This window comes from Methylicorpusculum sp. (assembly GCF_030651835.1).
Taxonomy (GTDB): domain Bacteria; phylum Pseudomonadota; class Gammaproteobacteria; order Methylococcales; family Methylomonadaceae; genus Methylicorpusculum.
This window is the reverse complement of record NZ_JAUSBX010000063.1, coordinates 1-57671: the sequence shown is the minus strand read 5'-3', so window position 1 is coordinate 57671 and position 57671 is coordinate 1. Positions and strand designations below refer to the sequence as shown.

The following is a 57671-nucleotide window of genomic DNA, read 5'->3' as shown; positions in this document are numbered from 1 at the left end:
ATTGGGGGGTACAGGTTCAAACCGTCGATAACGGAGAAAAAGCCCTGCAAGACCTCCGTCAGGCCTCAGCGATTGGACAGCCTTATCAGATTGCATTATTGGACTGGCACATGCCTTACATGGACGGACTGACCCTCGCTAAAAGCATTAAAAACGATCCCCTGATAAAACCCTTGCAGCAGATCATGTTAAGTTCTGATGCCTTGGGAATGGATTTCGAAAAATACTCCGAATACGGCATCTTTCGAACCCTGAGCAAGCCGATATTTCAAAAGCAACTCTTGCAATGCTTACTTGAGTTAACCGGCAGCACCCCGTTAAATAATGACGGAAAGGGTGATTCACTCTTTAGTTCAGGAAAGTCATTGCAAGGTCTCGTTTTATTAGCTGAGGATAACATCATCAATCAGGAAGTCGGTTTGGGCTTGCTCAAAGCGGTCGGTTGCGATGTGGAAATTGCCAATAACGGACTAGAGGCCGTCGAGGCCGTCAAAAACAAACAGTACGATTTAGTATTAATGGATTGTCACATGCCGACTATGGATGGCTTTGAAGCGACTCGCATGATTCGTCAGCAGTCAGGCAAAAATTACGAGGCCTTGCCGATTATTGCGCTGACTGCCGACGTACAGAAAGGCATCATGGAGCAATGCCAGGCCGCAGGCATGAATGGCTATATCAGTAAGCCATTTAACAAAAAACAAATTATGGCAGAGCTGGAAAAATGGTTGAAGCCCAGCGATAAACCTCAAAGCGGCTCCCATCTTAACCGATTGAACAGTGATCAATCTCGTTTGGACATTTTAAATCTTGATGCCCTGAACCAATTACGGGAAATCAGGACTGAAGACGGCTCTTCATTACTGAACAAGGCTGTCGAACTTTATTTGAATAGTGCCGCAGCAGAAATTGAAAAAATCCGGGACGCACTTTACGATAGAAATGCACCGTTGTTAGCTTCATTGGCCCACGCATTTAAATCCGCATCGGCTAACATTGGTGCTGATTCAATCGCTAAACTGGCGGACGAAATAGAAACCAAAGCCAGGAAGAATTTATTGGATGTTATGCCGCTTAGAGTTGAAGCGCTGACAGACGAACTGCCTACCGTCATAGCCGCTTTACATGAGGCTATCAACCCTTTTGAAATGCGTTTAACTCAAACTGTCCAGGCAGAAAAGTCATGGCAGCGCATCTTGTTGGTTGACGATGATGCCAGTTTCAGATTGGTGATCAGTGAAGTGCTTCGCTCGTCCGGATTTCAAATCGAAATGGCAGCCAACGGTAAAGAAGGGCTCATCAAGGCACAAGAAACCATCCCTGATCTCATTCTATTGGATGCAATGATGGATGAGCTTGATGGTTTTGAAACGTGTAAGCAACTTAAAGCCCTTCCGGATTTGGCTGATGTCCCTATTATTATGACAACCGGCCTGGGTGACACCGAATCGATCAATAAGGCCTTTGCCGCCGGCGCTACGGATTTCGTTGTCAAGCCGTTAAACTACACCATCCTGACTCATCGCCTGCAATTTATATTACGGACCGGGCAAATCACATCTGAACTCAGAAGCAGCAAGCTTCAACTGGATGCCGCCCAGCGCATCGCGCGCTTAGGTTACTGGACCTGGGACAGCAAAAACAATCACTTTAAGCTGTCATCCCACTTGGCAAAACTTTGCGAGATCAATCCGAATCAGTTCAATAACACCTTAGAAGATTTTTTAGAGCTCATTCATGCAGAGGATCGTAGTTTCGTCAGCAATATCATCCGTAATTCGATAAATAACCCCTCCATTCAGCATACCGAATATCGCCTGCAAATTACGCCGTACGAAATTGTTTTTGTTCATCAGGAAATTGAAGCGATAACTGATTTAAGCAATCCTATTATCACTGGAACCGTTCAGGACATCACTCATAAAAAAGAATCAGAAAAACAGATACACCGCTTGGCTTATTTCGATAATCTGACCGGACTGGCCAGCCGGACTTATTATCATGAACGCATGGATGGCATTATTAAGAGCGCGGCCCGGCGCAACGAGCAATTTGCGTTTCTGTATCTTGATCTGGACGGATTTAAAGATATTAACGACGGCCTTGGCCACAATGTCGGCGATCAATATTTGAAAGCGATTGCCCAGCGTATCAAGCTGGTCATCAGAGACATTGATTTTGCTGCACGCCTGGGCGGTGACGAATTTTGTATCATCGTAGATAACATCATCGATGAAGAGAGTGTGGCGGAAGTTGCGACACGGTGTTTAAACCAAATTAACCTGCCATTGAACTTGGATGGCAATTTGCTGAGACCGCGCGTCAGTATCGGTATTGCTATTTATCCGCGAGACGGGCGTGATGAAATTGAAATTATGAAGGCCGCTGACGCCGCGATGTATTCGGCCAAGCAAGCCGGTAAACAACGCTATGCTTTTTATACGCCGGAAATGACCTTGCAAGTCAAACAGCGGATGAAAAAAGAACAGCAACTTCGAGAAGCATTTGAAAAGCAGCAATTTATCCTGTACTACCAGCCGCAAATTACACTGCAAACCGGCAAAATGGTCAGCGTTGAGGCCTTGATACGATGGCAACATCCGGATGGACGTTTAGTGAGTCCTTTTGAGTTTATTGCGCTGGCTGAAAATCTGGGCCTTATTATCGAGTTGGGGAAATGGGTGCTGACAACCGCCTGTTCACAGTTGGCTATTTGGCATGCAGCCGGTTGGAGTTCGCTATCCGTATCGGTCAATATTTCTCCATTTCATTTTCGTGACCCTGAGTTATTGGCTACGGTTCGTGAAATTTTGCATAAAACCGGCATTTCAGGACGATTTCTGGAGCTCGAAGTGACTGAAAATGCGATGCAACAGGAAAGTTATCTGACTGTATTCAGGCAACTGAGGGAAATTGGCGTAAGGATCGCTATTGATGATTTTGGTAGCGGGTTTTCATCACTGGCCTCTCTTAAAGAGCTACCGATTGACACCCTGAAAGTGGATAAGGTCTTTGTTCAGGATGTTCTTTCCAGTCATCAGACCCCGCTTATGCTGGGAGCCATTATCGGTCTTGCCAATGCGCTCAACTATACATTGGTTGCCGAAGGTGTTGAAACCATCGAACAGGCACTCGTCATGCGGGGTTTGGGTTGTCACCAGGTTCAGGGCTATTATTTTAGTCCGCCTGTATCGGAAGATAAAATTCCTGCTTTGGCTGATCAGGATTTCAGGCTCAAGTTTCATCCAAGCAGTTGAACCAAGCAGGGGTGAACCATTTTTTGCCCCTGCTTGGTTCGGTTTATAAAGCTATGGCATCATGTTGGCGAGGCCTTCGGTCAACAGGCGCAGTTTATTTTGAATGATTCGGGTATTCTGAGGCCCCATCCTGATCATCTGTTTATGCACAGGATTAAGCGTCTCAAGTTTTGGGTCATTAAATTTATAGCCTAGCTTGGCCTTGGTCAAAGCAATACGTGAGTCGATGACCGGAGCGGTCAAAATTTCGGCAGCGGCTTTTTGGAAAAGATCATCCACACTGTAACTTTCCGGATAGCTGAATTCTTTGAAAATCTGTTGAAAAAGCGCATTCAAAGTTCGAAATGTTTGTAAGCCATCTTTAACATTAATGTCGTCAATGGCTGAAGCCATTTGATTGTAGCGTTGATAGCTTTTAGGCGAGAGGTACAGGCCTTGGTTATCTTTTTCTGCAATGAAAGCTTCCGTTAAAGTAAACGGTTTCATATGCTTGTAAATTCTAAGCCCTTGAGAAAAATCGTTAACGATGATGACAAACTTTCTAATGAGCTCGTCCTCTTTTAACCATGGGCTAAAACCCGGTGATAATCTGGCAACCTGTTCTCGGAAAAAATCATCGCTATTTTCCAATGCAGGCAACGCTTGGTCACTGCCCAATGAGGGTTCTTCCGTACTGATTTTCGGCAAGGTTTCAGACGATAAATTGAGTGCGTTGGCTGACGAGCCTTGTTCCTGAATGGTTGCAACAGGCAAGGCCAACTCTTGAGTCGTCAATCCCGAATTAGCGCTCTCAACTTCTTGTGGATTAAAATAAAACCAGGCCCCTGCGGCGATTGCAGCCATTAAAATTATCAATAGGGTTATGATTAAACCTATTGGCTTTTTTCGTTCATATAAATCATATCTTCCCACAAATCTCTCCTCTGAATGAGTGTGGCTAGACAACGCCAAGTCATATCAATGCATCGTTCGGCAAAGAATAGACCATTACGTCTCATTAATCTCACAGACGATTTTACCTTGTATTGTCATCAGGTGCGGGTAGAAGTTTATTCAAATCTTTCTGGAAGGGCTTAAAGTCAGGAATGCCAATCCAGAATTAGCATGAAATTTAACAGGGCGGTAGGATACGGTGGGGCACGAACCGCATCAATCGCGAACCGATGCGGTGCGCGCTGTTTATCGTATCCTACGAGTTGAAAGGGCTTAAAGAGGGGGCGATGCCATCAGGAATGACTGTGAGATTTACCGGATGGATGGGGTTTCAGTCGAGGAAGCAGTGAAAAAGGTGAAATTAACCACCTTTTCACCAGGGCTATCAATTATTTTCGATCATAGAGGGAGGCGGTTCCATTTGCATGGCTTTTATAATGGTACTCAGCTCATTCCTTTGTCTTTTCAACGGTTCAAGTTCTTGTTCCAGTTGTGTAATGTTCTCCGCTACACTGCCTTTTGACTCGTTGATTTTCCTCAGCATCTGCAAACGGCTTTCAATTTGCTTTTTATGATCTTTAATCTGATGCATCAGTGGCGTTAGCACGCTATTGCACCATGTTGTAGCGTCCTTGTTGGCTGTTTTCAATATCGTCCTGGCTCTATTAATCAGAGTTGAATAGAGCTTATTGATCACGATGCTTTGTTCGGTCATTGTCGTACGAGCACTGTTTCGAAACGCCTCGCCTTCTTCAAATATTTGTTCCAGTTCGAATTGGTACTGCTTGATCGAAAACAGCTGGGGTTCTATTTCCTTAAACCCGTATTCATCCTGGAATTTTTTATGAATAGCTTTGACCAGTCTCCGCGTTTCATTTGTGGTATCGACGCAGTCCTGTAAGACTTCGCGCAATTCGTCGAATAATTTGCGCATGCTCTGTTTCATTCCATAAGTCGTTAGGCTTTTAGCCATCTCGATACGCATATTTTTGATTATTTCATCAATGCGTTCGCTAGACAGGGAATCAACCAATATTTTGGCCTGAACACTAAACACTTTTCTGCTGGCTTGAAAATTCTCAATATTCAACATGTAATGTTGCTGACGATCACGGGTTTCCGCCATCAGTTTGTCAGTCATTTCATGATTTTCAAAATCTATCTTCTTGAACTCTTCCAGTTGTTTTGAAGCATTACTCAGCTTCGTGTCGGTTAAATTGGAGGATTCGGTCACCAGGAAGCCGATATCCCGTTTGATAGTGCTGAGAATAATATTGCGTCTTTGCTTGAGAATGTCATTCGCGAGGTAATTTTCCAGTGCGAACAACCGGCTTTTTAGCAATAAGGCATCATCCGATTTAACTTTAGCCAATAAGGCTTGTTTGGCGGAGGCAGGAAAAACCAAGGATTCATCAATATTCAGAATGGATGCGCAGGTTTTGATTTGAGATTTTATCGAAGCTTCATAACCTGAATCACCCGCCAGATCATCCCACATGGCATCAATTTTGTTCATGACTACGGCCAGGCCCTGCTTTCGCTCGCCACGCGTGTTACTGACGTGGTTACGCCACATTTCCAGATCGCTCTTGGTGACGCCCGTATCGGCAGCCAAAACAAAAATAATGGCTTGAGCACTGGGCAGCATATTCAACGTCAGCTCGGGCTCGGTGCCCAGCGCATTTAAACCCGGGGTATCGAGTATGCACAAGCCTTCCTTAAGTAAGGGGTGAGGAAAACTTATCAACGCGTGACGCCAGCAAGGAATTTCTACTGTTTCAGGATTGACGATGCCTTGTTCAGCGGCCTCTTTTTCATTCCAAAGCCCCAGTTTATCAGCGACTTCGCGAGGCACTCGTTTGGTGGCGACTAACTCTTTGAATGCTTCCTGCATTTGAGTGGGGGAATCAAAATCCAGATCAATCTGGTTCCAGCGTTCCGGCTTTTTTTTGTACTCGCTGAGAGAAATGTCTTCCAGACGGCTCTCAATATTGAGTAAGCGAATATAATGCCCCCCTTTTTCATCATAAAAAAGTTCGGTAGGCGACATGGTGGTGCGGCCGGGTGAAGAGGGCAGTAAACGGACGCCGGTTTCTGCAAAAAACAGAGCATTAATCAGTTCTGTTTTTCCACGGGAAAACTCTGCAACAAACGCCAGTGTAATCCGGTCAGATTCAAGGCCATGTAGAATATTAAGCAGCATTTCAGTGCTGTGAATATCGTTCATGGCATAACGTTGCCGCCATTCCTGATACATTTCTATGGCTTGTATCAATTGGCTGCGCCACTGCGAATATTCGTGCAGTTGTTCTTTAAATTCCAAGTTCCTCATGGCAAGCCTTTTGCTGTCACTGGTCTGCAGGGGTCAAGTCGGTAAAACCTGTTTCGGGGTAATTGTAGACTATATCTTGATTACTGTTAGTCCGCTGCGGCTATAAATCATCCGGTACGAGAATTTGTGACGCCATACTGTTCCCTGTAAGCATTAATTTTCTCTAAATAGTGGTTGGCTTCAGGCTGTTCATTCAGATATTCGATAATGTGCTCTAGGCTTATTATAGAAAATACAGGCATGTCGAAAGTGGCACTAACTTCTTGAGTGGCCGAGAATTGGTTTTCACCTTTTTCCTGACGATCCAGCGCAATCAGAACGCCGGCCGGTTTGGCATTTGCGGCTCTGATAAGGGTGACAGACTCCCTGACTGAGGTTCCGGCAGTAATGACATCATCGAGTATCAGAATGTTACCAGCCAATTCCGAGCCAACGAGAGTGCCGCCCTCGCCATGGTCTTTCGCTTCTTTACGGTTAAACGCAAACGGAATATCTTGTCCGGCCAGCCGCGCATAAGCGATTGCCGTTGCGCAGACCAGCGGGATGCCCTTGTATGCGGGGCCGAACAAGACGTCGACAGGTAATTTGGATTCAATGAGCGCATGTGCATAAAATTCGCCCAATTTGCCCAATTGCGCGCCGGTTTTAAATAAACCGGTATTGAAAAAAAAGGGGCTGATACGGCCTGACTTGAGCTGGAATTCACCAAACTTGAGTACGCCGCAGTCCAAGGTGTAGTGAATAAAGTCTTTTTGAAACGCTAGCATAGGTTGAGTGCTTCCGAATGAGGGCTTAATGATTGTCAGTGCAGCGATTAGTATAACCCGCGAGGGCTAACGAATGAACCTTTCGAGCACGGAGTCCAGAAAATTCCAGCCTTTTTCGCTGCATTTGTAAATAGTCTCTTCATGACTGATCAAACCGAGACTGAGGCACTCGGCTAATGCGGGTTGCAACGATTCGGCGCTCAATCCTGTCATGCGTTCATATTGGCTCAGCGTAAAGCCTTTTTTAAGCCGAAGCTGGTTCATTAGAAATTCCAATGCCAACGCATCGGTTCCTATCGCGACGCTCGGTTGAAGATGCGTTTGGGCTTGATAAATTTCGGGGCTTTTGGGTTTGGCGGTGCGGAATATGCCCTTTGGCAGATGAGTACTTATTTTGCCATGTGCACCCGCGCCGATACCCAGATAATCGCCAAATTGCCAATAATTAAGATTATGGCGGCACTCGAAACCAGGCTTACTGTAAGCTGAAATTTCATACTGGCCGTATTGGTGATCGGCTAACTCCTGTTGACATGCCTGTTGCTCCGCATAGATATGCTCATCATCGGGCAATTGTGGTGGAAACTTGTGAAACAAGGTATTGGGTTCCAGCGTAAGCTGGTAAAACGAAATATGTGCGGGGTTCAGTTTGATCGCCATTTCAACGTCTGTCCGGCTGCTATGATTGTCCGTAGCGGGCAGTCCAAACATCAAGTCCAGGTTAAAATTGTTAAATCCTACCTGATGCGCTGTTTCAGCGGCACGAATCGCTTCTTTAGACGAATGTACCCGGCCGAGTTTTTGCAGCAAGGTGTCATTAAAACTCTGAACACCGATTGACAGGCGGTTAATCCCTAGTGCTCTAAACTCTGCAAACTTATCCAGCTCAAAAGTGCCGGGATTGGCTTCCAGAGTTATTTCCGGATTATCCGAAAAACCGACTTTCTGTTTAATACCTTCCAATAAGCTATTGAGCGCTTCGGGTGAAAACAGGCTTGGCGTTCCTCCGCCGATAAAAATACTGTTGATCGGTCGGGCTATAGCAAAATGCTGAAGATCATGTTCCAGATCGTTTAGTAACACGGAGACATAGCGCTGTTCAGGAAGTTCGCTCTTGACTGCATGGGAATTAAAGTCACAGTAAGGGCATTTTCTGATGCACCAGGGAATATGGATATAAAGGCTAAGCGGGATCAAATCGGTTTACGGTTGCTGTTGAATAAAAAGCTAGTGTAACACTCACGGGTTCTAAATTTAGAGGGGAAGTGTTTTGCGCTTTACAAAGGTTATGTTATAACATTTGTAAAATTCATTGAGGTTTTAAGATGCTTGAAGATTTTCCACGCAAACTCCCCGTCACAGTCCTGTCCGGCTTTTTAGGCGCAGGGAAAACCACGTTGTTGAACAATATCCTGAACAATCGGGAAAATTTGAAGATTGCCGTGATTGTTAATGATATGAGTGAAGTCAATATCGATGCGGCATTGGTTAAGAACGAATTATCGTTGAGCCGCTCCGAGGAAAAACTGATCGAAATGAGCAACGGTTGTATCTGTTGCACATTGCGCGAAGATTTATTGGTAGAAGTCGGAAAATTGGCTAAAGAAGGTCGTTTTGATTATTTGCTGATCGAGTCAACCGGTATCGCAGAGCCGATGCCGATAGCTGAAACCTTTACTTTCAGGGACGAACTTGGCACCAGTTTATCGGATATTGCTCAACTGGATACGCTGGTGACTGTCGTTGATGCCGTCAATTTCATGCGTGATTACATGGAAGCGCAATCATTGAAAGAAATCAATGCGGAATTAGGCGAAGATGACGAGCGCAATATCGCCGATCTGCTGGTCGATCAAATTGAATTCAGTAATGTCATTTTGATTTCTAAAATCGATTTGGTCAGTACCGATGAAATAGCCAATATGACAGCCATACTGCGGCAGCTAAACCGCGATGCAGAGATCATTCCTATGGTCATGGGGCAGGCACCGCTCGCTAAATTATTAAACACAGGGACATTCGATTTTGACAAAGCCGCGCAAGCGCCGGGCTGGTTAAAAGAAATGCGCGGCGAGCATCAGCCCGAAACCGAAGAATACGGCATTGCCAGTTTTGTTTACAGCGCCCGCCGTCCTTTTCATCCAGGCCGGTTTTATGACTATTTGCATGAGGGCGATTGGGATAACGGTACCTTGCTGCGTTCCAAAGGGTTTTTCTGGCTGGCATCACGGCCCGAATGGGTAGGCACCTGGTCACAAGCCGGCGGCATGATGCAGCACGGCTGTGCCGGACGCTGGTGGGCTTCAGTGCCTGAGTCCGAATGGCCGGAAGAACACATTGCCGATATTAAAGCCAACTGGCAGACGCGGTTCGGTGATTGCCGTCAGGAACTGGTTTTTATTGGTCAAAATGTCAATGCCGATCAAACCCGGCAAGAGTTGGATAATTGCCTGCTGTCCGATGAAGAATTAGACCTTGGCCCTGAAGCCTGGCGACAGTTTCAGGATAATTTTCCACAGTGGCTTGAACCGGCTCCGGCTGAGATGGAATAAAACACCTTGAGAGAATGAGGAAGAAATAATGTCCGCCAATCCCCGCACTATTTTTAAACCGGCCTATTCAGAAGCGATAATTTCGGATGATTTAGCCGATCTGACGCGAATTTATGAAGACAGCGTTAACATTTGCCAGATAAATCGGGCAATAGATCCCGGTGTTGAAGCCTTTATCGGCGAGTTGCTGCAAAGCGCTGTCGATATCGGCGTTATCGAGAATTTGCCGGTCAATACGTTTGATTTTTCCAGGCTGATACCTGCGGCGAGCCACCTCGAAGGCTATCCCGCTTTTTGTCAGGACATTGCTCATCTGACTACCTTGTTTTGCGATTTGTTTGATCTTAAACGGGTGGGTTTGCGCCTGCGTACCCTGGATCGCCCGATGTGCCCGAAGTTTCATGTCGATGCGGTTCCGTGCCGACTGGTTTCGACTTACGGCGGCATAGGGACTGAATGGCTTGAGGACAAAGAGGTTAAGCGCATAAAACCGGTTCTTGTCAGGCATGATTCAAAAGATGACTCATCAGGAATGGTGAGTGATTCAAGCTTTATTCATACCATGCCGGCGTATTCGGTCGGTCTTTTGAAAGGCAGCAATTGGACAGGTAACGAACTGCACGGTGCCGTGCATCGTTCGCCAAAACTCAGCGCCGATCTGCCACGGCGGTTACTGCTCACCCTGGATTTTGCCTGATGGTTCTAACTGAAAATTGCCTGCTCACTCGTTATTGAGAGCCAGTTAAAACGCAACAATCGTTCCTCTGTTCCTATCGTTAAGCTATAACCCGGAGATTCTGCATGACCGAGTCAAATCAACACGATCCAGTGCCCGTAACCATTCTGACCGGATTTCTGGGGGCCGGTAAAACCACCTTATTGAATCGCATCTTATCCGAGGAGCATGGGAAGCGGATCGCTGTCATTGAAAATGAATTCGGCGAGGAAGGTATCGATAACGATCTCTTGATTCAAGGGGATGAACAAATTGTCGAAATGAATAATGGTTGTATTTGTTGTACGGTACGTGGTGATTTGGTGCGCATTCTGGGTGAGTTGAGCGAAAAGCGTAAAACCGGGCAAATTCATTTCGACCGGGTCATTATCGAAACAACCGGTTTAGCGGATCCTGCGCCCGTCGCCCAAACCTTTTTTGTCGAAGAAGCTATTGCAGAATTTTATTCGCTGGATGCGATTATCACCGTTGTCGATGCCAAGCACGCGCAACAACAACTGGATGAACATCATGAAGCCCAGGAACAAGTCGCGTTTGCCGACCGTTTGCTGCTGACAAAGAGTGATTTGTCAGAACCGGTAAGCCTGAATAACCTGGAAAAGCGATTACGAGCGATGAATCCGCGTGCGCCGATTCAACAGGCTAATTTTGGTGAGTGCAATTTGAGTGACATCCTCGATATTAGCGGCTTTAATTTGCAAACGATTTTGGAAATTGAGCCTGATTTTCTTGTCGACGTGAGTCATGAACATGACGATGAGGTTACCTCATTCGTCTATCAAAGCGATCAGGCATTTGATCCTTCACGCATTCTTGCCTTCCTGGATGCGATGATTCGTATTTATGGGCAGGATATGCTTCGCTACAAAGGCATCATGAATATCAAAGGCCATGAATCCAGCGTAATTTATCAAGGGGTACATATGTTGATGAATTATGATTTCGGCAAGCCCTGGGCAATAGACGAAAATCGCAAAAGCGTTATGGTGTTCATCGGCCGCAATTTGCCCCGTGAAGCGTTTTTTAGTGCATTAGATGAATGCCGAATTTAGTAAATTTCGTGGTTCAAATAATTATTCTGAGTTAATGGGACCCAAAACATGTTGATTCGGTTAAAAGGCGGAAGAATATACGATCCGGCCCAAAAGCAAGAAGGTGTTGTCAGCGATATTTATATTCGCGACGGTGTCATTGTCAATCATCCCGAATCTGCCAGCCTTGCCGATGTGGAATATGACATAACCGGGAAAGTCGTCATGGCCGGTGCCATTGATATTCATAGTCATATTGCCGGGGGCAACGTCAATACCGCCCGATTGTTATTGCCCGAACAACACCGCAATTTTCTGGCCCGCAAGCTCAACCATCCGTTCAGCACGGCCCGTTGGTCGGCGACAGAAACCGGTTACCGCTATGCGCTCATGGGTTATACGACAGTTGTTGAACCGGCTGTGCTGCCGATTAATGCTCTGGATGCGCATCTGCAAATGGCGGATATTCCTATCATCGATACAGCAGGACTTGCGATACTGGGTAATGATGATTATTTATTGCGCTTATTACGGACCGGAGTTGCTCAAAATCAGATTAACGATTACGTAGCCTGGACGTTGCATGCCACGCGCTGCCTGGGTTTAAAAGTTATTAACGCCGGTGGCGCGAATGCGTTTAAGTCAAATGCTCGCAGCTTTGACCTTGATGATCAGGTTCCTGAATACGGTGTCAGTTCGCGGCATATTTTGCAAACCTTGCAACGTGCCGCTTGTGAAATCCAGCTTCCACATCCGGTTCATGTGCATTGCAATAATTTAGGCATTCCCGGCAATGTCGATACTGCGCTGGCAACCATGGAGGCCGCCCAAGGCTTGCCAATGCATTTGGCGCATATCCAGTTTTACGGGTACGGCAACGAAGGCAATCGCGGATTTTCGACGGCTGCGGCCAAGTTGATTGATGGCTTCAAAAAACATCCGAATATTACAATGGACGTAGGGCAGGTTCTATTTGCGCAAACAGTGACGATTTCCGGGGACGTGATCGCCCAATACAGCCGCAGACATGACGCCTCACCCAACAAATGGGTGGCCTTGGATGCTGAATGCGAGGGTAGCGGCGGCGTTGTCCCTTATTGCTATAAAGAGTCCAGTTTCGTCAATAGTTTGCAGTGGTTAATCGGCCTGGAGATATTTCTGCTGGCAGAAGACCCCTGGCGGCTGTTTTTTACAACCGATCATCCCAATGGCGGACCTTTTACCATGTACCCTTTTCTGATCCGGTTATTAATGGATAAAGACTATCGCCTGGAGTGCATGGCGCAGTTGAATCAGGAAGCGGTCGCAATGTCGCTGCTTAAAGATCTGCATAAAGAATTTACCTTGTATGACATTGCGATCATGACCCGGACCGCAGCGGCCCAATTGTTAGGTTTGGCGGATCGGGGGCATTTAATGCCGGGTGCCGTTGCCGATATTGCCGTTTACACTGAACAAGCGGACAAAGCGGCAATGTTCGGTCATGCCGCTCTCGTGTTTAAAAACGGGCATTTGGTGGTTAAAGATGGTGAGATTGTCGGACGGCGCAACGGCACGGCTCAAATTGTGCAGCCAGAGTTCGATAAACAAATCGAACGGCGTCTGCAACTCTATTACGATCAGTTTTACAATCTGAAGTTAGATAGTTTTGCCGTAGCCGATGTCAGTTTTAATCAATCCGATAACGAGCGATTTATCAGGCATTCGTGTGGAACGCCTTATCTGGCAAGCCATTCATGATCAAGTCAAAAAACGTCGAACGCATACCTGTAGTGGTGCTCAGCGGCTTTCTGGGTAGCGGTAAAACGACGCTATTGAACCGCTTACTGCAACATCAGCCGCATTCTGCCGTTATTATCAACGAGTTTGGTGCGACGCCCATCGATCAACAACTCATCAAGGAACGCAATATTCCATTGACCACCTTATCGGGCGGTTGCCTATGCTGTCAGGTGCGGGGGGCGCTGGCGCCGTTGCTTAAAAACCTGCGCATGGCCTGGGATGGCAAATCCGATAAACCGTTCAGCCGGATTTTTATCGAAACCAGCGGTGTCGCCAGTCCTGAACCTATTCTCGATACCTTGTTGAATGAACGCTGGCTATCGACCAAATACCATTATCAAGGCATGATCGCGACTGTTTCGGCCATTGCCGCCGATGATTATCTGAACCGGTTTCCCGAGGCCCAGGCTCAGATAACCTGGGCGGATAAACTGGTGATCACGCAAACTGACCTGGCTAATTCTGAACAGATCCTGCGCTTACAGGACAGACTCAATGAATTGGCCCCGGCAACGCCACGTCTGGAGGTTGTCAATGGCGGATTTGACCCGGAAGCGCTGCTCAATTTTGGCAGCAAATTTCGGGCGGTCGACTCACTTGCTGCCATTGATGGACCCGATCACGGCTTTAGCAGTATCTCCCTGCATTTTGATCATCCGATGGCCTGGCCACGCCTGCAAACCGTGCTGGAAAATTTGCTGAACGAGCATCGCGAACACATTGTCAGGCTTAAAGGGGTTGTGTTTACTCTTGAACACAGCCAGCCTTTGGCCGTGCATGGCATCACCGGAAGACTGTTTCCACCCGTTCCGCTGCCAAATCGCGCTGAAACCGGCAACCGGGGGCGTTTGGTACTCATTACGACCGGCGAAATTAAAGGTTTGGCCGAAGAAATCATGTCTCGGCTGCGAGAGCAAACGCCTTAGACTTAAACCTGGATGAAAAGATGAATCAGATTATGCCTAAATCCCTGTTAAAAGATGTGCAGGGCATTCCCGATGCAAGACGCATTGCCATTGATAAAGTCGGTATCAAGGCTATTCGCCATCCGGTTCGGGTTAAAGACCGTGCAGAAGGCGAGCAGCATACGATTGCTGTATTCGATATGTATGTCAATTTGCCGCATGATTTTAAAGGCACTCACATGTCGCGTTTTGTTGAGATACTCAATCAGCATGACCGGGAAATCAGCGTCGCCTCGTTCCGGCAGATGTTGACGGAAATGACGGAACGGCTGGATGCCGAATCAGGCTATATCGAAATGCGCTTTCCGTTTTTTATCGACAAAGCCGCACCGGTCAGCGGGGTGCGCAGTTTGCTCGATTATCAGGTCAGTCTGATCGGCGAAATTACCGGCACTCAAATACAGACACGGATCAAAGTGATCGTGCCGGTGACCAGCCTCTGTCCTTGTTCCAAAACCATTTCGGATCGGGGCGCCCACAATCAGCGCTCACATGTCACCTTAACGGTACTGATTGAAGATTTTGTTTGGCTGGAGGAGTTGATAGAATTGGTTGAACAGGAAGCTTCTTGTCAGATCTATGGGTTGCTAAAACGGCCCGATGAAAAATACGTCACCGAGTATGCCTACGATAATCCCAAATTTGTCGAAGACATGGTGCGGGATGTGGCAAGCCGCCTGGATGCAGAGCCTCGCATCAGCGCTTATGTCGTCGAATCGGAAAATTTCGAGTCTATCCACAATCACTCAGCCTATGCGCTGATTGAGCGGGACAAAAGGCAGGCTTAAATAATTGTGACCCTCATCATTCGGGGTTATAAAAGCATCCTCATGATCATCAAGACGGTTTCAGAAGACTCAAACATTCAGCCAGACTCTCTTTCCAGTAAGGAATTGAAATGCCAAATTGCTGCTTTATCTTTGTTTTGTTGAGCAAGCTGTAATGGGGCCGCGTGGCGGGGGTGGGGTAGTCTTTGGTTTCGATAGGATTGACCTGACAGGTCTGACCGGAAAGTTCAAATAGGGTTGTGGCAAAATCATACCAACTGCACACACCTTCATTGCTGTAATGGACAATTTCGGTGGCAGTCAGCGCGTAAAGTTGCGGATTTACGACGAGGGTTAAAATCGCATGCGCTAAATCGCGGGCATACGTGGGTGTACCAACCTGATCGAAAATAACACCCAGCGATTCCCTTTCTTTACCGAGGCGCAGCATGGTTTTGACAAAATTAGTGCCAAAACTGGAATAAACCCAGGAAGTTCTGATGATGAGGGATTTGGGCGGATTAATGTTCTGCAAGGCCTGTTCACCCTCCAACTTGGTTTGCCCGTAAACGCTTTGAGGATCAGTCTTATCGGTTTCGAGGTAAGGCCGGTAATTTTTACCGTCAAAAACATAATCGGTAGAAATATGGATGATGGCGCTATTTTTTTCTTTGGCGATGCTTGCCAGGACTTCGACGGCATCGGCATTGATCGACTTTGCCAGAGCCGGTTCTGATTCGGCTTTATCGACAGCCGTGTAGGCGGCACAATTGATGATGACATCAAAGGTTTTGTCTTTGAAATAGGCCTGGATAGCTTCAGGCTGACTCAAATCAATATCGTCTCTGCCGATAAACGTAAACGATAAGTCAGGGTGTTTAGGGCTTAACAAACGAAGTTCACTGCCCAGTTGACCCTGTGCGCCGGTTACTAGCAACGTTTTAGTCATACAATGAACCACCGTATTCAAATACTTCCGCGTCATTGAGCAGCGGTTGCCGGGTATCTTTAGCTGATAGTTGGAGCCGGTCTTTTTTAATCTGCCAGTTGATGCCTAACGCCTGGTCGTCAAAAGCTATGCCTCTGTCATTTTCCGGCGAATAGTAGTTATCGACTTTATAAGCAAAGACCGTATCTTCCTCCAGCACCACAAAACCGTGGGCAAACCCCCGAGGAACCAGCATCTGGCGCTTATTGTCACCGGATAACTCGACGGCTACATGCTGCCCAAAGCTGGGGCTGCCTTTTCTGATGTCGACGGCTACATCCAGCACTTTTCCTTGGATAACTCTGACCAGTTTGGTTTGCGCCGCCGGTGGCAGCTGATAATGCAGGCCTCTCAGAACGCCGACGCCCGATTTGGACTCATTGTCCTGTACGAAGTTGATTTTATAACCTAGAAAGTCATCCAGTTTGTCCTGCCGGAAGGTCTCAATAAAGTAGCCTCTGTGGTCGCCGAAAATTTGTGGTTCAATGATAACAACGTCAGGTAATGCGGTTACGCTAAACTTCATTTCACAATCCTCCCTTGACTGGCTCGATGAATCAAATATTGACCGTATTGGTTCTTTTTAAGCGGTTGCGCCAGTTCGAGCAATTGTTCTTTGGAAATATAACCTTGTTCATAAGCGATTTCCTCAATACACGCCACTTTCAAACCTTGCCGGTTTTCTATGGTTTGTATGAAATTGGAAGCTTCCATCAAGGATTCATGGGTACCGGTATCGAGCCAGGCAAAACCGCGTCCCATCAGTTCCACTTTAAGGTTGCCTTGGTCAAGGTAAAGCTGATTTAAGCCGGTAATTTCGAGCTCACCTCGAGCGGAAGGTTTAAGCGTTTTGACGATATCGACAACATTGTTCGGATAAAAATAAAGTCCGACGACGGCATAATTGCTTTTCGGTTGCGCGGGTTTCTCTTCGATACTTTGAACGTCACCATCGCTATCAAACTCGGCAACGCCATAACGTTCGGGGTCTTTGACATAGTAGCCGAATACCGTTGCTTTCTGCCGTTCTTCAACATGGGAAATCGCTCTGCCCAGCATTTTACTCAAGCCGTGACCGTAAAAAATATTGTCCCCCAACACCATGCATACGCTATCGGAACCAATAAATTCTTCGCCCAGTATAAATGCTTGAGCAAGTCCGTCGGGTGAGGGCTGAACTTTATAACTGAAGGTCATGCCGATTTCTTCGCCACTACCCAATAAAGCTTGAAAAAGCGGTAAATCATGCGGCGTAGAGATGATCAACACTTCGGTGATGCCCGCCAGCATCAGCACAGAAAGCGGATAATAAATCATCGGCTTGTCGTAAATAGGCATTAACTGTTTACTAACGCCTTTTGTGATCGGATAGAGCCGAGTGCCGGTGCCCCCTGCCAGAATAATACCTTTCATGGTGCTAATCTCTCTAAAATAGGAATTCGTTTTCGAAGCGGATCAAACTCTTAACGTTTGATTCAAGTGTTAAGAGTAACAGGTTGCAACAGGAGAAAGTGTAGCCGTTTCTTGGCTCTTTACCGGAATCGTTAATCAGCGTGCAACTTAAGGCAATTTGAACCAGATTAAAGCGCTAGGCATCTTTTGTCACATTTATTGATCAATTAAAAGCCTTTCAACAATGTGGCCTTTTTGCAGATGTTCCGTAATGATTTCGTCGATATCGGTTTTACTGCTGTATTTGTACCAAACGCCTTCCGGGTAAACCACAAGCACAGGACCTTGAGCGCAACGGTCCAAACAGCCGGCATTGTTGACCCGGCATTTTTTGGGTCCGCTCAGCTTTAATGCCTTGACCTGCTCTTTGGCATAATCGCGCAGCTCTTGCGCGTTAAAGTCGGCACAACAGGCGGCGCCGTTTTCTCGTTGGTTGGTACAAAAAAACAGATGATGTTTATAAAAGCTCATTGTTTACCTCATGGAGCATGAAATCTAGCGTCCGCCTTCTGTTACCATGGCATCAATGCCATTTTTCTTGAGGCGGTCCTTGATGGTTGTGACACTGCTCATTTGTTCGTAAGGACCCAGTTTTACCCGGTTCCAAATCACATCGCCGACTTTGGCTTTTTCAACCCGGGCGACCAGTCCCATTAGCGCCAGTTTTGCCCGCAACCGGTCTGCATCGGCAAAATCCCGAAACGATCCTGCCTGTAAGGTATATTTGGACTCTTTTGCCTTGCCGACGCGCTCTTCTCTAACCCGCGTTTTGATTTCATATTCGGGTATAACCACCTCTTTTGCCGGCAAAATAGTGTAAAAATCAAAATGAGGCTCTTCGGCTTTTTTTTCTTCAACCGGTTTTGGTTTTTGCGCCACCGGTTTGGTTTGGGCGATTTGAGTCTTGGGTTCTGCAGTGTTAAGTGCTGGTTGCTCAGCGGTTTGATCCGTTTTATTGTCTTTAAGAGAAAATAAAAAAATGCCGAACGCGCCGATGATTCCCGCTATCGCCACCCATTTCCAGCCGGCAATCGCAGACGGCGCCTTTTTGACGACTCTGCCCCTCCCCCGGTTTTTATAATCTCTGGACATTACATGGCCTCTGGCGTATTAATTTTTAATAGTAGCAAACCATTAGACAGTACCTGCTTGACTGCGCAAATTAAATTGAGTCTGGCGTTACGAATAACCGGGTCTTCAACCAAAAATTGGTGGGCATTGTAGTAAGTATGGAATTCAGTCGCCAAATCCCGTAAATAATGGACTAGTTGATGCGGTTCGTACATCAGCGCCGAGCGTTCCAATACCTCAGGATAACGCGCCAGCGTGGTTAATAGCGCCATCTCATGCTCTTCACGCAGACAATTCAGATTATCCATACCCAGCGTAATGTCCCGTTCCCAGTTTTTTTCATCCAGCTGCCTCAGCACACTGCAAACCCGTGCGTAGGCATATTGAACATAGTAAACGGGGTTTTCATTGGATTTGGAGGTGGCCAGTTTAAGGTCAAAATCCATATGCTGCTCTGAGCGGCGCATGACATAGAAAAAGCGGGCGGCGTCCTGTCCAACTTCGTTACGCAACTGTCTTAATGTGACAAACTCACCGGAGCGTGTGGACATTTGCACTTTTTCTTCGCCCCGGTACAACACGGCAAATTGAACCAGCAACACCGTCAATTTTGACGCATCCGCGCCTAAAGCTTCAATCGACGCTTTAACTCTGGGAATGTAGCCATGGTGATCGGCGCCCCAGATGTTGACAATTTTATCGTAACCTCTATCCAGCTTGTTCATGTGATAGGCAATGTCGGAGGCAAAATAAGTCATCTGGCCATTATCACGAATCACAACGCGGTCTTTTTCATCGCCTAAACGGCTGGAGGCAAACCAGGTTGCGCCGTCCTGCTCGTAAAGATAACCGGCTTGCCGTAAACGATCCAGAGCCTCTTCGACCGCACCGCTTTCCATCAGCGAGCGTTCGGAAAACCATTCCTGATAATTCACGCCAAATTCTGCCAAATCCTGGCGAATATCCTGCAATATGGTTTTGAGCCCAATTTGGAAAAAATCCTCATAAAGGCTAACGCCTAACAAGGTTTTAGCCCGGGCGATCAGTGCATCAATATGCGTTTCCTTATCACCGCCTTGGGGTTCATCGGGTGGAATATCTTCAACTATAAGTTCAGCCGGTCTGCGATAATCATTACCCGCAGACTTGTGAATATCCCCGGCGATTTCACGCACATATTCACCCCGGTAACCGTTAGTCGGAAAAGGGACCACTTCGCCGCATTCAGCCAGATAGCGCAACCAGATGCTGGTTGCCAGAATATCCATCTGCCTTCCTGCATCATTCACATAGTATTCCCTATGCACGGTAAATCCCGCCGCTTCAAGCAAATCGGCGACCACCGATCCATAAGCGGCGCCCCGTCCATGACCAACGTGCAAAGGTCCTGTGGGATTGGCGGAGACAAACTCAACCTGCACTTTTTGGCCTGCACCTGTCTGGCTCAGCCCGAACTTGGCACCCTGATCCAGGATTTGACTGACAATTTGAAATTGGGCATCGGGGTTAATAAAAAAATTGATAAATCCAGGTCCCGCTATTTCAATGCGTGACACCAGTTCATCTTTGGGCAAAGCGGCAACAATCTTTTCGGCTAATGCCCTGGGGTTTGATTTGGCAGGTTTTGCAAGGACCAGGGCGACATTGGTTGCGAAATCCCCATGCTGCAAATCTCGAGAGTTTTCTATAGTAATTTTGGGAGTTATTCCCGCGTCAATTACGCCTTCATTTTTTAACGTATCAACAGCAGTGAGAATCAGCGCCTCTAATTTTTGTTTCATTACGGCTTTGTTGCTCTAAGTCAAAAATAACGAATTATTATCCACTAAAGACCGTTGATTATCCATTCAAACATCAGCAACCCCAGCAATTCTCAATTTGAACAAAAAAAAGGGCTGGGGGAAGCTTTTTGAGGATGTCGGCTGCAGGGATGCTGCTGTCAAGCCCCCATGGAAGGGTTTACGGCGATCCTTAAAAGGCTTTTCCCAGCCTAAAATGACGCAGAAAAGATCAAACTGAGAATTGCTGTCAGCAACCTACTTGCAAGCATAATGGCAATCAGTAATTCCCCGTTTGATGATAAAAAAGGGGAGGCGTAAGCTTTGCGGGGATGTCGGCACCAGGGATAGGGATGCTGCCGTCAAGCCCCCATCGATGGGTCTAAGGCCTTCCTCGCAAGGCTTTCGCCTTCCCTCAAGCCGCATAAAAGTTCAAACATGGAGTTGCTGTCATGGCTATAAAGCCAGCTCACAAGACTGCGTTTATAGCCGGCATTTTTAATAAAGGTCAATCGGGTCAACATCAATTGACCAGCGAACTTTTCTGGCACTGGCAAGCTTTTCCAGTGCGGGCAAAAAAGTGTCCAAAAACCGGTGCAATGGTTTTCGTTGTGCGCTTTGAAACAATAATTGATAACGGTAGCGTCCCGCCTTTCTCGCCAACGGCGCAGGGACTGGCCCTAGCACTTGCAGGCTTTTATCGGCCGTTTGATGAATGATTTTGGCAACTGATTCGAAAAACTGTGTGGTCTGCTCAGGTTGATTTGACTCGACTCTTAATAAAGCCTGAAAGCTATAGGGAGGAAGACCGGCTGCCCGGCGTTCATTCAAGGTTGCAGTAACAAAATTGCCGTATTGTTCATTCAGCAAGGTGAGCAGGAGAGGGTGTTCGGGGTGTCTGGTCTGCAAAATGACTTTACCCGGCTTTTCTGCGCGGCCTGCGCGTCCGGCAACCTGAACAATCAGCTGCGCCAAGCGCTCGGTGGCTCGAAAATCAATACTGAATAAACCGCTATCGGCATCCAGCAAAACGACCAGCGTGACATTTGGAAAATGATGGCCTTTTGCGAGCATTTGCGTGCCGATAATGATATCGATCTGATTTCGGTTGATCTTGTCAATATACTGCTCCCAAACGCCTTTTCGCTGTGTCGTGTCCCTATCCAGACGGATGATGGCTTTACCCGGAAACAAATCGGGCAGGACATGCTCCACGCGTTCAGTTCCCAAGCCTAAAGGCATCACATCGACGGCTTTGCAGGCAGGGCACTGATGGTGTAACGGCTGTTCATGGCCGCAATGGTGACAGCGCAACACACGCTGATCCATATGAACGACCAAGTTTGCTTCACAGCGTTTACATCGTGCAACCCAGCCACACGCGTGACAAATCAAGGTCGGAGCAAAGCCTCGGCGGTTTAGAAAAATCAGTACTTGTTCCTGTCTGGCCAGCGTCGCGCTAATTTCACTGATCAGCGGTTCTGACAGGCCGCCATTCAGTTTTTTATTACGTATATCCAGCAGATGGCAGGCAGGAGCAACCGCGACTCCGGCTCTTTGCGATAAATGCAGCAGCGTATAACGCTGCTGGGCAACATTGAAATAACTCTCCAGCGAAGGCGTCGCCGAGCCCAAAACAACGGGTACATGTAAAAGTTTTGCCCGCATGACGGCAATATCACGCGCTGAAAAACGAAAGCCCTCCTGCTGTTTGAAAGAGGCGTCATGCTCTTCATCCAGAATGATCAAGCCGGGTGATTTAAGTGGTGTCAGTAAGGCCGAGCGCGTACCTAGCAGGATGGATGCTTTGCCTGTCTGCATGGATAACCAGGCGGTTTGACGCTGCTGGTTGGTCAGTTTCGAATGAGTGACGGCAACCGGGCAGGCAAAGCGTTGTCTGAAACGGTGTTCCAATTGCGGTGTCAAGCTGATTTCAGGCAGCAGAATCAGCACCTGGCGTCCTGATTCAAGCACTGATCGAATGATCTGCATGTACACTTCGGTCTTTCCGCTGCCGGTGACGCCTTCCAGCAGAAATACCCGGAATTCTCCCAATGCGCCTCTGATCGCATCAATCGCCGACTGCTGGGCCGGATTGGGCAGTAATTCCGGAGCTTGCAGCAAAGCGGCGCGGTCAACCGGCGCGCTGTTTTCGTCAATAAATACCAGCTGCTTTTCCAGTAGACTCTTCAATAAAAGGCGCCAGTGACCTTCGGTTTCAGACAAATCCGATTCGGATAAACTGTTGGGCGATGCCTGGAATTTTTCCAGTAATAAACGTTGTTTATGCGCGCGTTTAAGCGCGGAAGGCTCCAAATTCCGACCGGCCGAAGTCAAGCCATAGCGTTTTTCCTGTCCTGATTTTGCAGGTTTCCCGTTCCTTAATCCCACAGGAAAAGCGGCGGCAATAACCTCGCCGATGGAATGATGATAATAATTGCCGGCCCAATGCAACAGCTGTAAATCTAGGCCGGACAATAACGGAACGTCGTCTATGATCCGGGCAATTCGTTTGAGTTTTTCTAACGGTCTATCGGTCTGCCAAACGATTTCAACCAGGACACCAACTTTTAATGCTTTTCCAAATGGAACCTCGACTCTGATACCGGGCTTCAAGTCTATAGATTCCAGATTTTCCGGCGCGCGATAATCAAAGAGGCGATACAGCGGGACTGAAACAGCAATTTTAAAAATAGGCTCTTCAGTTGCGTATGAGTTAGTCATGCACCTCATTACGTGCGGTAATTGTTTGGGCTTGATTCATTAGGATAATTATTGACGCAGGCTGTGGATAACTCTGTGGATGGATAATTAAGTATTTATTTTGTTGCCGTCATCAAAGAAGTGAGTTATTGATAAAAGCTAATGTATATCAGTGATCTGGGAATATTAATTGCGCTAAAAAAATACGAAAAAGATTTTTCATTCAACTAAACAGCAATAATTAACTGTGTGTAACTTTGTGAGCTGTTTCACACAATTAATTTTTTTCATTGCATTTAGTTAATTTTATGTTCTCTCAAGGTTTAATGAATTTTAAAGTCATGCGATCGCTCTCCCCGATATCCAGGTAATGTGCTCTGTTTTGCTGGCCTAGTTTTAATGCAGGCGGCAAGGTCCAGACGCCCATAGGGTGATCTTTGGTATCTTTGGGGTTGGCATTGATTTCAGCTTTTTCCAGTAATTTAAACCCTGCCTTTTCAGCATAAGTGATGACTTGATTTTCGCTGACATAACCGGAGGTGATTTGCCGATCCAATGTTGCATCAGGTAAGCTGCGATGCTCTACCACTCCAAAAATGCCGCCCGGTTTAAGTGCTTTGTAGGCCGCAGCGAAGACCGCTTCCGCTTGGCCGTCTTTCATCCAGTTGTGCACATTGCGGAATGTCAACGCCCTGTCGCAGGACCCTTCGGGAGCAATGTTTGTAAATTCAGGCGGTTGCAGAGCAGTTAATTCAACCGCTCCGTATATTTCCGGATTAGCGGCTAACTTGGACTTGAAGTCTGTCAGGCTCTTTATAAAGTAAGGTATTTTTGCGGTTTCTGAAAAGTGTGCCGCATATAGCATGCCCTTGTCTTTTAAATAAGGGGCCAGAATCTCGGTATACCATCCTGCACCGGGGGAAAGCTCGACCACAGTCATGGTGTTTTGAACATCAAAAAAACGGAGGGTTTCTTCCGGATGCCGGTAACGGTCACGGGCTTTATTTTCAGCAGATCGATGAGTCCCCTCAATGGCTTGGGATAAATTCATTTCTGATTGAGCTTGTGCACTGCATATCAATAAAAGCAGCAATGCCGGTAATTTGTACAATATCAATTTCATAACATTTATCCTTATTTTTAACCGTTAGAATTCCAAAATTGCAACAAGCTGAGTCCGGCCAGCATTAAAAACGCGACCAATGTCCAGGCCGGCATGCTGAAACCCAGCAGGGTCCAGTCGACTTTAGCGCAATCGCCGGTACCGCTCAGCATTTGTTTGATGACTTCAGACAATGGAAAGTTTTCCATCATGTATTCAATGCCTGGGCCGCATTCGGGCACTTCATCGGGCGGAAGATGCTGAATCCAGATGTGTCTGATCGAAACCGCTCCGCCGCATAAAGCGACCAGGGTTCCTAGAATTGAATAGATTTTACGGCCTTTTTCTGCTGGATTATGGAGTCCTGCAATTAAAAAAACCAAGCCTGTTAACATGATGCCTATGCGCTGGGAAATGCAGAGAGGGCAGGGCTCAAGTCCGCCGACAAACTGAAAGTAAGCGCCCATGGACATAAGGAATACACAGCCGGCAAAACCCAGCAAAAACCAGATCATGGCTTTCATTTTTATTAGATTTAACATTTTGGATCTCTAGTTTAAACGCTTCAATTCCCAACGAAGGGTCCAGAAAATCAAGCTTATCACCCTCAGCTCATGCGAGGAACTCAGCTAAATTCGCTGAACATTTTACTCTCCCGATAAAAGCTCTGCAGTAAGCTTATTTTCACAAAGAGTAAATTATGCTGCCGGAAAAGAGTTTGGTTTCACTTTATAAGTGAGATGGCGATTTTTAACAAGGTCCTAAATTTTCGTTTCCTTTTTAAAGCTGATCACTTTATTAAGCGGGCTCAGATTGATTTCATCGATCACGATAGCCGTGTTTGAAGCCAGGACATATAAAACCGCATCGGCAACATCTTCAGGCCTTATATATTGACCTTCCGAAGATCCAGGCATAAACGATAGCGCATCAAAAAAAGGTGTTTTGACCATTCCGGGATTAATCAATGCGATTCTTAAATGACTTTTTGAGCATTCTTCACGTAGCGCTTGAGTAAAGCCGCGTATTGCGAATTTACTGGCGCAGTAAATACTGCCTTTTTGCGCGCCGCGCAAGCCCGCTTCCGAACCGATGAAAATGATATCGCTGTTTGACTGGCGCTTGAAATGGGGCAGCAGCGCCCGGGTCAGAAAAGCCTGGCTGGTAAAATTGAGGGTTATCAACGCTTCTAACTGAGCATAGGAAAACTCCTCCAATGAGCCAAACTGCCCCCTGCCTGCGCATAAAACAGCGGCGTCTATAGCGGGGTAAGTCTTCAGTAAGCGCTGAACGGCATCGGGTAAAGATGTTAACTGGCTTAAATTCATTTCAAAGGGATAAAAATGAGGCCGCACTTTAGTGAATTGGCTGCAATCTCTGGATGCACCGATGACAGTATGCCCTTGGTCCAGTAGTTTTCTGGCTATCGCGCGGCCTATTCCCGAACTTGCGCCGGTCACCAAAATGGTTCTTGCTATATCTGGCATGGAAAGTATTTTTCCTCCGGTATGAATTTGAGTAACTCGTCGCGGCAATAAGTAATCATGTCCTGCTCAAGATCGGCAGAATAAGACACCTTGCCTGCAGCGCTAATCAGCGGTCCGGAAAATAATTTTTCCTCGGGATAGAGCTTGTGCATCTTTTTAAAGTAGTGCTCCGGTAATCTGAAAACGCCGAGACTGACCGAATGCAATTGGTTTAGGTCAATAACCGAAAAAACCTGTTCAAAAAACTGCCGGTAATCGGATTTAAAATCCCGGTAGTAAATCAAGGGATCAAATCGTAAACCAATCGGCCATCCCGCTGCCTGTAGTTTGGATAAGGCAATCAAGCGTCTGTCCAGCGTTGGAGCCTTGTCCTCAATTGCTTTGGCGACGGTGTCAGGCGATAGGCTAAATGCGACTACACAGCGAGGTTGAGGCTGGCGCTCCAGCAATGTTCTGACCTGGGTGCTCTTGGTTCTTAACTCCAGCCAGGCATTAGGCAATGTTTCAAACACCGGTAAAAACGATTCGGCAAAACCGGTGACCGGCTCCAAAGCCAAACTGTCGCAATCATAACCTGAAAAAAAATGCGTCATTTCATTACCGGCGCTTTGGGCGATGCGCAGAATTTCCTGTTGATAGTCCTCATAGTTTACGAATAACACATAGTGCGCCGATTGGTACATGCCTTGTAAAAAGCAATACCGGCAGTCATACAGGCAATTGAGCATATGGGAAAAATAATAATTCTTTTGGGCACCTATCCCATATCCGCTGGGTGCCTCAAGCACAAATCGCTGATACTTTTCAGCCAGGATCAGTGCCGGTTTCAGCTTTTGCAGACGGAAATTCTGAGCGCGGGGATTAAACACTTCCCCATAACGCTGACAAGCGATTTTGCGTGCAGCAGGAAATCGGGCGCAGATTTCATCCACTCTGGGGTGATTTGCGATACTTTCTTCAATATAAATCGTGTCAATCATGGTAAGGAAAAAAAGTAGGGGCCTTGTGATTTATCGCATCAACCTTATATAGGGTAGAATACCATTAACTCATTATTAAACCGTCTTACTATGAAAACGAAAAAAATTGGTTTTATCGGTGGTGGCAACATGGCCTCCAGTCTTATTGCCGGCCTCATAGCCAGCGGCCATTCTTTCAGCGATCTCTGGGTCCATGATGTCAACCATCAGGCCGCAGAAGCTTTGGCGGCAGGACATCAGATTAACATAGCGGACAGTAACAAAACGCTGGCCGAAAAAGTCGAAATCATTGTCTTAGCTGTTAAACCACAAGTTATCAAAGAAGTATCACTAGACATTGCGCCCCATATAAACCAGCAACAACTCGTCGTTTCTATCGCGGCAGGAATACCGCAAAGATCCTTGAGTCATTGGCTGGGAGAAAAAGTAGCAATTGTCCGCTGTATGCCGAACACACCTGCATTGGTATTAACCGGAGCAACAGGCTTGCATGCCAATGCCAATGTGAGCGCAGAGCAGCGAGATCTGGCCGAAAATATCATGCGCTCTGTCGGTGTTTCTTTATGGTTTGATGAAGAAAGCCAGCTCGACACCGTTACTGCTATTTCGGGCAGTGGGCCGGCTTACTTTTTCCTGTTGATGGAAGCAATGGAAAAAACGGCACTGGAGCTGGGTATGGATGAACAGACGGCCCGATTACTGGTTCAGCAAACCGCTTTAGGCGCTGCAAAAATTGCCCTGGAGGCTAGCGAATCGCCCGAGCAATTACGCAAACGGGTCACATCACCGGGCGGCACGACGCAGGCGGCGATAGAAACTTTCGAGCAAGCCGGTTTTTCAAGTCTTGTTGAAAAAGCAATCAAAGCGGCCAAAGACCGCTCAATTGAAATGTCCAAACAACTGGGAGAATGCTGATGGATACTTCATATATGTCAAATCCGGCGATATTTCTGATTGACACTTTATTTTCGCTGTACATTTTAGCCGTCATGTTACGTTTTCTCCTGCAATGGAGTAACGCTGACTTTTACAATCCCATTTCTCAGTTTTTGGTAAAAGCAACCCATCCTCCCATCAAATTATTGCGCAGGTTTATTCCATCAGTTGGAAAAATAGACACTTCCTCGCTGGTTTTGGTGATGATTTTACAAATGACGGCCGATTTTTCCATTCTTTTGTTAAAAGGTGTGTCAATCGGCTTTGCCGCTTTGTTGATACTGTCGTTTACGCAAGTGATTTCGCTGCTTCTCAATATTTTTATATTTGCGATTTTTGCACGGGCTTTATTGAGCTGGCTCAATCCAGGGGCTTTTGATGCAGCATCTTCATTACTTTATAGCCTGAGCGAGCCATTACTCAGATTATGCCGCAGTTTCATCCCGAATTTTGGCGGCGTTGATTTAACACCCTTGGCGGCTCTGATTTTACTGCAACTGGCTAAAATGGTGCTGTTGCCTCCGCTTCACCAATTGGCTGGGTTAATTGGTTAAGCCGATGGGATAAAGGTATACAGGGAAGTAATTTTTCTTCTACAATCGCACCAATAAAAAGTTTACCCATTAATTATCGGGTAATTTATAACAAAGTGACTTTTCCAAGCCACACCAAAAAATGTTGTTGTTCTTGATGCCTAACAATTTTAATAGCGCTTAACTACTTATGTCTTACAATTCGCCCAAATCCAGGTTTATTGTAGCTATCATTTTATTTGCGCTTTGCAATATGCCTGCCTATGCAAAAAAAATGTATCGCTGGGAAGATGAGCAGGGAAATGTCTTTTTTTCTGATCAGATCCCACCCGAACATTCAAAATTTCGACGTGATACTCTCAGCAAAAAAGGGCGGGTGCTGGAAACAACTGATAGAGCCAAGACTAAAGAAGAGCAGGAGCTCGACAAACGATTGCAGGAGTTGAGAAGCGCCCAGGAAAAGATCATAGAAAAACAAAAATCTTATGACCGCGTTCTTGTCAGTACATTCAGAAGCATTGATGACTTATTGCTGATGATCAAGGGCAAAACCGAATCCATGGAATCACAGATAAAAGCAACCGATAGCAATCTTAACCGGCTTCAATTTCAACTGGATGCTCAGCAAAAAAAGGCAGCAGCATTTGAGCGTAACGCTCAAAAAGTGCCTAATGAATTATTAAAAGATATCTCGTCAACTCAACAGCAAATTCAAGAAACGCAAATTTCTATTAATAGATTGATAGAAAAACAAAACCAGATGAAAAAAGCCGATAATGCCGACATCGAGCGATATCTTTTTTTAACGCAATTGCGGACCGAAAACCAGCCTAAAGCCAATCTCATAGCGAGCATAAAAGACGCCAACGAATTAGGTTTGTTTTATTGCGAAAATGATCATCAATGCAACAAGGCTTGGGAAATCGGCCGCAACTTCGTTCACTTCCATTCGACAACGGGCGCGGATATTGATAGTGACAAGCTCATCATGAGCCGTCAGCCGTCCAAGGACAGTGATTTGAGTTTGTCGCTATCCAAAATCGCAGTTAATGAATCCGAATACCAGCTGTTTCTTGATATCCGCTGCCGCGATTCTTCACTAGGAAAAGAGCTGTGTAACAGTCAGAAAGTCAACGAGATAAGATCGGCTTTCAGGCCTTATATCAATGATGCTCTATCGAGAATGACCGACCAATAACGTACCTACGCCCTGGTCGGTAAGCAATTCCAATAAAACCGCATGTTCGACTCTGCCGTCAATGATATGAACGCTGGATACGCCTCCTTTTAACGCGTCAGTCGCGCAGCGCGTTTTTGGGATCATGCCGGCTGAAATGGTACCGTCGGCAATCAGGTCGTTCACATCCTTGAGTGACAGGCCGGTCAGCAGATTTCCTTCCTTATCCAGAATGCCGGCGGTGTTTGTGAGCAATATCAGCTTTTCAGCTTGTAATACTTCAGCGACTTTTCCGGCAACCAGATCGGCATTAATGTTATAAGAAAAACCGTCGTCCCCAACACCAATCGGTGCAATAACCGGGATAAAATCACTGCCGTTAAGCATGGACAAAACGGAAGGATCGATGCTGCTGACTTCTCCCACATGGCCTAAATCAATTATCTCGGGCTCCAAAACTTCTGGCGTTAATTTTTTCATCGTAATTTTTTTCGCATGAATAAAATCGCCATCTTTTCCAGTTAGGCCAATTGCTTTACCACCGTGACGATTGATCAAATTCACAATTTCTTTATTGACCAAACCGCCCAGAACCATTTCGACTACATCCATCGTCTCGCTGTCGGTGACACGCATGCCGTCGACAAATTCGCTGGTTTTACCCAGACGTTTAAGCAAATCACCGATTTGAGGGCCGCCTCCGTGGACAACAATAGGATTTAAACCAACCAGCTTCATTAGGACAATATCCCGGGCAAAGCTGTTTTTCAATTCGTCATCGATCATGGCATTACCGCCAAATTTGACAACAATGGTTTTGTCTTTGAAGCGTCTTATATAGGGCAAGGCCTCAATCAATACATGGGCGATTTGATGTGCAGTCTTTGATTTCATGTTTTTTGCGAGTGCTCACTTAAAAAGGCAATACTATATCGGGTTTAATCCGTGTCATCAGCATTTTGAATTCATTTTGAATGCGCTTTAAAGCATGCTGAGAGTCCGCTTCAAACCTCAATACCAGTGAAGGCGTGGTATTGGACGCTCTTACCAGTCCCCAGCCATCAGTAAAATCAGCTCTGAAACCATCCACTTGTGTGATCTTGCAGCCTTTTAAATCAGCTTTGGCAATCAGCGCATTCATGAAGTTGACATTTTCGCCCTCAACCATGTGAACCATTAATTCCGGGGTGTTGATGCTGTTTGGAACTTCAGCAAAAATTTGGGCACTGGAACGCGAATCTGCCGAGATAATCTCCAGCATTCGGGCTGCGGAATACAAGGCATCGTCAAAACCGAACCAGCGGTCGTTAAAGAAGATATGTCCGCTCATTTCTCCCGCCAGTTTGGCGCCTGTTTCTTTAAGCTTGGCTTTCATAAAAGAATGTCCGGTTTTCCACATCAGTGGACGGCCGCCGTATTTTACAATTTGATCGGCCAAATGCTTCGAACATTTAACATCGAAGATGATTTCAGAGCCCGGTTTTTTGGATAGAACATCTTTTGCAAAAATCATCATTTGCCGGTCCGGCCAAATGATATTGCCATCCGAATCGACGATACCCAGACGGTCACCATCGCCATCGAAGGCGATACCCAAATCAGCTTCGTGCTCTTTTACCGCTTTGATCAGGTCACGAAGGTTTTCAGGTTTACTGGGATCCGGATGATGATTGGGGAAGTTACCGTCAATATCACAAAACAACTCTATAACGTCACAGCCCAATGTTTTTAGAAGAACCGGGCCAATATCACCCGCGACGCCATTACCGCAATCCAACACAACTTTTAAGTCTCTCTCCAATTTAATATCTTCGGAAATAATGCCGATATATTCAGAGACAAACATGCTGTTCTGGTCAATTTCCCCGCGAGTATCGGTCTTGTAATCTTCCTCTTCCATGCGTTTCTTTATGTCCTGAATTCTCTCTGCTGCCAGGGTGTCGCCCTGAATGACCATTTTTAAGCCATTGTAGTCGGCAGGATTATGACTGCCGGTGATCATCACGCCTGAGCGTCCTTCGGTATGCTGGACCACAAAATATAAAAGAGGTGTAGGAGCCATGCCCAAATCGAGGACATCACAGCCGGTAGAAGCAAGACCTTTCGCTAGCTCTTCAGAAAATGCCGGGCTGGAGTTACGTCCGTCTCTGGCTATAACAGCGGTTTTACAGTCGTTATTTCTTATTTCTGTTCCGAGCGCCCGGCCAAGGTCATAAACGATGCTTTTAGTCAGGGTCTTGTCAACAATGCCGCGAATGTCATAAGCTCGGAAAATTTCATCCGGTACGCCGCGTTTAACAGGCGCAGGCACAACAGTTTGTGGAATGGCAAATTCGTGGGACATCGCGATGGGTTTTTCTTTCGGTTTTGTAGCCAGTTTTTCTTTTTCAGGTTCGCTCACATCATCAAAGGAGATTTCTTCAATGGCAAAGCTGGACTGCTCAAAAAAACCATCAATATCTAAATTGTCATCCTGTACCAGGGGGTCATCGTGGTGATCCATAACCCGTTTAAATTGAACCAGCGTTGAAATGATGATGCTCATTTCCGTCAGATGAACAGGGTAATTGCCATGAGCATTACCCGTCATCAAATCTTTAACAGCCAACAGTACGCTGCTCTGGTCGTGCGAGAGCATATCCGACGTTTTTCGGTAACTGACAAAAAAGGCCAATAAAATAAGCAGGCAGCAGGCAACCACAATTCCAAATATAAGTCCGGCTTCGCCTATTGATGCGCCGCCCTCATACCACACTTCAATCATCCAACCGGTATTGGCAACATTAACCGTGTTTTTGTCTGCGTTGCCTTTTAGCGATTTATTGCCCGTGCTCGCCAGTTCAAAATCCGCTTGTTTCAATATAATCAACTGATCTTTAATTGGTGCTACCTTTAAGCTTTCATTCAAAAAGTCATAGCTCAGGCTGGCCAGAATAATGCCAATGACGCGTCCGTCATTAACCACTTTTGCGGTCAAGGCCAGATGCCGATTAGGTCCTGCATCACCCTGAACTGCAGGCATTTGGTGAGCATTAACGGTCTCTCTGACCATATCAAGGTCAGCAAAGCCCATATGGGGAATACGGCTGGTATCCAATTGATCAACGCCAGGTCTTAGCAACCTGATAGTCAGTGCGCTTGGCAATAAATTAGTCAGCTTGTGTTCTTCGGCACGGATCAGGTCCGGATTTTTGCTGTCGATTGCGCCGATCACATCAGGATCTTGAGCCATCTTGACAAGCACACTGTTCAGCTGGTCAATTTGCGCAGAAATACCAAAAGCAGCACCGGTTCCAATAGAAGCAGAGGAGGCTTCTTTTGCCTGATTGATAAAAATGGATGAAGCCCAAAATACGCCTCCGCCGGCCACTATGACCAGAATTACTGCAATGGCGGATAATGTCAAAAAGATGCGTTCCATCAATGTGCTCCCGAGTAATTATTCTCTACCGGTATGACCAAAGCCGCCGGCACCGCGCATACTTTGATCGAACGATTCCACACGCTCAAATTCAGCTTGTACCACGGGAACAAAAATCATCTGCGCTATTCTCTCGCCGATTTCTATTTGAAAAGTGGTTTGCCCCCGGTTCCAGCAAGACACAAAAATTTGACCTTGATAATCGGAATCGATAAGTCCTACTAAATTACCCAATACGATGCCGTGTTTATGGCCTAATCCTGACCTTGGTAAAATCATTGCCGCCAGATGTTTGTCTTCAATATGAATGGCGATGCCGGTAGGAATAAGGCTTGTTTCACCTGGATTTAAGGTAAGCGGTTCCGTGAGACACGCTCTTAAATCGAGTCCTGCTGATCCTGAAGTCGCATAATCAGGTAATGGAATTTGGTCGCCAAGTCGGTCATCCATAACTTTAATTTGTATTTTTTTCATTCATTTTCTCTGCGATTAAATTTATTAGTTGTCTGGCCAGCTGGGTTTTATCCGTCATTTCCAATTGTTTTCCCCCTCCCTTCCAATAGACCTGCAGCGCATTTTGATCTCTGTCAAAACCGCCCTGGTCTTTGCCCACCCAATTAGCCGCAATCATATCAACATTTTTTTTCGCTAATTTATCCTTTGCATAGCGTTCCAGATCGTGTGTTTCTGCGGCAAATCCGACGGTAAACGGTCTTTGTACCGGTAATGCAGCCACTTCGGCAAGAATATCCCGGGTCTTAAACAACTCAAGAATCAGCGTGTTTTCGATTTTTTTGATTTTTTCCGGTTGATGGGTGTTGGGGCTGTAATCAGCCACTGCAGCGGCACCAATATAAACATCGCTGTTGGGCGCACTGGCCATAACGGCTTCATGCATTTGCGCAGCAGATTCGACATTGATGATCTGACAATATTTGGGCGGCGGTAACGCAACGGGGCCGCTAACCAATGTGACGATTCCACCGGCTTCGATGGCGGCCTCTGCAATGGCATAGCCCATTTTTCCGGAGCTTCGATTGGTGATGAAGCGGACCGGGTCAATAGGCTCGCGAGTTGGCCCCGCGCTGATCAGCACTTTTTTACCGGATAGATCGCAATGGCAGAAAAATCGTGAAAGCGTCTCGCAGATGACATCCGGTTCGGCCATACGGCCGTATCCGATTTCTCCGCAGGCTTGTTCACCGGACGCAGGGCCAATAAATCTGAATCCATCCCGGTTAAGGCGAGCCACATTTTCTTGTGTCACGGCTTTATTCCACATCGCCTGATTCATTGCCGGCGCTATAAAAACAGGGCAGGTTGCAGCTAAAACAAGCGTCGATACCAAGTCATCAGACAAGCCATGGCTGAATTTGGCGATGCAATTGGCCGTAGCCGGAGCAACGAGCACGCTATCCGCCCAACGCGCCAGACTGATGTGCCCCATTACATGTTCCTGGTCTTCATCAAGCAAGCGGGTACCGACTGGGTGGCCCGATAATGCCTGAAAAGTCAGCGGACTGATAAAGGCTTGTGCGGATTCTGTCATAACGACACGCACGTCAAAGGCCTGTTTCCGTAATAACCGGACCAGTTCCGCTGCTTTATAGGCCGCAATACCGCCTGATACGGCGAGTAAAATATGCTTGTTAATAATGGTTCGCTCAACTTTTAAAAATCAAAGAGTTTTAAATTAACCCGTTTTCACTGTCAAAAAAAACCAACTCGTCATTATGGCAAGTATAGCTAATTTCTCCTATCCTTAAATTTTAGGTCTGATGGAGTGGTTCCATGACAATTAAGGACTGGCCGGCAGATGAGCGGCCAAGAGAAAAGTTACTGCAAAAAGGCGCAGGTTCTTTGACCGATGCCGAGTTACTGGCGATTTTTCTACGTACAGGCACGCCCGGTCAGACGGCAGTTGATCTGGCTCGGACCTTGCTGATCGAATTCGGTTCGCTACGCACCTTATTAGACGCCAACCAGCAACGCTTTTGTCAAAGTAATGGGCTGGGTCCGGCAAAATATGCACAAATGCAAGCGGTACTGGAAATGGCCAGGCGCCATTTTCACGAGATCCTTCAACGAGGTGACGCCTTGACCAGTCCGGAGATTACCCGGGCTTACCTTAGCGCCCAATTAAGAGGATACAGCTATGAAGTTTTTGCCTGTTTATTTCTCGATAACCAACATCGGGTGATCAAGCTTGAAGAACTGTTCCGGGGCACGATTGACAGTGCCGCTGTTTATCCCCGGGAAGTCGTCAAGCGTATCCTGCATCATAATGCAGCGGCAGTGATTTTTGCTCATAATCACCCCTCTGGAATTAACGAACCCAGTCAGGCGGATAAACAAATCACCGATAAACTAAAACAAGCTTTGTCGCTGTTCGATATCAGGTTGCTGGATCATTTTATCATCGGTGACGGCCAGCCTTATTCATTTGCCGAGCACGGCTTGCTGTAAACCCAGGAAATATCTAACATCAAGAACGCGTCAACTGCAGCTCTGCCTCATGATACTTTTCAGCAGTGCGCTTAATCACTTCATCGGGTAAATGAGGTGCCGGGGGGATTTTATCCCAAGCCAGCGTTTCAAGATAATCCCGGATATATTGCTTGTCATAACTGGGCGGGCTGATGCCTACCCGGTATTGATCGGCAGGCCAGAACCTTGACGAGTCGGGCGTTAAAACCTCATCAATCAGATGCAAAGCGCCTTGCTCATCCAAGCCAAACTCAAATTTGGTATCTGCAATAATAATGCCTCTTTCGGAGGCATAAGCGGCAGCTTCTTTATAGATAGCTAAACTGGCCTGACGAACCTGCTCCGCCATTGACTCGCCGAGTAAAGCGACGGTTTGGGCGAACGAAATATTTTCATCATGATCGCCCACTGCGGCTTTTGACGAGGGCGTAAAAATAGGTTCCGGTAATTGCTGGGCCTGCTGCAAGCCTTCAGGTAACTGAATGCCGCAAATAGCGCCTGATGCCTGATAGTCTTTCCATCCTGAACCTATAATGTAGCCGCGGACAATAGCCTCAACCGGTAAAGGTTTTAATTTTTTGACAACAATGGCGCGCCCTTCAATCTGCTCTCTCTCGGCCGCATCAGGAACCGCTTCTGCCAAAGACATTCCGGATAAATGATTGGGCAGGATATGCGCCATTTTTTCGAACCAAAAATGGGAAACATGCGATAAAACAAGGCCTTTACCGGGAATAGGGTCCGGGAGTATCACATCAAAAGCCGATAAGCGATCCGTTGTGACAATCAGCATGTGCTTGTCATCAATTGCGTAAATATCACGCACCTTGCCGCGAGCGATCAGCTTAAGGTTTGATAAAGATGATTCGAATAGAACCGACGGCGCGCTCATAATGCCTCACTTGAATTGAAAATTAATGGCATAATTCTAACATCGTTTTGTTCCTTGAGTTTCATATCCATGAGTTGGCTAGGTAAAATCTTTGGCGGTGCATTTGGCTTTCTGATGGGAGGCCCGCTGGGTGCCATTTTAGGCGCCTCTTTAGGACATCAATTCGATGTGGGTATCGATCATTCGGTAACTGAGGAGTCCCTCGGGCCTGGTGATGCGCATCGGGTGCAAATGGCATTTTTTACGGCCACATTTTCTGTCATGGGGCATATTGCCAAAGCCGATGGCCGGGTTTCCGAAGCGGAAATCAACATGGCCAAACAAATCATGACCCAGCTGGCTTTATCAGAGGCCATGCGCACGGCCGCGATTAATTTGTTTCAGCAAGGCAAAAGTAATGATTTTCCTTTGGATGATGTGCTGGATCAGTTTCGCCAGGAATGCCACCGTCGCACGAATTTGATCAGAATGTTTTTAGAAATTCAATTACAGTCTGCGCTGGCAGACGGTCAATTGCATGCCATAGAGGACCATCTTCTTTTACATATCTGTCATCGGCTGGGCATTTCACGTTTTGAATACGAACGCATCAAGTTGCAAGTCAATGCTCAACAACGGTTTTATTCTCATCAGCAGCAAAGTCAGTATCCGGCCCCAAAAAAAGGGAATCTCAGTGATGCTTACGCCATATTAGGCCTAACTTCTGACGCTTCAGACAGCGATATCAAAAAAGCCTACCGCCGCTTAATCAGTCAGCATCACCCGGATAAACTCGTCGCGAAAGGATTGCCTGAAGAAATGATGACGTTGGCCAAAGAAAAAACCCAACGTATTCGAAAAGCCTATGAAACCATTACCGAAGCTCGAAAATCAGGACGATAAAGCCCTGATATCCGAAACCATACCATTCGGACATCAGGAAAATACGGGAGACAAAATAGCGGGGTTAGGCGTTAAACGTTGCAATAGGCGGCTGATTTAACAGCATCAGTAAAGCCGGTTAAGATCATCTTCCTCCTGTAAATTCATTTCTGAACCACCCGCCAGACTTTCTGCCCCCAGTTTGATCATCAGCCTAACTTCATTTCTTGAATCTGCAGAATTGAGCGCGTCTTCATAGCTGATCTTGCCTGCCACATAGAGATCGTAGAGGGCCTGATCGAAAGTTTGCATGCCCTGCTCACGCGAAGTTTTCATTAATTCTTTAAGCTTATGCACTTCACCTTTTCGTATATAGTCGGATACTAACGGTGTGTTGATCAGTATTTCCACTGCAGGATAGCGGCCCTTGCCATCCGCGCGCGCAATCAATTGCTGGGCAACAATGCCGCGAAGATTCATCGATAAATCCATAAACAACTGTCCATGCATTTCATCGGGAAAAAAATGCAGTATACGGTCAATGGCCTGATTGGCATTGTTCGCATGTAATGTGGTTAAACACAGATGCCCTGTTTCGGCAAAAGTAATAGCCTGTTGCATGGTTTCGCGGGTTCTGACCTCGCCGATCAAAATGACATCCGGCGCCTGCCGCAGCGTATTTTTTAAAGCGACTTCATACGATTCGGTATCCATGCCTACCTCGCGTTGAGTGACTATGCAGCCCAGATGCGGATGCATGAACTCAAGCGGATCTTCTATAGTGATAATATGCCCTGAGGTATTCTGGTTGCGGTATTTGATCAGTGACGCGAGGGAGCTTGATTTACCGGTTCCTGTTCCCCCGACAAAAAGAACCAGTCCCCGTTTATTCATCACCAATGATTTGAGTATCGGTGGTAAATTCAATTCTTCGGCATCAGGGATATGCGTTTCTATCCGTCTCAATACCATGCCCGGCGAATCGCGCTGAGTATAGGCGCTGACCCTGAAACGGCCTAAATCAGTGTAACTGATCGCAAACTGGCATTCCTTGGTGTTTTCAAATTCATCCTTTTGCCGTTGGTTCATGATGCCGGTGACGATGGCTTCAGTTTGCTGGGGGTTCAATTTGGATTTTGACAGCTCAATTAATTTGCCGTCGACTTTTATGGTAGGCGGCCGACCGGTTGTAATAAACAAGTCGGATGCTTTTTGCTGGACCATGATTTCCAGTAATGGCTTGAAATCCATGTTGATTGCCTCAGCGGAACATGTCTTTGTTAACCGATTTAGTCATCGCGGCTTTCGCCGTTACCAGCCCTTTGTCCACCATTTCTTTCAAATTTTGATCCAGGGTTTGCATACCTTCTTTCCTGCCGGTCTGGATGGCTGAATACATTTGAGCCACTTTGGCTTCACGAATCAGGTTTCTGATCGCGGGTGTTCCAACCATGATTTCATGCGCAGCGATACGTCCGCCGCCCACTTTTTTGAGCAGTGTTTGAGAGATAACCGCCTGCAAGGATTCTGACAACATGGACCGGATCATATCCTTTTCTGCTGCCGGAAAAACATCGATAATCCGGTCAATGGTTTTTGCCGCCGATGTGGTATGCAATGTGCCAAAAACCAAGTGTCCTGTTTCCGCCGCGGTCAATGCCAGCCGGATGGTTTCAAGGTCGCGCATTTCGCCTACCAGAATAATATCCGGATCTTCCCGCAGAGCGGAACGTAAGGCTTCGGTAAAGCCGAGGGTATCTCTGTGGACTTCCCGTTGGTTAATGAGACATTTCTGGCTTTCATGGACAAACTCGATAGGGTCCTCAACCGTCAGGATATGGGCGTAATCATTGGTATTGATATGGTTAATCATCGCCGCCAGCGTTGTTGATTTTCCGGAGCCTGTCGGGCCTGTGACCAATACCAGCCCCCTGGGCTTTTTGGTTACTTCTTCAAAGAATTTGGGGGCATTGAGATCTTCCAAAGACAGCACTTTGGAAGGAATCGTTCTGAATACTGCGGCAGCGCCCCGGTCCTGATTAAACGCGTTAACACGAAAACGTGCCACGCCCGGTAATGCAAAAGAGAAATCGGTTTCAAGAAATTCTTCATAATCCCGCCGTTGCTTATCATTCATGATGTCATAAATGAGCGCGTGGACCTCCTTGTGATCAAGCGAGGGAATGTTGATGCGCCTGATGTCTCCATCAACCCGGATCATTGGCGGCAAACCGGCCGACAAATGTAAATCCGATGCGTTATTTTTAACCGAAAAAGCCAAAAGTTCAGCAATATCCATAAAATCCTCTGGAACTAGCCTTGTGTTGAAAATTAAACAGGTTTAAGCCTAGACTAAGTCTTTGATTTTTTGAAGCGGTATTGTGTAATACCCCTCCTTTTCATAAAACCAGTCCACCATGATAGTGATTGCCGAACAATTAAGTCAGATAAAAGCCCGGATAAGCGCGGCTGAATCCAAATACCACAGGCTGCCGGGCTCCGTTCAATTGCTGGCCGTCAGCAAAACCAAATCGGCATCCATCATCGCTCAGGCTTACAAAGCCGGGCAACGGCAATTTGGCGAAAGTTATCTTCAGGAGGCGCTTGCAAAGCAACAAGCCTTGAGCGCTTTCAATATCATCTGGCATTTCATCGGGCCGATCCAATCGAATAAAACCAAACAAATTGCCAGTCATTTTCATTGGGTGCATAGCGTCGATCGATTAAAAATAGCGCAACGCTTGAGCGAACAGCGTCCGTCTGACTTGCCGCCCTTAAACATTTGTCTGCAAGTTAACATCAGCCATGAAAATACCAAGTCCGGCATTGATTTGCAGGAGCTCGCCGGGTTTGTTGATGAGGCTTTAAGGTTGCCCAATATAGTCGTCAGGGGAGTGATGGCGATACCGGCACCTGAAACTGAATTTACTCGTCAATGCCTCCCCTATCGCTCGCTTTATGAGGCCGTTACGGCGTTAAATTTACCCCAGCTCGATACCTTTTCTTTTGGTATGAGCGATGATTTGGAAGCGGCAATAAAAGAAGGCTCAACCATCGTGAGAATCGGAACAGCGTTGTTCGGCGAGCGCAACTAAAAGGCTGGTCCGGTTAAGTCTTGGGCGGAAGATCAATTCTCATCCTTTTTCTTACCAATCGATACCGTGTATTGTTTGACGTCTTCAACAGCCGCAATAATCTCTTTTCTGTTTTTGTTGATGTAATAGCCACTGATAATGCCCATGCCGAATAGCAAAATAGGGTGTTTGGCCATTTTCAAAATAACCGTAGCGCCAATTTTTGTTCCTACCGCGACGACGCTTAACTTGGCTAAAGGATGGATATCTTTGCCTGATTCAGCATTGTCATCATCGTCTTCGCCCAAACTTTGATCGTTCATGCTTCTAACTCTCCTGAAAATTAATGATTGCTGATAGTAGTGTAACTTTGATTATCCGGCAATTTTTCTTGCTGAGGAAAATGAATGTTTGACACAATAAGACAACCGGTCGTATTATTTGCACATGGCAGAAAAAAATCAAAAACAAATCAATCGTGAAAACTTGTTGAGCCAAGGTGTTGCCTTACTCATGGCTCAAGGTTATCACGGCACAGGATTGAAGGAGATTTTGGACGCCGTCAATATTCCAAAAGGGTCCTTTTATAATTATTTCGGTAGCAAGGAAAACTTTGGAGCTGAAGTTATTCAGCACTATATCGAGCCTTTTATCCAGGAACTTTCCGGACACATGCAGAACAATGACGGAAATGCGCTGGGTGCGCTCGCACGCTATTATGCCGAACTCATTGAGGGTGCTGAAAAAGCGGAATTTAAAGGCGGATGTCTGTTAGGCAATTTAATGGGCGAAATCAGCGATACCAGTCCGCTCTGCCAGGCATCATTACAGGTTGCCGTTAAACGCTACCGTGATCTTTTAAGAACAGCTCTGCAGCAGGCTCAAGAACAAGGAACCATCAGAACTGATAAATCAGCGGAAGAGATGGCCAACTTGCTGGTCGACAGCTGGCAGGGCGCGTTGTTGAGGATGAAAATTGAAAAATCAACCAGCCCTTTAAAATACTGCATCGACAACTTACTGAACGACTTATTCAGACCCTGATTTTTTTAACCGAAATTAAGACGACCAGTCATTTAAAATAAGGAGAGCACCATGCCCAAATTCATCATCGAAAGAGAAATACCCAATGCAGGCGCATTGTCAGCCGATCAGTTGCAGCACATTTCCCAGAAATCATGCAGCATCCTAAAGAACATGGGGCCTTATATTCAATGGCTTGAGAGTTATGTGACGGACAATAAAATTTATTGCATTTATATCGCGCCTGATGAAGCAGCCATCCGCGAGCACGCTGAACAGGGCGAATTTCCTGTCAACCGAATTTCCCAAATCAAAACCATCATCGATCCCACCACCAGCGAATAATTCAGTCAACACAAAGAGGAGTCTAAAAAGGTTAAGCAAATACTGGATGCCAAACTGGCCCTGGGTCTTTGGCGCCGCGTGAAAAACTACAAGAAGAGTGCAGACACCATGAAAACAAAAATGATTAAACCCGCACAACCGCTACGAAATTTGTTAAAAGTCAGTTTTTTTGCCGTATCGACAATCGCACTATCCGGCCTGGGCTCATTGTCGGTGCAAGCCGATGAAACCTGTATGTCGCCTTATATGGCCAAAATTGTAGGCCAGGAAGATTTCGTTTATGTCTGGACATTAGGCATGGAAGGGGTGGGCGATGAGCAAGACAAATTGGTCACTGTTGACGTCAATCCTAAATCGGCCAGCTACGGAAAAGTCATCAATACCTTGTCCGTTGGTGGACGCAATGAAGCGCATCACTCCGGTTTTACCGATGACCGTCATTATTTATGGGCAGGCGGCCTGGATACCAACAAGATTTTTATTTTCGATGTGCATACCAATCCAGCTAAACCCAAGTTGACTAAAGTCATTACCGACTTTGTCGCCAAAAGCGGTGGTGTCGTGGGTCCTCACACGACCTATGCGTTACCGGGCCGGATGATGATCACCGGATTATCCAACAACAAGGATCATGGCGGCCGTACCGGATTGGTTGAATACACCAATGAAGGTGAGTATGTGTCGACTTACTGGACACCTACCGACAGTAATCTGCAAGGCGCGGTTAAAACCGGAAATTATGCCGACGGTTACGGCTACGATGTGCGTGTGTTGCCCCGGCGTAACCTGATGCTGACCTCCTCGTTTACCGGTTGGTCGAATTACATGATGGATTTCGGCAAAATGCTTAATGATCAGGAAGCCATGAAGCGTTTCGGCAATACGGTTGTGCAGTGGGATCTTCATGCCCGTAAACCTAAAAAAGTGCTTGATGTGCCCGGCGCGCCCCTGGAAATTCGATGTGCATGGGGTGCCAATAATAATTATTGCTTCACCAGCACCGCACTTACTTCAAAAATCTGGTTGATTTACGAAGATAAAGAAGGTGCATGGCAAGCCAAAGCGGTTGCCGATATCGGTGAGCCCAGCAAGATTCCGCTACCTGTCGATATTTCCATCTCCAGTGATGACAAAATGCTTTGGGTCAATACGTTCATGGACGGCAAAACCCGTGGTTTCGATATTTCCGACCCGTTTAATCCCAAGCAAATATACGAGGAAAAAATTGGCGCTCAAGTCAATATGGTCTCCTCCAGCTGGGATGGTAAACGGCTTTATTACACCTCTTCATTGCTGGCCAATTGGGACAAAAAAGGCACTGACAATGAGCAGTTCTTCAAACTGTACCATTGGGACGGCAAAGCCTTGAAACAGCAATTTGCTATTGATTTCATCAAGGAAAAACTGGGCCGGGCGCATCAAATGCGGTTTGGCGCATACTCTTTATATGCTGCAAATTTACCCGTTCAACAATCGGTCTTGGCTAAACATCCATGAGGTAATGCCTCGGCTTGTCCTGATTAAGAACCTGTTGATAAAACAGGTTCTTAACAGCAATTTCCAGTTTGATATTTTCAATGTCACTTTGGGCTGGGAAAAGCCTTTCGAGAAACGCCGTAAACCCCTCATTGGGGGCTTGACGGCAGCATCCCTGCTGCCGACATCCTCGAAAAGCTTCTCCCTACCCTTTTTTCCTTTAAATTGAGAATTGCTGGGTTCTTAATCACCGTTTGCAATAAATTCCGGAATTTACATTATGAAAACGTCGAAATTGATGGTGTTAGGGTTGCTGATATCGGGTGTGTCAGCAGCGTATGCCGGTAACAGTCCGCAAACGGTGGCACCCGGCTACGGCGCCTTGGAGTTTTCCCCCCCCTCTGTGGGCAGTTACAGTCTTCCGGCCATCGGCTCAGCTGATGATGGCAACGTTCTGACCAGCGATGGCAAGCCCATAAAACTGCACAGTTTGATGGGCGATAAGCCGGTTCTGCTCAGTTTCATTTATTCCACCTGCAGCGATATTAACGGCTGTCCATTGGCGACGGCGGTATTTCATAAAATTAAAAACCGGCTGCAAAAAGATCCGGAACTGGCCTCGCTTGTCCGGCTTGTCACCCTCAGTTTCGATCCCGGCCATGACACGCCCGATAAAATGCGGCAATACAGTGAGGGACTTAGCGGTAACGGTGTGGACTGGCATTTTTTGACGACGGTATCTGAGCAAGAACTGCAACCCATTTTGTCCAGCTATAAACAAAACATTCAGAAAGTCTATGATGAAAAAGGCGAATTCACGGGGACTTATTCGCATATTCTGCGCGTTTATCTGATCGATACCGATAAACACATTCGCAATATTTACAGCACATCTTTTCTTCATCCGGACACTTTGATCAATGACATCAAAACCCTGCTAAATAAAAACGAGTCTTCAGATCCCCGATTAGAGGTTTCCAATCCGCTTAACCCCTATAGACCGGGTGACTATAAAACCAGCTATGAAAAAACCGGTTACGTCACACAAAGCCTAGCGCTGAGTCACAGAACGGGTCGATCAGCGGATTTGATGAAACGTGTTCGAACACCTCCGCTGGGCTTGCCCGCCATGCCGCAACCGGCTGAAAATAAAGTGACCAATGAAAAAATTCAGTTAGGCAGAAAGCTGTTTTATGACCGCCGCCTGTCGCTCAATAATACGTTTTCTTGCGCGATGTGCCATATTCCCGAACAAGGTTTTACCAGCAACGAAATGGCTACGGCGGTGGGGATTGAAGGCCGCAGTGTTAAACGCAATAGTCCGACCCTTTATAACGTAGGTTATTCCACCGTATTATTTCATGACGGCCGAGAGTCAACGCTTGAACAACAAGTGTGGGGACCGTTGTTAGCTCACAATGAAATGGCCAACCCGTCCATCGGTTATGTCATCGACAAGCTCAACGTTACCGATGATTATGCAGAACAATTTGCCAAAGTCTTTGGCAAAGGCCCCAGCATGGAAACTTTAGGCATGGCCTTAGCCAGTTATGAACGATCGCTAGTTTCCGGCAATTCGCCTTTCGATCGATGGCAATACGGCAATGATAAGCGCGCCTTGACTGGGGCGGAACAACGCGGATTAACACTCTTTACCGGTAAAGCTAACTGTTCAGCCTGCCACACTATTGGCTCTCATGACGCCTTATTAACCGATAATACCTTCCACAATACCGGAATCGGTTATCTCGAAGCGATGGGCACACCCGATGCGAAAAGAAAAATCCAGGTGGCTCCCGGTATTTTCATTGACGTGGATAGGGATCTGATCGCGCAGGTTTCGGAAGCAAAAGCCAATGATCTGGGGCGTTATGAAGTGACGCAAAATCCCGAAGACCGCTGGAAATACAAAACACCGACCTTGCGTAATGCCGCTTTGACGGCGCCTTATATGCATAACGGTTCATTGGCCACGCTTAAAGCCGTTGTCGAGTTTTACAATCGCGGAGGCATCGCTAATGAAAACCTGGATCCATTAATACAACCTTTAAAATTAAGTGATCAGGAGGTCAATGATCTGGTCTCTTTTTTAAAATCACTGACAGGTGACAATACCGATGAATTGGTTGCCGACGCATTTGCTGCGCCGGTCAGTGATGCTGATTAGATGGATGGCGAGATCAAGCCAGGGTAAGCAGCGACGAAATGATGTGAGCATAGATATCAAGCAAGGCAGCAAGCGAATTCTGATAAACAGCATTGATCGTATTCATCGGTTGCTGCATCAATAAATCGGACACCTGTAACAGGTTGGAATAAGTAGTGATCAGATAGGTTTCGACTTGCCCCGTCAATGAACTTAAATGGCTTTGACTTTGAGTCAATAAACCATTGAGTTGTGCCAATAAGGGCTCGATCAAACTGACAGAAAACGCTTCCGGATCGGCATAGAAAGCTGACCAAAAGGCTTTGGATTGAGCATTCAAGTCAATTAAACCGCTCTCAACCTGCTGATAGGACGCGGCTAATTTAGGCAGTACTTCCTGATAGGTGGCTGTCCCGTTGTCTAAGGCCAGTTGATACCAGTCATTCAGTGTTTCGCCGGGATGCTCATAAACCTGCTTGGCCTCCACTGAAATAAAGCTGTGCGCCTCTAGCAAAACGTCCTTGAGCTCTTGATAAGCGGTTGTGGTCTGTTGTTTAACGTGGACAAATAACTGGGCGGTAGGCTTATAAAGCTTGTTTTCTAAATCAAGCGGTTGAATGGATAAAAAATCAGGATTATCAAAAATAGACATGGTGTACCTCCATCCAGGATTTAACGGAATGTTTGAAAAAAAGATGCGGCCGGAGAGGCCGCATTGAGAGGAAGGATTTCAACTCTGTTCTCGTGAAGAGTGCATACAAGAGTCGAAGCGCAGTCTAACGGCAACGCTAACCTCTGAAAATGTGGCATTTTGCCGCGCGACATTTAGCCGCCTCCATCGGTATGGATTTTGCCTCAATAAATTATTTTGTCAAAAAATAAGAGTCCTATTTTGTATTGAATTGACGCAATCTGTTTGAAATCAAGTGCTATATAAATCGAAATACAGCCGTTAATGCACGTTCGCTTTAAATTTGAAAATAGTGCAATTGACACAGTTTATTGTGAAATGCCCTGTTTTTGCGTTGCCCTTTCAGAATAAATCTACCCCTGAAATTTCAACATCTTCTTTATCCCGGATTGGCTGTGTGTAAATGATTGCCTACTCGGGTCAAATTTCCGGACAGTTTGGATACCGATTCTTGAATTGTCTGAAGTGCGGAATCCCTATCCTGCTCCAGAATCGAAAACTGGTTTTCTGCATAATCCATAGCTTGATCGGAGAGTAACTGATAGCTTGACATCACATTTTCAAGCTCAGCCATGCGTGTCTGTTACTTTAATTTCCAGCTATTACGGCCCCGGTATGAAAAAAACAGACTGCCAAGTAATAACAAGGGGGAAACCAGGGAACAAGCTGGAGATACATAGCCAAAGAGTTGAGCCCAAATCCAGCATAAGGCGGTTAATAGGACTGCGGACCAAGTCAAAAAGTGGTCTATACGTTTCATGTTGTCTTTAAAAAGAGTGGTTGTGTGTCACAGTTCATCGGAATTTTATTGGGCCGTCAGCTGAGCGGGTGCGGAACCGATCAGAAAAATAAGAACATGACCGGTTCGCGGTCGATGTTAAGACTCGAGGCTTGGCGGGTTTTCACATTTATACTCAAAAAATGGTTAACTTTATGAAGGTATGGGGTGTGGCTAGCGAGGATGTCGGCAGCAAGGATTGCTGCCGTCAAGCCCCCATGGAGGGGTTCACGGCGGTCCTCGATAGACACATCCCATACCTTCTATTCTTAGACGGTTTTTCAATCAAAAGGGAGTAAGTTGGCTTCATCGGCAATGCGAACCAGATCCGTCATTTTGCTGAAGATGTGCTGATTGCCTTTAGAGCCCAGCAATATGCGTTTTTATGCTTATACTTCAGAGTCACCTATCAGATTCACAGGAGATTTCATGCTGGATATAAGTAATTATTACGAGCAGTTGGTCATTGATCAGCTATGGAAACTTAATGAAGGTTCTTCAGAGCCGCTGACCCGCGCGTTTCTGGAAGATGTGGCATGCCTGGTTCTCAATCAACTGCCGCCCTGTTACGTTCGAAATGCTGCGGATAAATCAGCCAATCTCACCGAAAGCCAATACACGCAAATGATGGATGCCGCCTCAAAAGCAATCAGGCAGGCGATTGAATTGGTTCATCGGCGGCCTCATGATGACAGAGAGACCTAATGGCTAATAAAAAGTCACCGGATTTTGATAGGGATTAAACTTTGTTTTGTCTCCTTATCGTTCATTATGTTTCCAGTTTATAAAGATCAATCAGCTTAGCCAAAAATCGTCATCTCGGCAGGGAATGTCGAGATCCAGATGCCATGGATGGCGAGCGCCGAACACATCCTTGTGCTCTGGATTCCGGCAATCTCTGCCGGAAAGACGTTGTTGCTGAAGCATCTTTATAACCAGGTTATGTTTTGTATTTATGAATGTTTGCCGGCAAAAAATTATGAGATTTCCCTGCTTATGCGTAGCCAAAAATCGGAGTAAGGTATGTACTTAACGGCAAACAGGTTTCGTTTCGCTACCTTTCGCTACCTTATGCCAAGGATTTTGCTTTAGCCATGGTCTGAGTACCAAGCCGTTCGAGAAATCCAGATTTTGATATTTTTTCATTAACCTTATCGGGGCCGGTTTTTTTTGAAACAATTATTAAACTACACACGTAAGGAACTCCTATCTATTACCGGCCTGGCCGTTGCGCATGCTCTGGTTGCAATACTGGTTTGGGTGTTGTTTGCCGGCGATATGCCAACAACGGTTTTGTGGCGGCAATTGTCATTGTTGATGGGGTTATCCATTACAGGCATTATTCTGGGTTTGATAATTGAACAACGCCGTCGCCCTCTTAACTCTGCCGATGATCTCGATGAGCTTAACCGGGAAATCCAGCAATCAGTTCAGGCGCCGTTGTTAGGTGAAACTCGGTTGCAAAGCATCGTGGATAATTCGCCGACGGTTATCTACAGCAAAGATCTGGATGGCAACTATTTATTCGTCAACCACTGTTACGAAAATCTGTTTGCCGTAAATAACGACACGATAAAAGGCAAATCTGATTTCGACGTGTTTTCTGCTGAACAGGCTTATGCCATGCGGGAAAATGACCGGCAGGTTGCGGGCAGTGGACAGCCGCAAGTTTATGAGGAAAATGTGCCGCATCCGGATGGCAGCGTTCATACCTATCTATCGCATAAATTCCCGTTATGTGATGCTCATGGCAAAATTAACGCTGTTTGCGGCATATCGATCGATATCACCGAACGCAAGCAATACGAACAACTGTTATTGGAGAGTGAATTACGTTGGAAATTTGCCTTGGAAAGCGGCGGTGACGGGGTCTGGGATTGGGACTTGTCAACCGGCAAAGTGTTTCTATCGCCTCGCTGTATCGAAATTCTCGGCTTTTCTGAACTGGATAGAGAGGATTACTACCGCAACTGGGAAGCCACCATTCATCCGGAAGATCTTGAGCGGATGAATGCGGATTTAAACGCCCATCTCAACAATCAAACTAAGCGCTTCAGCAATGAACATCGCGCCCAACACGGCGATGGAGAATATCGCTGGATTTTGACGCGCGGATTGGTTGTCAGTCGTGATCCTACCGGCAAAGCCTTGCGCATGATAGGCACACAAACCGACATTACCGACCGCAAGCAAATACAATGGGCGCAATTGTCAAAAATTGTCGACGGCTCTCCGGAGGCCATGTTGCTGGTGGCCGAAAATGGCTTAATCAAATTTGCCAATGAACCGGCATCCAGAATTTTTGCCTACCCTCTGGGCGATTTGATCGGTCTAAGCGTTGATGAACTGGTGCCTATGGGCGCCCGTCATGGGCATGACCATAAGCGTGCACAGTTTATGAGAGAGAACAAGTCCAGACCAATGGGACAAAGCCGGACTTTAAAAGCCTTGCGCAAGGACGGCTCGGAGTTTCCGGTGGAGATCAGTCTGACACCGATAGAACTCGATAATCAGCGGTCGCTCATCGTGTCGATTCTGGACATCAGTGAACGCAAGCACATTGAACATGAAATGCTGCTGATGGCCATGGTTTATAAGGCGATAGGAGAGGCCGTGATCGTGGCCGATGCCAAAAATAAAATAATAGCGGTCAACGAAGCATTTACCCGCTTGACCGGATACTGCGAACAGGAAGTATTGGGCAAATCAACGGATTTACTGAAGTCAGGCCGCCACGATTCTGATTTTTACCAGACGATGTGGCATTCACTGACATTAACAGGGCACTGGCAAGGGGAAATTTGGAATCAGCGCAAAAACGGTGAAATCTATCACGAATGGTTGGTTATCAACAGTATTTACGGTACTGATGGTGCGGTCGAAAGACGGGTGGCGATGTTCTCTGAAATCACCGCGCAAAAACAAGCCGAGCAAACTATTTGGCGGCAGGCCAATTATGATCCTTTAACCGATTTGGCAAACCGGCGCATGTTCCAGGATCGGCTGGATCAGGAAATCAAAAAAGCCCAACGTAGCGGTCACTGCTTGGGGGTTATTCTGTTGGACCTGGATCATTTTAAGGAGGTCAACGATACCTTGGGACACGGTATGGGCGATATCCTGTTACAGGAAGCCGCTAATCGCCTGCTGGGCTGTGTTCGGCAAGCCGATACCGTTGCGCGGTTGGGAGGCGATGAATTCACCATCATTCTCAGCGCTCTCGATTCAGAGTTCAGTGTCGACCGGGTTGCTCAGGGCATTTTAGAAAAACTCTCCGAGCCATTCAGTCTGGGTGAAGAACGGGTTTATATCTCGGTCAGTATTGGCATCACTTTTTATCCGCAGGATGCAACCGACTCCGAACAATTGATAAAAAATGCCGATCAGGCCATGTACAGCGCCAAACAACTAGGCCGCAATCGCTACAACTACTTTACCGTAGAGATGGAGCAATTCGCGCAGAACCGGATGCGGCTGACCAATGATTTGCGCCATGCGCTGGCAAATGACGAGTTTTTGTTGTTCTATCAACCGATTGTTGAAATGAGCAGCGGCAAGATTCACAAGGCAGAAGCCTTGATTCGCTGGCAGCACCCGGTTCGCGGCATGGTGAGTCCCGCTGAATTTATCCCGTTGGCGGAAGAAACCGGATTGATTAACGACATCGGTGATTGGGTTTTTCGAGTTGCGGCCAAACAAGCCGGGGAGTGGCGAAACCAATATTTTCCTCATTTTAAAATAGGGGTCAATAAATCGCCGGTACAGTTTGACAAACATAATCAAAGCTCTGGCGATTGGTGTGTTTACCTGAACGAACTGGGCCTATCAGGAGACAGCATTGTGATAGAAATTACCGAAGGCTTGTTGCTGGATACCAGCAACGGCACTCGCGAGCATTTGTTTGCTTATCGCGACGCCGGCATAGAAGTGGCTCTGGATGATTTTGGCACCGGCTATTCAGCGCTTTCGTACCTGAAAAAATTCGATATTGATTATCTCAAGATTGACCAGACGTTCACCCGGAATATGGCCAGTGATGAAGGTGACAGAGCTTTGTGTGAAGCGATTATAGTGTTAGCCCATAAACTGGGGCTCAAAGTGATCGCCGAAGGCATCGAAACCGAACAGCAATTTCAGTTATTACTGGCCGCCGGTTGCGATTATGGCCAGGGTTATTTGATCTCCAAACCGGCACCCGCAGAAGAAATTGCGCTGCTATTGACCGGACAAGCGGGGTCTTAGGATATCGCTACAAATAACTTCCTCGAAAAGCTTCTCCCAACCCTTTTTTCCTTCAAATTGAGATTTGCTGGGATAATCGTGCGGTTTGACACAATCCGAATTCCGGGAAGTTATTTATGACGTAATCCTTAGGATAAGGCAGTTCAGTTCGTACTGAGCCTGTCGCCTGTCGCAGTCAGCTAGGTATTGTTTAAAACCCGGATATCTATCGGCTGATTAATATCCAGATGAACATCGCGTTGCGGAAAGGCCATTGAAATGCCTCTGGCGGCGAATTTTTTATTGATGATATAGCGCAAATCACTGGCCACCACGCGCCAGTCGACCTCCGGGCTTAATTCCAGCCAAACATAAAGACCAAATATCAGCGCATCACTGCCAAAATCCTCGAATAAGATCTGCGGCGGGGGCTTATCTTCAATTAATCCATGCCGTTCGGCGGCTTCGCGCAGAATATCGGTGACTTCCTGAACCGGTGATCCGTATGCCACGCCTATTTTGACGGCAATACGTACGGATTGATTGCTCAGTGTCCAATTAGTGACTTTCTCCTCAATAAAGGTGCTGTTGGGAATCAAGGTTTCAATTCCATTGCCGTCGCGGATATGCGAACTTCTCATGCCGATATCGGTGATACGTCCACGAATACCGCCGACTTCCACCAAGTCGCCAGGCCTAAAAGGCCTTTCCAGTAAAAGCATCAGGCCGCTGATCAGATTTTTCAGCAAATTCTGCATGCCAAATCCGGCGCCAATAGCCATTGCGCCGCCCATAAAGGCAAATACAGTCAGTGGAATGTGAACTAACATCAGACTCATGGTCCCGAGTATGATGAGCTCGACAAAAAGGATCCAGCGCTTGGCGATTCGTGCCAGACTGGCGTCCATAGCAAAACGGTTCACCGACAGTTTTTCAATGGATACGGCCAGTTTTACTGCGATCCAGTAACCAACAATCAGAATCAGTAACGCAGTGACCACTTTATCGACAGTGATACTGCGTTTTCCGGTGATTTTTTTGCCGTCGACTTCAATATTATCTTCAGCCGTAAAAAGCTCGTACTCCCAAAGGGCTGAGGCTGTTTCGTTGATGCTTAACACCAGCTCAGACCAGCGTTCCGATCTGGATTTGATCTGAAAACGCTCATCAAGGTCTTGTTTGGTGCGAAGCAACAGATGTTCGTTTGATTCGAGCACCGCCAGTAAACGAGACAGTATATAGATACGGTCGACATCCAGGTTTTGAAGTTCTTGAGTCTGCAGCGCTTCGAAGGAGGTTAAATTGATGGATGGTTTTAAATGATCGGTAGCGTTATCCAGGGCCAGAAATCGCATTTGCTTGACATAGTCTCGAACCACTTCCAAATTTTTTTGCCATTGGGCAATTTGTTCATAAGCTTTCCGGGCATTTTCTCGCTCAACTTCCCTTAAGGACGACCAGCGAAATTCCCATATCATTTGCCGTAATTGCAGGAACTCCAGCATCGATTGCAATCCCTGAAACTTGAGTTCAGAGGTTTCCTTATGATTCTGCTGCAACAAGTGAATGCTATGAATGGCTGCTTGGGTTTGGCTATTAACGGAATTATGCTTTGATATTGTCGGCACTTTATCGGTGCCAATTTCGGCGGCCGATTTTTCAAGCTCGGTAACCAGGTTTTTCTGTTCTGCCTGAATATTGCTGCGTACAGTCTCCATATCCTGCTCGGTCAGTTGTGATCGCGCTCGAAATTTTGTTCTTTGAGTTTCGGCGAAGTCACGCTTGCTGGTTATTTGCTGAATGGCCAGTTTAATGCGCTGTGATTCAATCTGTGCTGCCAATAAGCGGATAGCGTCAAGGCGGTTTTTAAGCAGCGCTATTGTGCGCTTTTCGCTGATCAGCGCTTTATTGTCACCCTGACTACTTTCCAATTCTTCATTAAGTTGCCGAAGTTTGGTTGCGGACTCTTTCATCACTGAGATCCGGCGCGCGGCTTCCTGTTCTATAGAAATCAGCATGCCTCCAAATCTGTCAAGACGTTTAGCTTGAATCGCCAGTGTCTCACGTAAGTCGTCTTCGAAGAGAAACGAAAAAGGCGTCTGGTTATCTTTATTTGCCTGAGCATTGCTGTCGTTTTGCCAGCGAACAAACTGCTTTTGCTGATCCTGTAAGTCCCTGATGCGTTCTAGCTGCACTTCATAAGCGTGAATCAGTATTTGCAAAAACAGGTTACGATGAAATAGGCCTTCTGGAGCGTCCGTGTGTGCTTTACCTGCTTGAGCATTGGCCTGCTCGTCTGCCAGTTCTGCTCGAGTATCAGCCAGCCTTTTTTCTATGTCGACAATCAGTTCCGCCGGATCGGCAGAGAGATCCACTGCGTCCAGTGCTTTGGATGGCTGCTTGGCATTAAAGTTAAGTGAAACCGCGCCAGCTTCACTGTGGCTCAATAGTAAAGTCAATACCGAAGCAATAGCAATCCACAAGCGCAAGCGATTCATAAATAAGGCTTTGCAAGGCAAATATAAATCAGTGCAAGTCATGGGTTTGTTTCAGTCAAAAAGACTCATTAATTAAGATATAAAAAGAGCATAGGCTTTTCTCGGTCATCGCAAAATTAAGGGCTTAGGATTCCGTCATAAATAACTTCCCGGAATTCGGATTGTGTCGAACCGCACGATTATCCTCCCTCTTTGAAAAAGAGAGGCAGGGGGAGAGTTTTTAATAAATCCCCCCTCGATCCCCCTTTTTTCAAAGGGGGAAGTTAGTTATAGCGATATCCTTAGTGGCTGGAAAGTATCCAAACCAACGGTAGGATTCGAATTGTCTGCCTCAATAAAGTTATTGGCAAGTTAATTGGCCGGTAACCCTTCTTTAAAGCGCCACCCGGTTAATAAAAGGATCAAGAGATTAACTCGTTAGAATGTGAATCCGGAAAAACCCCAAAATTTGTTTTGAGAATTAGTTTATTGAGTAATACAGGTTATTGGGTGGCTCAATGTTACGCTTCTCGTCTAACCGTCATGCCCGTTGTCCGTGCCCGGCTTGGCTGATACAATCCAGATGCCTGCTTCCTAAGCCTGTTCCTCGGCTTTTTAAAATAAAATCAAAAATATAAACCTCAATAATGATAGATCAACCCTTGATACACTTACTCTTACTGCTTGGGTCCTCGGTGGCTGTAGTCGTTCTCTTTCAGAAGCTACATATTCCGTCCAGCATAGGATATCTCTTGGTCGGCGTACTATTCGGGGCGCATACGCCCGGCCCCGTTATTGAAGTTCAACAAATTCGAGAAGTCGCCGAATTCGGCATCGTGTTTCTGTTGTTCACGATTGGCTTGAGTTTTTCCTTGCCGCAGATCCATGCATTACGAGGCCAAGTATTGGGGTTAGGCACCGGACAGGTGTTGCTTACGACGGCCGTGATCGGCGGGGCAAGTTGGTGGCTGGGTTTGCCTCCGGTTACCGCTTTTGTCATCGGCGCGGTGTTCGCGCAATCCTCGACCACCATTATCAGCAAGCAACTAGCCGAGCAAGGCGATGAACATAGCCGCCATGGTCGTTTGGGCGTAGCGATGTCGGTGTTTCAGGATGTGACGGCGGTGCCGTTCGTGGTCGTTATCCCGGTTTTGAGCAGCATCGATGACGATGTCAGCGTGTTATTCGAGGCGTTGGGTTGGGCAATGGCCAAAGCCGTTCTGGCGTTTTTGCTGGTGTTCGTGCTTGGTCGCTGGTTATTGCGACCGCTGTTTCATACCGTTGTCGCCCGACGCTCCACCGAGCTGTTTACGTTGACCGTGCTCTTCGTGTCGTTATTGGCCGCCTGGACAACCAACCGTTTGGGGCTGTCGATGGCATTCGGTGCTTTTCTGGTCGGCATGATGCTGGGCGAAACCGAGTTCCGACACCAGGTGGAGTCGACAATCAGGCCGTTTCGCGATGTTCTTATTGGTTTGTTTTTCGTCAGTATCGGGATGTTGTTCGACCCTTCCTCGATACCGCAGAATTGGCAATGGGCTTTGGTCGGTGTAGCTACTATGCTGGTATCGAAAACGCTATTGGTCGCCTTGATCGTGCGTTTGTCAGGGCTCGACGGTCTTACGGCATGGCGTACCGGACTTCTGTTAGCGGTAGGCGGTGAATTCGGTTTCGCCTTGCTGGCCATTGCGCTCGACGTGCATGCCTTAACAAATCAACACGCGCAGATTGTATTTACCTCGGTGCTGTTTTCGATGATCGTTGCCCCTTTTCTTATTCGCTATAACCATGTCTTGGCCCGATTGTTTGTGCGGCAGCACAAACTTCAGGTTGACCCGGAAACCTATCCGGTCGATGCGGAAACAACGAAGCATCTTCGCGATCACGCGATTATTTGTGGCTACGGACGAATAGGTCAGAGCGTGGGACATTTTTTGGAAGAAGAAAAGATACCCTATGTCGCTCTCGATCTGGATTCGTCACGGGTCAAAGCCGCGCATATTGCCGGTGAACCGGTTTATTACGCTGATTCGTCTGAACGGGATATTCTTGAAGCGGTTGGTCTCGATACCGCGAAGCTGATCGTTATCAGCTATGACGATGTTTTGTTGGCAAAGAAGATTCTTCACCATGTTCGCGCTCTACGCCCCGATTTACCCGTTATGGTTCGTACTCGCGATGAAACTCACGTTGAAGAATTGCGGCAGGCCGGTGCTACGGAGGTGGTGCCGGAAGCGCTTGAAGCCGGTTTGATGATAGCTTCTCATGCCTTATTACTACTCAATGTGCCGTTCACTCGGGTAGTGCGTCGCATGCAGCAGCAACGAGCAAGCCGTTATCGGCTATTACACGAATTTTACCGTGGCGAGGAGGACTTTTTGGATGAATTCAATAGGGTTATTGCCGATGGTCTGAGATCCGTATCTATTTCTTCGGGTAGTAGCATTGTAGGGAAAAAACTAAAGGAACTGGAATTGGAAGGTGTGATCGTATCGTCGCTGGTCAGACAAGGACTTCGAGAGTCCGAACCGCTCGATCTTGTTATAGAGGAAGATGATGTGGTTGTCCTATTCGGGACGCCTGGCAATTTAGATCGTGTCGAAAGAAAGCTAATCGGCAAAGGGAAGTAGGCTGAGGTGACGATAGGAACCGCATCAATCGCGACCGATGGCGGTTCGTTCTTCACCACATCTTACCGAGTTGCTGTGCATGACTTGACTGACAATGCGGTCAAAAAGAGAAACGATGGGGCAAGTCTTGCAATTACGCAATTGCTTGATGGTAACATTTGGCACTGATCCACCTTGCCGGTTTGAGGAGGTTTCGGTATAAATGAGCCTTTATTGCATTCATTAACCGTAAATTAGCCGATGCGATCAGGAAATATATGCGCTTCAAATTAATCATGGTCTTCGTCGATGAAGACAAAACCGAACAAGTTCTTGATGCTTCCAGAAACGCCGGTGCGACGGGCGCGACGATCATCAACAAGGCTCGAGGTCAAGGACTGGAAAAGGTTTTCGGTATTTTCGGCCTAGAAATATTAAACCCTAGAGCTGTCGTACTCATTTTGGCCGAGGAAAGACGCGCCGATTGCATCTTAGAAGCCGTTACCGAAGCCGGCAATCTTGATGAAAGTTTAGGCACCGGTATTGCAATACAACTTGATGTCGATAAGGCCCTGGGCCTCAGCGAGCATATCAAGGAATTGCAAAAACTAAAACCGTTAGGCTAATCTGGGAAACACAGGGCCGTAGGATGCGGTTCATGACTAGCCGGACAATGAGGTCAAAAGGCATAACCCAAATTTTATACAAAGTTGGCCGGTATCCGTTCTCTATAACCCTTCTCCCCAGCGGAATTGGAAAGCCATTCCGACGATGTCGAAGTTACTGCCGGTTCGAGAGTAAACGCCGGTATTCCCGTAGAGTTTTACCGAGAATTGTCTGCTGAGAGGAAGCGCCAGTGTGCCGCCGACACGCCAGTTTTCTTGAAGATTATTGCCTTCTATTTGATCTTTAGTGGTTTCTCCACCGGTATAGTAATTGGTATCGAAAGCCACCCAGATGCCGCGGGTCACGTTATAGATCAGATGCGCTTGAAGCGAATAAAGGGGGTCCTGTTCCAGGTTTTTTCCTTGAAACGGCTCATCGTTGTCGGTGAAGATGAAGGCTCCGGCAGCGATCTCGGCGGTCAATGGACCCCACGCCTTGGAAATGCCCAGTTCGGGCTTGATAAACCAGCGATTGGTGCCGATGTTGACCAGTTTTGTAGGGTCGTATTGTCCGCCTGGCGCTGACACCGCAAGACTAAGGCCGACAAGGGTGTCCTGCTGATAGTTGGCAAATTCTTTCATTGACAACGCGGGAGCGCCATAAATATTCACGTATAAACGCACGAGCGGATCGGCAAAACCACCAACTTCTCTCGTCCTCGTTTCTCCTAATACGTCCGCTTCACCGGATATCCAGGCATGGGGAATGATGATGTCAATCTTGCCCGATTTCCCCCAAAAATCCAGCGAACGGACATAGGCAAGGAAAGCGCTATGCGTTTCTAATTTACCGTTGGTGATGGGTACTGACGGTGCGAAAGTGACATTACCACTGGTGTGAGCGTATCCGGTAACCAAAAAGTTAAGGCCGATGGGAATATTGGAATAGGACCGGGGTTCAATGTCCGTCGCTCTCACTGAAAACGGCAGTATTCCTATTAGCGTAAGTACAGCAATTCTGAAGAACTCAGACAGAATGAGTGAAGCGAATCGAACAAAAAGACTCATAACTTTATCCAACAAATGAAGTTCCTGCGTATCTGCTCACCCCTTCCTATTTTATTGGGTGTAGGTGCTTGATTTCAAAGGACGCATGAATACATCCTTGTAGCTCTCTGCAACATCCCTGTTGCAGAAGCCTTTTCAATCAATCACCTACACCTTCTATTTCAAGCG

50 protein-coding genes (1 of these 50 running past the window's edge) are annotated in these 57671 nt (G+C 46.8%); 21 read left to right on the top strand and 29 right to left on the bottom strand.

All coding sequences use genetic code 11. The features are described from left to right. On the top strand, window positions 1-3257 hold the 3' portion of the coding sequence (locus Q7V32_RS08535; protein WP_304896558.1) for an EAL domain-containing protein. 1759 nt of this gene lie to the left of the window's left edge; 3257 of the gene's 5016 nt are visible here — the last part of the coding sequence; its start codon lies off the left edge, out of view; it ends in the stop codon at window positions 3255-3257. Window positions 3258-3308: 51 nt separating this feature from the next. Here Q7V32_RS08535 and Q7V32_RS08530 read toward each other — a convergent pair whose 3' ends face one another. The 4 genes from Q7V32_RS08530 to hemW all read right to left on the bottom strand — a co-directional run bounded on the left by Q7V32_RS08530 (window position 3309) and on the right by hemW (window position 8486). Further along, window positions 3309-4100 (bottom strand): DUF3014 domain-containing protein, encoded by a 792-nt coding sequence (locus Q7V32_RS08530; RefSeq protein WP_304896557.1) that lies wholly within the window; start codon window positions 4098-4100, stop codon window positions 3309-3311. 475 nt (window positions 4101-4575) lie between these two features. Continuing rightward, window positions 4576-6522: a dynamin family protein gene (locus Q7V32_RS08525; protein WP_304896556.1), complete on the bottom strand. Its 1947-nt coding sequence runs from the start codon at window positions 6520-6522 to the stop codon at window positions 4576-4578. 107 nt (window positions 6523-6629) lie between these two features. After that, window positions 6630-7289: an orotate phosphoribosyltransferase gene (pyrE, locus tag Q7V32_RS08520; RefSeq protein WP_304896555.1), complete on the bottom strand. Its 660-nt coding sequence runs from the start codon at window positions 7287-7289 to the stop codon at window positions 6630-6632. A 66-nt stretch (window positions 7290-7355) separates the two neighbouring features. After that, a complete protein-coding gene (gene hemW, locus Q7V32_RS08515) occupies window positions 7356-8486 on the bottom strand; it encodes a radical SAM family heme chaperone HemW (RefSeq protein WP_304896554.1) in 1131 nt (376 codons plus the stop codon). Window positions 8487-8614: 128 nt separating this feature from the next. Between hemW and zigA the strand changes: the two genes are divergently transcribed. The 6 genes from zigA (at window position 8615) to folE2 (ending at window position 15143) form a co-directional block, all read left to right on the top strand. Continuing rightward, a complete protein-coding gene (gene zigA, locus Q7V32_RS08510) occupies window positions 8615-9841 on the top strand; it encodes a zinc metallochaperone GTPase ZigA (RefSeq protein WP_304896553.1) in 1227 nt (408 codons plus the stop codon). A gap of 28 nt (window positions 9842-9869) precedes the next feature. Further along, complete coding sequence (locus Q7V32_RS08505) at window positions 9870-10538, top strand: DUF1826 domain-containing protein (protein WP_304896552.1); 669 nt, start codon at window positions 9870-9872, stop codon at window positions 10536-10538. A gap of 104 nt (window positions 10539-10642) precedes the next feature. Beyond that, window positions 10643-11629 (top strand): GTP-binding protein, encoded by a 987-nt coding sequence (locus Q7V32_RS08500; protein WP_304896551.1) that lies wholly within the window; start codon window positions 10643-10645, stop codon window positions 11627-11629. A 48-nt stretch (window positions 11630-11677) separates the two neighbouring features. Next, complete coding sequence (locus Q7V32_RS08495; protein ID WP_304896550.1) at window positions 11678-13348, top strand: formylmethanofuran dehydrogenase subunit A; 1671 nt, start codon at window positions 11678-11680, stop codon at window positions 13346-13348. After that, window positions 13345-14316: a GTP-binding protein gene (locus Q7V32_RS08490; RefSeq protein WP_304896549.1), complete on the top strand. Its 972-nt coding sequence runs from the start codon at window positions 13345-13347 to the stop codon at window positions 14314-14316. The genes Q7V32_RS08495 and Q7V32_RS08490 overlap by 4 nt, the downstream gene beginning before the upstream one ends. Window positions 14317-14336: 20 nt before the next feature. Next, window positions 14337-15143 carry a GTP cyclohydrolase FolE2 gene (gene folE2 / locus Q7V32_RS08485; protein ID WP_304896548.1) on the top strand — a complete coding sequence of 269 codons (807 nt, stop codon included), beginning with the start codon at window positions 14337-14339 and terminating at the stop codon, window positions 15141-15143. Between the two features lie 49 nt (window positions 15144-15192). Here folE2 and rfbD read toward each other — a convergent pair whose 3' ends face one another. From rfbD to Q7V32_RS08430, 11 genes are all read right to left on the bottom strand, one after another. Beyond that, complete coding sequence (gene rfbD, locus Q7V32_RS08480) at window positions 15193-16071, bottom strand: dTDP-4-dehydrorhamnose reductase (protein ID WP_304896547.1); 879 nt, start codon at window positions 16069-16071, stop codon at window positions 15193-15195. Then, window positions 16064-16636, bottom strand: a complete 573-nt coding sequence (gene rfbC / locus Q7V32_RS08475) for a dTDP-4-dehydrorhamnose 3,5-epimerase (RefSeq protein WP_304896546.1) — start codon at window positions 16634-16636, stop codon at window positions 16064-16066. The genes rfbD and rfbC overlap by 8 nt, the downstream gene beginning before the upstream one ends. Then, the gene (gene rfbA / locus Q7V32_RS08470; protein WP_304896545.1) at window positions 16633-17523 is read right to left on the bottom strand and encodes a glucose-1-phosphate thymidylyltransferase RfbA; all 891 of its coding nucleotides are present in this window, start codon (window positions 17521-17523) and stop codon (window positions 16633-16635) included. Before rfbA ends, rfbC begins: the two co-directional genes overlap by 4 nt. Window positions 17524-17718: 195 nt before the next feature. Beyond that, window positions 17719-18033, bottom strand: a complete 315-nt coding sequence (locus Q7V32_RS08465) for a ferredoxin (protein WP_304896544.1) — start codon at window positions 18031-18033, stop codon at window positions 17719-17721. Between the two features lie 24 nt (window positions 18034-18057). Beyond that, window positions 18058-18654, bottom strand: coding sequence for an SPOR domain-containing protein (locus tag Q7V32_RS08460; protein ID WP_304896543.1), 597 nt, complete (start codon window positions 18652-18654; stop codon window positions 18058-18060). Continuing rightward, the gene (gene argS, locus Q7V32_RS08455; RefSeq protein WP_304896542.1) at window positions 18654-20414 is read right to left on the bottom strand and encodes an arginine--tRNA ligase; all 1761 of its coding nucleotides are present in this window, start codon (window positions 20412-20414) and stop codon (window positions 18654-18656) included. Before argS ends, Q7V32_RS08460 begins: the two co-directional genes overlap by 1 nt. Window positions 20415-20909: 495 nt before the next feature. Then, window positions 20910-23135 (bottom strand): primosomal protein N', encoded by a 2226-nt coding sequence (locus Q7V32_RS08450; protein WP_304896541.1) that lies wholly within the window; start codon window positions 23133-23135, stop codon window positions 20910-20912. Between the two features lie 295 nt (window positions 23136-23430). Continuing rightward, a complete protein-coding gene (locus tag Q7V32_RS08445) occupies window positions 23431-24237 on the bottom strand; it encodes a class I SAM-dependent methyltransferase (protein WP_304896540.1) in 807 nt (268 codons plus the stop codon). A gap of 17 nt (window positions 24238-24254) precedes the next feature. Next, window positions 24255-24758, bottom strand: coding sequence for a disulfide bond formation protein B (locus Q7V32_RS08440; protein ID WP_304896539.1), 504 nt, complete (start codon window positions 24756-24758; stop codon window positions 24255-24257). 219 nt (window positions 24759-24977) lie between these two features. Continuing rightward, entirely contained in the window at window positions 24978-25703 is a 726-nt protein-coding gene (locus Q7V32_RS08435; protein ID WP_304896538.1) for an SDR family oxidoreductase, read from the bottom strand. Further along, window positions 25691-26683: a spore photoproduct lyase family protein gene (locus Q7V32_RS08430; protein ID WP_304896537.1), complete on the bottom strand. Its 993-nt coding sequence runs from the start codon at window positions 26681-26683 to the stop codon at window positions 25691-25693. The genes Q7V32_RS08435 and Q7V32_RS08430 overlap by 13 nt, the downstream gene beginning before the upstream one ends. A 90-nt stretch (window positions 26684-26773) precedes the next feature. Between Q7V32_RS08430 and proC the strand changes: the two genes are divergently transcribed. The 3 genes from proC (at window position 26774) to Q7V32_RS08415 (ending at window position 29350) form a co-directional block, all read left to right on the top strand. Further along, entirely contained in the window at window positions 26774-27598 is an 825-nt protein-coding gene (proC, locus tag Q7V32_RS08425; protein ID WP_304896536.1) for a pyrroline-5-carboxylate reductase, read from the top strand. Beyond that, window positions 27598-28173, top strand: coding sequence for a YggT family protein (locus tag Q7V32_RS08420; protein WP_304896535.1), 576 nt, complete (start codon window positions 27598-27600; stop codon window positions 28171-28173). Before proC ends, Q7V32_RS08420 begins: the two co-directional genes overlap by 1 nt. Window positions 28174-28342: 169 nt before the next feature. Continuing rightward, window positions 28343-29350, top strand: coding sequence for a DUF4124 domain-containing protein (locus tag Q7V32_RS08415; RefSeq protein ID WP_304896534.1), 1008 nt, complete (start codon window positions 28343-28345; stop codon window positions 29348-29350). On the opposite strand, the gene argB is transcribed toward Q7V32_RS08415, so the two are convergent. Genes argB through coaBC form a run of 4 tightly spaced genes read right to left on the bottom strand, consistent with a single transcriptional unit; the run spans window position 29327 to window position 34407 of the window. Next, window positions 29327-30223 carry an acetylglutamate kinase gene (gene argB, locus Q7V32_RS08410; RefSeq protein WP_304896533.1) on the bottom strand — a complete coding sequence of 299 codons (897 nt, stop codon included), beginning with the start codon at window positions 30221-30223 and terminating at the stop codon, window positions 29327-29329. The genes Q7V32_RS08415 and argB overlap by 24 nt on opposite strands. Before the next feature lie 19 nt (window positions 30224-30242). Beyond that, window positions 30243-32750: a phosphomannomutase/phosphoglucomutase gene (locus Q7V32_RS08405; RefSeq protein WP_304896532.1), complete on the bottom strand. Its 2508-nt coding sequence runs from the start codon at window positions 32748-32750 to the stop codon at window positions 30243-30245. Window positions 32751-32768: 18 nt separating this feature from the next. Beyond that, window positions 32769-33224: a dUTP diphosphatase gene (gene dut, locus Q7V32_RS08400; protein WP_304896531.1), complete on the bottom strand. Its 456-nt coding sequence runs from the start codon at window positions 33222-33224 to the stop codon at window positions 32769-32771. Further along, window positions 33205-34407: a bifunctional phosphopantothenoylcysteine decarboxylase/phosphopantothenate--cysteine ligase CoaBC gene (gene coaBC, locus Q7V32_RS08395; protein ID WP_304896573.1), complete on the bottom strand. Its 1203-nt coding sequence runs from the start codon at window positions 34405-34407 to the stop codon at window positions 33205-33207. Before coaBC ends, dut begins: the two co-directional genes overlap by 20 nt. 134 nt (window positions 34408-34541) lie before the next feature. Between coaBC and radC the strand changes: the two genes are divergently transcribed. Continuing rightward, complete coding sequence (gene radC / locus Q7V32_RS08390; RefSeq protein ID WP_304896530.1) at window positions 34542-35216, top strand: DNA repair protein RadC; 675 nt, start codon at window positions 34542-34544, stop codon at window positions 35214-35216. A gap of 19 nt (window positions 35217-35235) precedes the next feature. On the opposite strand, the gene Q7V32_RS08385 is transcribed toward radC, so the two are convergent. Then, a complete protein-coding gene (locus Q7V32_RS08385) occupies window positions 35236-36129 on the bottom strand; it encodes a phosphoribosylaminoimidazolesuccinocarboxamide synthase (protein ID WP_304896529.1) in 894 nt (297 codons plus the stop codon). Between the two features lie 69 nt (window positions 36130-36198). On the opposite strand from Q7V32_RS08385, the gene djlA reads away from it, so the two are divergent. After that, window positions 36199-37011, top strand: coding sequence for a co-chaperone DjlA (gene djlA, locus Q7V32_RS08380; protein WP_304896528.1), 813 nt, complete (start codon window positions 36199-36201; stop codon window positions 37009-37011). 105 nt (window positions 37012-37116) lie between these two features. On the opposite strand, the gene Q7V32_RS08375 is transcribed toward djlA, so the two are convergent. Next, a complete protein-coding gene (locus tag Q7V32_RS08375; protein ID WP_304896527.1) occupies window positions 37117-38241 on the bottom strand; it encodes a PilT/PilU family type 4a pilus ATPase in 1125 nt (374 codons plus the stop codon). 10 nt (window positions 38242-38251) lie between these two features. Continuing rightward, window positions 38252-39289 (bottom strand): type IV pilus twitching motility protein PilT, encoded by a 1038-nt coding sequence (locus Q7V32_RS08370; RefSeq protein ID WP_304896526.1) that lies wholly within the window; start codon window positions 39287-39289, stop codon window positions 38252-38254. Between the two features lie 118 nt (window positions 39290-39407). Between Q7V32_RS08370 and Q7V32_RS08365 the strand changes: the two genes are divergently transcribed. Next, entirely contained in the window at window positions 39408-40085 is a 678-nt protein-coding gene (locus tag Q7V32_RS08365) for a YggS family pyridoxal phosphate-dependent enzyme (RefSeq protein WP_304896525.1), read from the top strand. A 32-nt stretch (window positions 40086-40117) separates the two neighbouring features. Here the strand turns inward: Q7V32_RS08365 and Q7V32_RS08360 are convergent, their stop codons facing one another. Then, window positions 40118-40387 carry a hypothetical protein gene (locus Q7V32_RS08360; protein WP_304896524.1) on the bottom strand — a complete coding sequence of 90 codons (270 nt, stop codon included), beginning with the start codon at window positions 40385-40387 and terminating at the stop codon, window positions 40118-40120. 124 nt (window positions 40388-40511) lie between these two features. Here Q7V32_RS08360 and Q7V32_RS08355 point away from each other — a divergent pair, with 124 nt between their 5' ends. From Q7V32_RS08355 to Q7V32_RS08340, 4 genes are all read left to right on the top strand, one after another. Beyond that, complete coding sequence (locus Q7V32_RS08355; protein WP_304896523.1) at window positions 40512-41108, top strand: TetR/AcrR family transcriptional regulator; 597 nt, start codon at window positions 40512-40514, stop codon at window positions 41106-41108. A gap of 51 nt (window positions 41109-41159) precedes the next feature. Further along, entirely contained in the window at window positions 41160-41432 is a 273-nt protein-coding gene (locus Q7V32_RS08350; RefSeq protein ID WP_304896522.1) for a DUF4242 domain-containing protein, read from the top strand. 108 nt (window positions 41433-41540) lie between these two features. Continuing rightward, entirely contained in the window at window positions 41541-42929 is a 1389-nt protein-coding gene (locus Q7V32_RS08345) for a selenium-binding protein SBP56-related protein (protein WP_304896521.1), read from the top strand. Between the two features lie 259 nt (window positions 42930-43188). Beyond that, window positions 43189-45075, top strand: coding sequence for a cytochrome c peroxidase (locus Q7V32_RS08340; RefSeq protein WP_304896520.1), 1887 nt, complete (start codon window positions 43189-43191; stop codon window positions 45073-45075). A 13-nt stretch (window positions 45076-45088) separates the two neighbouring features. Here Q7V32_RS08340 and Q7V32_RS08335 read toward each other — a convergent pair whose 3' ends face one another. Both Q7V32_RS08335 and Q7V32_RS08330 read right to left on the bottom strand, forming a co-directional pair. Then, complete coding sequence (locus tag Q7V32_RS08335; protein WP_304896519.1) at window positions 45089-45706, bottom strand: hypothetical protein; 618 nt, start codon at window positions 45704-45706, stop codon at window positions 45089-45091. Window positions 45707-46124: 418 nt separating this feature from the next. Beyond that, window positions 46125-46319 carry a hypothetical protein gene (locus tag Q7V32_RS08330; protein WP_304896518.1) on the bottom strand — a complete coding sequence of 65 codons (195 nt, stop codon included), beginning with the start codon at window positions 46317-46319 and terminating at the stop codon, window positions 46125-46127. A gap of 633 nt (window positions 46320-46952) precedes the next feature. Here Q7V32_RS08330 and Q7V32_RS08325 point away from each other — a divergent pair. Further along, window positions 46953-47228, top strand: a complete 276-nt coding sequence (locus Q7V32_RS08325; RefSeq protein ID WP_304896517.1) for a late competence development ComFB family protein — start codon at window positions 46953-46955, stop codon at window positions 47226-47228. Between the two features lie 90 nt (window positions 47229-47318). Here Q7V32_RS08325 and Q7V32_RS08320 read toward each other — a convergent pair whose 3' ends face one another. Beyond that, on the bottom strand, window positions 47319-47450 hold the full coding sequence (locus Q7V32_RS08320) for a hypothetical protein (RefSeq protein ID WP_304896516.1): 132 nt from the start codon (window positions 47448-47450) through the stop codon (window positions 47319-47321). 243 nt (window positions 47451-47693) lie between these two features. Here Q7V32_RS08320 and Q7V32_RS08315 point away from each other — a divergent pair, with 243 nt between their 5' ends. After that, window positions 47694-50765, top strand: coding sequence for a bifunctional diguanylate cyclase/phosphodiesterase (locus tag Q7V32_RS08315; RefSeq protein ID WP_304896515.1), 3072 nt, complete (start codon window positions 47694-47696; stop codon window positions 50763-50765). Between the two features lie 179 nt (window positions 50766-50944). On the opposite strand, the gene Q7V32_RS08310 is transcribed toward Q7V32_RS08315, so the two are convergent. Then, a complete protein-coding gene (locus tag Q7V32_RS08310) occupies window positions 50945-53242 on the bottom strand; it encodes a mechanosensitive ion channel domain-containing protein (RefSeq protein ID WP_304896514.1) in 2298 nt (765 codons plus the stop codon). Between the two features lie 626 nt (window positions 53243-53868). Between Q7V32_RS08310 and Q7V32_RS08305 the strand changes: the two genes are divergently transcribed. Further along, window positions 53869-55851 carry a cation:proton antiporter gene (locus Q7V32_RS08305; protein WP_304896513.1) on the top strand — a complete coding sequence of 661 codons (1983 nt, stop codon included), beginning with the start codon at window positions 53869-53871 and terminating at the stop codon, window positions 55849-55851. Between the two features lie 24 nt (window positions 55852-55875). On the opposite strand, the gene Q7V32_RS08300 is transcribed toward Q7V32_RS08305, so the two are convergent. After that, a complete protein-coding gene (locus tag Q7V32_RS08300; RefSeq protein ID WP_304896512.1) occupies window positions 55876-56016 on the bottom strand; it encodes a hypothetical protein in 141 nt (46 codons plus the stop codon). Between the two features lie 92 nt (window positions 56017-56108). Here Q7V32_RS08300 and Q7V32_RS08295 point away from each other — a divergent pair, with 92 nt between their 5' ends. After that, window positions 56109-56456, top strand: coding sequence for a P-II family nitrogen regulator (locus Q7V32_RS08295; RefSeq protein WP_304896511.1), 348 nt, complete (start codon window positions 56109-56111; stop codon window positions 56454-56456). Between the two features lie 102 nt (window positions 56457-56558). Here Q7V32_RS08295 and Q7V32_RS08290 read toward each other — a convergent pair whose 3' ends face one another. Continuing rightward, window positions 56559-57503 (bottom strand): transporter, encoded by a 945-nt coding sequence (locus Q7V32_RS08290; RefSeq protein ID WP_304896510.1) that lies wholly within the window; start codon window positions 57501-57503, stop codon window positions 56559-56561. Window positions 57504-57671: the final 168 nt, after the last annotated feature.

Excerpts from the sequence above, each read along its gene's own strand:
- folE2 (WP_304896548.1), top strand. The coding sequence starts at position 14,337 with ATGAATCAGATTATGCCTAAATCCCTGTTAAAAGATGTGCAGGGCATT.
- Q7V32_RS08340 (WP_304896520.1), top strand. The coding sequence starts at position 43,189 with ATGAAAACGTCGAAATTGATGGTGTTAGGGTTGCTGATATCGGGTGTG.
- Q7V32_RS08365 (WP_304896525.1), top strand. The coding sequence starts at position 39,408 with ATGATAGTGATTGCCGAACAATTAAGTCAGATAAAAGCCCGGATAAGC.
- rfbA (WP_304896545.1), bottom strand. The coding sequence starts at position 17,523 with ATGAAAGGTATTATTCTGGCAGGGGGCACCGGCACTCGGCTCTATCCG.
- Q7V32_RS08375 (WP_304896527.1), bottom strand. The coding sequence starts at position 38,241 with ATGGATTTCAAGCCATTACTGGAAATCATGGTCCAGCAAAAAGCATCC.
- Q7V32_RS08460 (WP_304896543.1), bottom strand. The coding sequence starts at position 18,654 with ATGTCCAGAGATTATAAAAACCGGGGGAGGGGCAGAGTCGTCAAAAAG.
- Q7V32_RS08335 (WP_304896519.1), bottom strand. The coding sequence starts at position 45,706 with ATGTCTATTTTTGATAATCCTGATTTTTTATCCATTCAACCGCTTGAT.
- Q7V32_RS08445 (WP_304896540.1), bottom strand. The coding sequence starts at position 24,237 with ATGAAATTGATATTGTACAAATTACCGGCATTGCTGCTTTTATTGATA.
- Q7V32_RS08405 (WP_304896532.1), bottom strand. The coding sequence starts at position 32,750 with ATGGAACGCATCTTTTTGACATTATCCGCCATTGCAGTAATTCTGGTC.
- argB (WP_304896533.1), bottom strand. The coding sequence starts at position 30,223 with ATGAAATCAAAGACTGCACATCAAATCGCCCATGTATTGATTGAGGCC.
- proC (WP_304896536.1), top strand. The coding sequence starts at position 26,774 with ATGAAAACGAAAAAAATTGGTTTTATCGGTGGTGGCAACATGGCCTCC.
- Q7V32_RS08325 (WP_304896517.1), top strand. The coding sequence starts at position 46,953 with ATGCTGGATATAAGTAATTATTACGAGCAGTTGGTCATTGATCAGCTA.
- Q7V32_RS08500 (WP_304896551.1), top strand. The coding sequence starts at position 10,643 with ATGACCGAGTCAAATCAACACGATCCAGTGCCCGTAACCATTCTGACC.
- Q7V32_RS08370 (WP_304896526.1), bottom strand. The coding sequence starts at position 39,289 with ATGGATATTGCTGAACTTTTGGCTTTTTCGGTTAAAAATAACGCATCG.
- Q7V32_RS08360 (WP_304896524.1), bottom strand. The coding sequence starts at position 40,387 with ATGAACGATCAAAGTTTGGGCGAAGACGATGATGACAATGCTGAATCA.
- zigA (WP_304896553.1), top strand. The coding sequence starts at position 8,615 with ATGCTTGAAGATTTTCCACGCAAACTCCCCGTCACAGTCCTGTCCGGC.
- djlA (WP_304896528.1), top strand. The coding sequence starts at position 36,199 with ATGAGTTGGCTAGGTAAAATCTTTGGCGGTGCATTTGGCTTTCTGATG.
- Q7V32_RS08415 (WP_304896534.1), top strand. The coding sequence starts at position 28,343 with ATGTCTTACAATTCGCCCAAATCCAGGTTTATTGTAGCTATCATTTTA.
- pyrE (WP_304896555.1), bottom strand. The coding sequence starts at position 7,289 with ATGCTAGCGTTTCAAAAAGACTTTATTCACTACACCTTGGACTGCGGC.
- Q7V32_RS08320 (WP_304896516.1), bottom strand. The coding sequence starts at position 47,450 with ATGCTTCAGCAACAACGTCTTTCCGGCAGAGATTGCCGGAATCCAGAG.
- rfbC (WP_304896546.1), bottom strand. The coding sequence starts at position 16,636 with ATGAAGTTTAGCGTAACCGCATTACCTGACGTTGTTATCATTGAACCA.
- Q7V32_RS08350 (WP_304896522.1), top strand. The coding sequence starts at position 41,160 with ATGCCCAAATTCATCATCGAAAGAGAAATACCCAATGCAGGCGCATTG.
- Q7V32_RS08490 (WP_304896549.1), top strand. The coding sequence starts at position 13,345 with ATGATCAAGTCAAAAAACGTCGAACGCATACCTGTAGTGGTGCTCAGC.
- Q7V32_RS08435 (WP_304896538.1), bottom strand. The coding sequence starts at position 25,703 with ATGCCAGATATAGCAAGAACCATTTTGGTGACCGGCGCAAGTTCGGGA.
- dut (WP_304896531.1), bottom strand. The coding sequence starts at position 33,224 with ATGAAAAAAATACAAATTAAAGTTATGGATGACCGACTTGGCGACCAA.
- Q7V32_RS08530 (WP_304896557.1), bottom strand. The coding sequence starts at position 4,100 with ATGGCTGCAATCGCCGCAGGGGCCTGGTTTTATTTTAATCCACAAGAA.
- Q7V32_RS08525 (WP_304896556.1), bottom strand. The coding sequence starts at position 6,522 with ATGAGGAACTTGGAATTTAAAGAACAACTGCACGAATATTCGCAGTGG.
- rfbD (WP_304896547.1), bottom strand. The coding sequence starts at position 16,071 with ATGACTAAAACGTTGCTAGTAACCGGCGCACAGGGTCAACTGGGCAGT.
- Q7V32_RS08430 (WP_304896537.1), bottom strand. The coding sequence starts at position 26,683 with ATGATTGACACGATTTATATTGAAGAAAGTATCGCAAATCACCCCAGA.
- Q7V32_RS08305 (WP_304896513.1), top strand. The coding sequence starts at position 53,869 with ATGATAGATCAACCCTTGATACACTTACTCTTACTGCTTGGGTCCTCG.
- Q7V32_RS08295 (WP_304896511.1), top strand. The coding sequence starts at position 56,109 with ATGCGCTTCAAATTAATCATGGTCTTCGTCGATGAAGACAAAACCGAA.
- Q7V32_RS08440 (WP_304896539.1), bottom strand. The coding sequence starts at position 24,758 with ATGTTAAATCTAATAAAAATGAAAGCCATGATCTGGTTTTTGCTGGGT.
- argS (WP_304896542.1), bottom strand. The coding sequence starts at position 20,414 with ATGAAACAAAAATTAGAGGCGCTGATTCTCACTGCTGTTGATACGTTA.
- Q7V32_RS08465 (WP_304896544.1), bottom strand. The coding sequence starts at position 18,033 with ATGAGCTTTTATAAACATCATCTGTTTTTTTGTACCAACCAACGAGAA.
- Q7V32_RS08290 (WP_304896510.1), bottom strand. The coding sequence starts at position 57,503 with ATGAGTCTTTTTGTTCGATTCGCTTCACTCATTCTGTCTGAGTTCTTC.
- Q7V32_RS08345 (WP_304896521.1), top strand. The coding sequence starts at position 41,541 with ATGAAAACAAAAATGATTAAACCCGCACAACCGCTACGAAATTTGTTA.
- Q7V32_RS08355 (WP_304896523.1), top strand. The coding sequence starts at position 40,512 with ATGGCAGAAAAAAATCAAAAACAAATCAATCGTGAAAACTTGTTGAGC.
- Q7V32_RS08450 (WP_304896541.1), bottom strand. The coding sequence starts at position 23,135 with ATGACTAACTCATACGCAACTGAAGAGCCTATTTTTAAAATTGCTGTT.
- Q7V32_RS08310 (WP_304896514.1), bottom strand. The coding sequence starts at position 53,242 with ATGAATCGCTTGCGCTTGTGGATTGCTATTGCTTCGGTATTGACTTTA.
- Q7V32_RS08495 (WP_304896550.1), top strand. The coding sequence starts at position 11,678 with ATGTTGATTCGGTTAAAAGGCGGAAGAATATACGATCCGGCCCAAAAG.
- radC (WP_304896530.1), top strand. The coding sequence starts at position 34,542 with ATGACAATTAAGGACTGGCCGGCAGATGAGCGGCCAAGAGAAAAGTTA.
- Q7V32_RS08385 (WP_304896529.1), bottom strand. The coding sequence starts at position 36,129 with ATGAGCGCGCCGTCGGTTCTATTCGAATCATCTTTATCAAACCTTAAG.
- Q7V32_RS08330 (WP_304896518.1), bottom strand. The coding sequence starts at position 46,319 with ATGGCTGAGCTTGAAAATGTGATGTCAAGCTATCAGTTACTCTCCGAT.
- Q7V32_RS08505 (WP_304896552.1), top strand. The coding sequence starts at position 9,870 with ATGTCCGCCAATCCCCGCACTATTTTTAAACCGGCCTATTCAGAAGCG.
- Q7V32_RS08420 (WP_304896535.1), top strand. The coding sequence starts at position 27,598 with ATGGATACTTCATATATGTCAAATCCGGCGATATTTCTGATTGACACT.